The sequence below is a fragment of the Janthinobacterium sp. TB1-E2 genome, from assembly GCF_036885605.1.
In the GTDB taxonomy this organism is placed as follows: Bacteria; Pseudomonadota; Gammaproteobacteria; order Burkholderiales; family Burkholderiaceae_D; genus Janthinobacterium; species Janthinobacterium aestuarii.
This window is the reverse complement of sequence record NZ_CP142523.1, coordinates 6,231,721-6,289,391: the sequence shown is the minus strand read 5'-3', so window position 1 is coordinate 6,289,391 and position 57,671 is coordinate 6,231,721. Positions and strand designations below refer to the sequence as shown.

General features: G+C 59.9%; 39 protein-coding genes, 4 tRNA genes and 6 rRNA genes (2 of these 49 only partly in view). 43 read left to right on the top strand and 6 right to left on the bottom strand.

The features are described 5' to 3' along the window. The 17 genes from OPV09_RS28270 to rrf (OPV09_RS28190) form a co-directional block, all read left to right on the top strand. Positions 1-2,829 carry the 3' portion of an alpha-2-macroglobulin gene (locus tag OPV09_RS28270; protein WP_338680063.1) on the top strand. 1,728 nt of this gene lie to the left of the window's left edge, so 2,829 of the gene's 4,557 nt are visible here — the last part of the coding sequence; the start codon falls outside the window, past its left edge; the stop codon is at positions 2,827-2,829. 23 nt (positions 2,830-2,852) lie between these two features. Next, positions 2,853-4,511 carry a DUF2300 domain-containing protein gene (locus OPV09_RS28265; protein ID WP_338680061.1) on the top strand — a complete coding sequence of 553 codons (1,659 nt, stop codon included), beginning with the start codon at positions 2,853-2,855 and terminating at the stop codon, positions 4,509-4,511. 29 nt (positions 4,512-4,540) lie between these two features. Beyond that, positions 4,541-5,269 carry a YfaP family protein gene (locus OPV09_RS28260; protein ID WP_219329286.1) on the top strand — a complete coding sequence of 243 codons (729 nt, stop codon included), beginning with the start codon at positions 4,541-4,543 and terminating at the stop codon, positions 5,267-5,269. 387 nt (positions 5,270-5,656) lie between these two features. Next, a 16S ribosomal RNA gene (locus tag OPV09_RS28255) occupies positions 5,657-7,187 on the top strand. 81 nt (positions 7,188-7,268) lie between these two features. Continuing rightward, a tRNA-Ile gene (locus tag OPV09_RS28250) sits at positions 7,269-7,345 on the top strand. Positions 7,346-7,364: 19 nt separating this feature from the next. Continuing rightward, a tRNA-Ala gene (locus tag OPV09_RS28245) sits at positions 7,365-7,440 on the top strand. Between the two features lie 240 nt (positions 7,441-7,680). Further along, a 23S ribosomal RNA gene (locus OPV09_RS28240) occupies positions 7,681-10,556 on the top strand. Positions 10,557-10,694: 138 nt separating this feature from the next. Further along, a 5S ribosomal RNA gene (rrf, locus tag OPV09_RS28235) occupies positions 10,695-10,807 on the top strand. The 16S, 23S and 5S rRNA genes sit together here with 2 tRNA genes alongside, the layout of an rRNA operon. A gap of 315 nt (positions 10,808-11,122) precedes the next feature. After that, positions 11,123-11,812 carry a hypothetical protein gene (locus OPV09_RS28230; protein WP_072457805.1) on the top strand — a complete coding sequence of 230 codons (690 nt, stop codon included), beginning with the start codon at positions 11,123-11,125 and terminating at the stop codon, positions 11,810-11,812. A 62-nt stretch (positions 11,813-11,874) separates the two neighbouring features. Further along, a complete protein-coding gene (locus tag OPV09_RS28225; RefSeq protein ID WP_072457803.1) occupies positions 11,875-13,353 on the top strand; it encodes a DUF2868 domain-containing protein in 1,479 nt (492 codons plus the stop codon). After that, positions 13,350-14,840 (top strand): DUF3482 domain-containing protein, encoded by a 1,491-nt coding sequence (locus OPV09_RS28220; protein ID WP_072457801.1) that lies wholly within the window; start codon positions 13,350-13,352, stop codon positions 14,838-14,840. Before OPV09_RS28225 ends, OPV09_RS28220 begins: the two co-directional genes overlap by 4 nt. A 38-nt stretch (positions 14,841-14,878) precedes the next feature. Then, complete coding sequence (locus tag OPV09_RS28215; RefSeq protein ID WP_072457799.1) at positions 14,879-15,958, top strand: tartrate dehydrogenase; 1,080 nt, start codon at positions 14,879-14,881, stop codon at positions 15,956-15,958. Positions 15,959-16,370: 412 nt separating this feature from the next. Further along, positions 16,371-17,901, top strand: a 16S ribosomal RNA gene (locus tag OPV09_RS28210). Between the two features lie 100 nt (positions 17,902-18,001). Further along, positions 18,002-18,078 (top strand) — tRNA-Ile (locus OPV09_RS28205). A 12-nt stretch (positions 18,079-18,090) separates the two neighbouring features. Then, positions 18,091-18,166: transfer RNA gene (locus OPV09_RS28200), tRNA-Ala, on the top strand. Between the two features lie 249 nt (positions 18,167-18,415). Continuing rightward, a 23S ribosomal RNA gene (locus tag OPV09_RS28195) occupies positions 18,416-21,291 on the top strand. A gap of 138 nt (positions 21,292-21,429) precedes the next feature. Then, positions 21,430-21,542: ribosomal RNA gene (gene rrf, locus OPV09_RS28190) — 5S ribosomal RNA — on the top strand. Between the two features lie 236 nt (positions 21,543-21,778). Here rrf (OPV09_RS28190) and OPV09_RS28185 read toward each other — a convergent pair. Next, positions 21,779-22,339, bottom strand: coding sequence for an acyloxyacyl hydrolase (locus OPV09_RS28185; RefSeq protein ID WP_034745449.1), 561 nt, complete (start codon positions 22,337-22,339; stop codon positions 21,779-21,781). Positions 22,340-22,446: 107 nt separating this feature from the next. Here OPV09_RS28185 and OPV09_RS28180 point away from each other — a divergent pair, with 107 nt between their 5' ends. Further along, positions 22,447-23,343 carry an NAD(P)-dependent oxidoreductase gene (locus OPV09_RS28180; RefSeq protein WP_413774519.1) on the top strand — a complete coding sequence of 299 codons (897 nt, stop codon included), beginning with the start codon at positions 22,447-22,449 and terminating at the stop codon, positions 23,341-23,343. A gap of 1 nt (position 23,344) precedes the next feature. On the opposite strand, the gene OPV09_RS28175 is transcribed toward OPV09_RS28180, so the two are convergent. Continuing rightward, the gene (locus OPV09_RS28175; RefSeq protein ID WP_072457353.1) at positions 23,345-24,538 is read right to left on the bottom strand and encodes a M20 aminoacylase family protein; all 1,194 of its coding nucleotides are present in this window, start codon (positions 24,536-24,538) and stop codon (positions 23,345-23,347) included. 206 nt (positions 24,539-24,744) lie between these two features. Here OPV09_RS28175 and OPV09_RS28170 point away from each other — a divergent pair, with 206 nt between their 5' ends. From OPV09_RS28170 to OPV09_RS28155, 4 genes are all read left to right on the top strand, one after another. Continuing rightward, positions 24,745-26,820, top strand: a complete 2,076-nt coding sequence (locus OPV09_RS28170; RefSeq protein WP_072457351.1) for a molybdopterin-containing oxidoreductase family protein — start codon at positions 24,745-24,747, stop codon at positions 26,818-26,820. A gap of 2 nt (positions 26,821-26,822) precedes the next feature. Continuing rightward, the gene (locus tag OPV09_RS28165; protein ID WP_081368391.1) at positions 26,823-27,872 is read left to right on the top strand and encodes an aminopeptidase; all 1,050 of its coding nucleotides are present in this window, start codon (positions 26,823-26,825) and stop codon (positions 27,870-27,872) included. 276 nt (positions 27,873-28,148) lie between these two features. Then, positions 28,149-29,831, top strand: a complete 1,683-nt coding sequence (locus OPV09_RS28160; protein ID WP_070302822.1) for a long-chain fatty acid--CoA ligase — start codon at positions 28,149-28,151, stop codon at positions 29,829-29,831. Positions 29,832-29,891: 60 nt separating this feature from the next. Next, positions 29,892-31,574 (top strand): long-chain-fatty-acid--CoA ligase, encoded by a 1,683-nt coding sequence (locus OPV09_RS28155; protein ID WP_338680058.1) that lies wholly within the window; start codon positions 29,892-29,894, stop codon positions 31,572-31,574. Here the strand turns inward: OPV09_RS28155 and OPV09_RS28150 are convergent. Further along, positions 31,571-32,743, bottom strand: coding sequence for an acyltransferase family protein (locus tag OPV09_RS28150; protein WP_338680057.1), 1,173 nt, complete (start codon positions 32,741-32,743; stop codon positions 31,571-31,573). The genes OPV09_RS28155 and OPV09_RS28150 overlap by 4 nt on opposite strands. 155 nt (positions 32,744-32,898) lie before the next feature. Between OPV09_RS28150 and OPV09_RS28145 the strand changes: the two genes are divergently transcribed. Then, positions 32,899-33,765 carry a LytTR family DNA-binding domain-containing protein gene (locus tag OPV09_RS28145; protein WP_338680055.1) on the top strand — a complete coding sequence of 289 codons (867 nt, stop codon included), beginning with the start codon at positions 32,899-32,901 and terminating at the stop codon, positions 33,763-33,765. Here the strand turns inward: OPV09_RS28145 and OPV09_RS28140 are convergent. Next, positions 33,762-35,354 (bottom strand): alkaline phosphatase D family protein, encoded by a 1,593-nt coding sequence (locus OPV09_RS28140; RefSeq protein WP_338680054.1) that lies wholly within the window; start codon positions 35,352-35,354, stop codon positions 33,762-33,764. The genes OPV09_RS28145 and OPV09_RS28140 overlap by 4 nt on opposite strands. 21 nt (positions 35,355-35,375) lie before the next feature. Continuing rightward, on the bottom strand, positions 35,376-35,741 hold the full coding sequence (locus OPV09_RS28135) for an acyl-CoA thioesterase (RefSeq protein WP_223278886.1): 366 nt from the start codon (positions 35,739-35,741) through the stop codon (positions 35,376-35,378). A 136-nt stretch (positions 35,742-35,877) separates the two neighbouring features. Between OPV09_RS28135 and OPV09_RS28130 the strand changes: the two genes are divergently transcribed. The 12 genes from OPV09_RS28130 (at position 35,878) to OPV09_RS28075 (ending at position 47,639) form a co-directional block, all read left to right on the top strand. Next, on the top strand, positions 35,878-37,728 hold the full coding sequence (locus OPV09_RS28130) for an ABCB family ABC transporter ATP-binding protein/permease (RefSeq protein WP_034747574.1): 1,851 nt from the start codon (positions 35,878-35,880) through the stop codon (positions 37,726-37,728). 195 nt (positions 37,729-37,923) lie between these two features. Further along, on the top strand, positions 37,924-38,880 hold the full coding sequence (locus OPV09_RS28125; protein ID WP_034745472.1) for an amino acid ABC transporter substrate-binding protein: 957 nt from the start codon (positions 37,924-37,926) through the stop codon (positions 38,878-38,880). Positions 38,881-38,978: 98 nt separating this feature from the next. Further along, positions 38,979-39,728 (top strand): amino acid ABC transporter permease, encoded by a 750-nt coding sequence (locus tag OPV09_RS28120; RefSeq protein WP_070303009.1) that lies wholly within the window; start codon positions 38,979-38,981, stop codon positions 39,726-39,728. Position 39,729: 1 nt separating this feature from the next. Continuing rightward, entirely contained in the window at positions 39,730-40,422 is a 693-nt protein-coding gene (locus OPV09_RS28115) for an amino acid ABC transporter permease (RefSeq protein ID WP_034745474.1), read from the top strand. 19 nt (positions 40,423-40,441) lie between these two features. Beyond that, positions 40,442-41,167, top strand: a complete 726-nt coding sequence (locus OPV09_RS28110) for an amino acid ABC transporter ATP-binding protein (protein ID WP_338680052.1) — start codon at positions 40,442-40,444, stop codon at positions 41,165-41,167. Between the two features lie 37 nt (positions 41,168-41,204). Beyond that, the gene (locus OPV09_RS28105; RefSeq protein ID WP_338680051.1) at positions 41,205-42,653 is read left to right on the top strand and encodes an amidohydrolase family protein; all 1,449 of its coding nucleotides are present in this window, start codon (positions 41,205-41,207) and stop codon (positions 42,651-42,653) included. 151 nt (positions 42,654-42,804) lie between these two features. Continuing rightward, positions 42,805-43,857, top strand: a complete 1,053-nt coding sequence (pyrC, locus tag OPV09_RS28100; protein ID WP_070302828.1) for a dihydroorotase — start codon at positions 42,805-42,807, stop codon at positions 43,855-43,857. Positions 43,858-43,863: 6 nt separating this feature from the next. Next, positions 43,864-44,682: a DUF3025 domain-containing protein gene (locus OPV09_RS28095; RefSeq protein ID WP_058051002.1), complete on the top strand. Its 819-nt coding sequence runs from the start codon at positions 43,864-43,866 to the stop codon at positions 44,680-44,682. A 1-nt stretch (position 44,683) separates the two neighbouring features. Then, on the top strand, positions 44,684-45,673 hold the full coding sequence (locus tag OPV09_RS28090) for a Gfo/Idh/MocA family protein (protein ID WP_070302830.1): 990 nt from the start codon (positions 44,684-44,686) through the stop codon (positions 45,671-45,673). 11 nt (positions 45,674-45,684) lie between these two features. Next, positions 45,685-46,899: an MFS transporter gene (locus tag OPV09_RS28085; protein ID WP_080698372.1), complete on the top strand. Its 1,215-nt coding sequence runs from the start codon at positions 45,685-45,687 to the stop codon at positions 46,897-46,899. Then, positions 46,899-47,024 (top strand): hypothetical protein, encoded by a 126-nt coding sequence (locus OPV09_RS28080; protein ID WP_257620246.1) that lies wholly within the window; start codon positions 46,899-46,901, stop codon positions 47,022-47,024. Before OPV09_RS28085 ends, OPV09_RS28080 begins: the two co-directional genes overlap by 1 nt. A gap of 123 nt (positions 47,025-47,147) precedes the next feature. Further along, on the top strand, positions 47,148-47,639 hold the full coding sequence (locus OPV09_RS28075; protein ID WP_338680049.1) for an REP-associated tyrosine transposase: 492 nt from the start codon (positions 47,148-47,150) through the stop codon (positions 47,637-47,639). Between the two features lie 129 nt (positions 47,640-47,768). Here OPV09_RS28075 and recG read toward each other — a convergent pair whose 3' ends face one another. After that, positions 47,769-49,871 (bottom strand): ATP-dependent DNA helicase RecG, encoded by a 2,103-nt coding sequence (gene recG, locus OPV09_RS28070; RefSeq protein WP_219328121.1) that lies wholly within the window; start codon positions 49,869-49,871, stop codon positions 47,769-47,771. 178 nt (positions 49,872-50,049) lie between these two features. Between recG and queA the strand changes: the two genes are divergently transcribed. The 8 genes from queA to OPV09_RS28030 all read left to right on the top strand — a co-directional run. After that, positions 50,050-51,105: a tRNA preQ1(34) S-adenosylmethionine ribosyltransferase-isomerase QueA gene (queA, locus tag OPV09_RS28065; protein WP_034745496.1), complete on the top strand. Its 1,056-nt coding sequence runs from the start codon at positions 50,050-50,052 to the stop codon at positions 51,103-51,105. Between the two features lies 1 nt (position 51,106). Continuing rightward, positions 51,107-52,246 carry a tRNA guanosine(34) transglycosylase Tgt gene (tgt, locus tag OPV09_RS28060; protein WP_034745502.1) on the top strand — a complete coding sequence of 380 codons (1,140 nt, stop codon included), beginning with the start codon at positions 51,107-51,109 and terminating at the stop codon, positions 52,244-52,246. A gap of 196 nt (positions 52,247-52,442) precedes the next feature. Next, positions 52,443-52,775 (top strand): preprotein translocase subunit YajC, encoded by a 333-nt coding sequence (yajC, locus tag OPV09_RS28055; RefSeq protein ID WP_034745505.1) that lies wholly within the window; start codon positions 52,443-52,445, stop codon positions 52,773-52,775. 96 nt (positions 52,776-52,871) lie between these two features. Next, positions 52,872-54,737, top strand: coding sequence for a protein translocase subunit SecD (gene secD, locus OPV09_RS28050; RefSeq protein WP_034745508.1), 1,866 nt, complete (start codon positions 52,872-52,874; stop codon positions 54,735-54,737). Between the two features lie 90 nt (positions 54,738-54,827). After that, positions 54,828-55,850: a protein translocase subunit SecF gene (gene secF, locus OPV09_RS28045; protein WP_034745511.1), complete on the top strand. Its 1,023-nt coding sequence runs from the start codon at positions 54,828-54,830 to the stop codon at positions 55,848-55,850. Between the two features lie 75 nt (positions 55,851-55,925). Further along, the gene (locus OPV09_RS28040; RefSeq protein WP_338680048.1) at positions 55,926-56,675 is read left to right on the top strand and encodes a hypothetical protein; all 750 of its coding nucleotides are present in this window, start codon (positions 55,926-55,928) and stop codon (positions 56,673-56,675) included. Next, entirely contained in the window at positions 56,672-57,373 is a 702-nt protein-coding gene (locus tag OPV09_RS28035; protein WP_219328118.1) for a helix-turn-helix transcriptional regulator, read from the top strand. The genes OPV09_RS28040 and OPV09_RS28035 overlap by 4 nt, the downstream gene beginning before the upstream one ends. Positions 57,374-57,463: 90 nt before the next feature. Then, on the top strand, positions 57,464-57,671 hold the start of the coding sequence (locus OPV09_RS28030) for a glutathione S-transferase family protein (RefSeq protein WP_338680047.1). The gene runs 419 nt beyond the window's last position; 208 of the gene's 627 nt are visible here — the first part of the coding sequence; it begins with the start codon at positions 57,464-57,466; its stop codon lies beyond the right edge, outside the window.

Sequence of the window (57,671 nt, the reverse complement as noted above, 5' to 3'; positions counted from 1 at the left end):
GCGGCCAAGCCCGTGCGCTGGGAGATGGTGCAGCTGGAAAAACAGAGCAAGACCGACGGCGCGTTCGATCCAAATGCCAAGGGCTGGGACGTGACGTTCCCCGCCTCCGGCTCGTACCAGCTGGCGCTGCGCGACGAGCGCGGCAACCTGCTGGCCGCCGCCAGCCACTGGGTCGCCGGCGATGGCGTGCAAACGACGCCGGGCAGCATCGAGATCGTGCTGGACCGCGCCCGCTATCGTCCGGGCGACACGGCCGAAGCCTTGATCACGTTCTCCGACAAGGTCGACCAGGCGCTGTTGACGCTCGAGCGCGACAAGGTGGAGCAATATGGCTTGATGGCCGGCGCCGCCAACTGGTACCAGGCGAAGCGCGTGGCGCCGCGCCAGTGGAGAGTGCGCATCCCGGTAAAAGAAGAGCATGGCCCGAACATGACGTTCTCGGTGGCGTACACGCGCAATGGCGACTTCGTCTTCGAGAACGCGGGCCTGCAAGTGATCGAGCCGCGCATCGCGCTGCAATTCAAGAGCGACAAGGAGGTCTACCAGCCGGGCGAGAAGGTCACGCTCGATGTGACGGCGACGCTCGATGGCAAGCCTTTGAGCACCATGGTGGCGCTGGGCGTGGTCGATGAAATGATCTATGTGCTGCAGCCGGAAATTGCGCCGGACATCGGCGACTTTTTCTATCACCCGCGCCGCAACAACGTGCGCACGACGGCCAGCCTGTCCTTCATCAGCTACGACATGGCGCAGGGCCGCACGGCCGGCGCGCCCGCGCGACACAATTACAACGAGCGTGGCGTGAAGGTGCTCGAACGTCCGCGCCGCGACAATATCGATACGGCCTACTGGGCGCCATCGCTGAAGACCGACGTCAATGGCAATGCGCGCGTGAGTTTCACCATGCCCGATGCGCTGACCCGCTGGAGGATCACGGGCCGCGCGATGGATGAACAGGGGCGCGTCGGCCAGCGCACGGTCTATCTGCGTTCCGATAAAAACTTCTATGCCAAGTGGACGGCGCCCGACTGGATGCGCGCTGGCGATGCGCCGCGCGCCTCGGTGGCCGTATTCAACCAGACGGGCAAGGAGCAGGCGCTCGACATTGTTCTCTCTGGCGGGGTGCAGCCGAAGACGGAAAAGCTGTCCGCCAAACCGGGTGTCAATTACGTCGAATTTCCGTTGACGGCTGGCGGTGGGCCGCTGCGCCTGGAAGTAAAACAGAATGGCAAACTGGTCGACGCCTTGGACACGGCCATGCAAACCCTGCCCGCGGCCTGGAGCAGCCCGCGCTCCTTGGTGCTGCCGCTTGATGGCGTCACGGGTGATATTCCACTCAAGCTGCCGGCGGACGCGCGCAATATCCGCGTCTCGTTCGCTCAAGGAGCGGCCAGCCAGTTCGCGCGCATTGCCGACGATCTGATCGACTATCCATATGGCTGCGTGGAGCAGACGGCCAGCCGTTTGATTCCGCTCGCGCTGGCCACGCAAAGCCTGGGGCCGGACGCGGGTGCTGCAAGCGAACGCCTGCAAACACTGCTCACGGCACAACGCCTGCGCCTGGTATCGATGGCCGGTCCGAACGCCGTCTTCGGCTGGTGGGGTAATGCCACGGCCGGCAATGCCCTGATGACGGCGTACGCCTATTACGCGGACTGGTACGCGGCGCGCGCGCTGCGCATCGAGCTGCCGCCCGAGCACTGGAACAAGCTGCTGGCCGTCTACAGCGAACATGGCTTGAAGGATGCGATGGGCGACCGCGCGCTGGTGTTGTGGATGGCGCGCGAGATGGGCCTGCCCACGCAGACGCTGGCGGCGGGCCTCGTGGACGACAGCGCCATCGCCGTCCTGGGCGGCAAGCCGCGCCAGGCGGGCGACAGCGGCAGCCTGCTGTTGGGCGGAGCCTCTGACCGCGAAGCGCAAGCGATGGGCCTTGGTCTGGTGGCGCTGGTGGCCGCCCAGAACGGCATCGCCCTGCCGCATTCGCTGCAGCTGCAAGTGGCCAGCTCGTGGCAGGTGTTGAGTGTATCGAAAGCGCCGGTGGCGCAAGCCTTGCTGATGCTGGCAGGCGAAATGCCGGCTACCCAGGCCGACGCGGTGCTGGCCGGAGTGCGCGCCGAGATGCCGACACTGGACCGCGCGATGACCTTGATGTGGGTGCAAAAGAAGCTGGGCGGTGCATCGTTCGGCAAGGGGCCGGCCGTCACGCTGGACGGCACCTGGCAAAAACGCGACAGCCGCAGCGGCCAACCGGTCTGGCGTTGGGCCGACGCCAAGGGCTTGCCTGACAAACTGCGTTTCGCCGCATCGACCGTGGCGCCGGCCGGCACGGTGGCCGTGCTGCAGTACGACAGTCACGCGGCCGAAGCGCCAACCTTGCCGGTTGCCGTCGAACGGCGCATCCTGCGCATGAAGGCGGGCAAGGGCGGCTACACGACGGAGCTGGTCAAGCCGGGTGAAGCGCTCAGCACGGACGCGCTCTACCTCGATGAAATCACCTTGAAAGCGGCGCCGGGTGCGAAGCACCGTTTTGGCTTGCTGGAAGCGGCGCTGCCGCCCGGTGCCATGGTCGAATCGACTACCTGGGGCATGGTCATGGCGGGCGACAAGCCGGCTGCGCTGGAACGCGCGCGCCACACCGAGCGCCGCGACGGCTACGCCGTGCCGATCGAGCCACTGGAAGGTGACGTGACCGTGCGCCACTTGCTGCGCTTTGCGCAGAAGGGCAATTATGTGCTGCCGCCGGCGCGCTTTTACCGCATGTATCAGCCGGAGCAGAAAGCCTTCGAAGGCGGCGGCAAGACCACGCGCGCGCTGAAGGTCGAGTGATGCGCGTAGCACTTCCTGCATTCATGGCGACTCTGTTGCTGGCCGCTCCTGCCTGGTCTGCATCGCTGGATGTGGCCTGGTGGCGTGACGGCAAGATGGAAGTGCGCCAGTTGCGCCAGGGTGGCACGGCGTCGCCGCCGTTTGACGGCGCGCGGCAAGTACCGCTGGCCAGCTTGTGGAAGCTGTTCGTGTATGTGTACGCGAGCGATAACAAGGTGGCGATGCCGGACTACCGCTGCGGCGGCCGCGATCCGGAAGAGGTGTATTGCTGCGATGCAGGCCAGAGCATCGGCCACGACGCGGCGCTGGCGCAATCGTGCGGTCCATTTTTCTCGCCCAAGCGCCTGATGATCGCGCCGGCTTCATGGCGCCAGTACTGGACCGGCCGCCTGGGCGCGGCGCCCGCAGGCGACCTTGGCTGGCTGTCCGACCCCGCGCAACTGGCGCCGGCGCGCACGGTGCGCCTCGATAGCCTGCTGCGCGCGCTGGACAGCATCCCGGCCGCCAGCCGCGCGGACGCCGAAGCGGCGCTACTGCGCGTGGTGCTCGATGGACGCGGCGCCGGCACGGCGCGTTGGTTCGGCAGCCAGTTGCGCGTCAAAACGTATTCCTGGCACGAGCGGCGCCGGACGGACGAACGTATCGGCGGCGCGGCCGGCTGGCTGGCCGACGGCACGCCGATCTGGTTCGGCGGCGCGGGCGGCAGCAGCAATGTCTTCGAGCAGTGGGCGCCCAGGCTGGCCGCCAGCTTGCCGCCGGTAGGCGCGGCCGACGATGGCGGTTGCGTGGTGGTCGATTATTTCAAGCGCTATCCGATCCGCACCGTGCGCGGCGAACGTGGCGTGGCCGCACCTGGCCCGCTCAATGGCCGCTACCATGTGCAATTCGACAATGGCCAGAACCTGGCCTTGCGCAGCGCCGGCGAGCTGATGCTGCTGCAAGAGAAGGGCGGCCGTCCGCAATTGCGTGGCCGCTTCGGCGTCAATGAATATGTGGCGCGCGTGCTCGACCGCGAAGCGAATGCCAACGAGCCGGAAGCGGCCAAGGCGCTGGCGATTGCCGCGCGCACGTATCTGCAGCAGAACGCGGTGACGGTGGCGGGCTGCCAGCAGATCGCCGACAGCAGCGCGACCCAGCGTGTCAGTCCCAGCCCCGCCACGCCAGCGGCCCTGGCGATTGCGCGCTGGACCGACCAGCTGATTGTCGATGGCGTCACCGTGCGCTATCACAGTAACCAGGCGTCCGAGGGCACGATGGCGTGGAGCGAGGCGGTGCGCCAGGCCAGACAGGGCAAGCACTATGATGAATTGCTGGCGGCGGCCTATCCCGGCGGCGCCCTGAGCACCTTCGGCAATACGGGCGCGCGTTGCCGGCGCCTGGCGCAGAACGAGGATTGGCTGGCGCGGTCCGTGCCGCGCTGGCAGCGCGTGCTGCTGCGCGAGGCCGGTTATGAAGCGCCGCCGCAAGCGCCGCTGGTCTGCGCCTTGCAGAGCGGCGCGCCATATTCGGAGCAGTCGCGCAACCGCATTTATATGCGGCCGCTGGCCACGCGCGAAGACCGCATCACCCTGGCCCATGAATATTTACACCTTGGCCTGCGCAATCATCCGCGCGGCCAGGACGAAGAATATGTCGAGCGGCTGGCACGCCGGCTCGTCGACCTTAACCTGGAGGCCCTGTGAGTTTTTATATCCGTTGCGCGATTCCGCTAATGCTATTGCCACTATGGGCGCAGGCCCAGGTCACCATCGACGCACCGAAGAGCGGCTGGCGCAATTCGGCCGGTGCGCGCGAGGACTATACGCAAGCGGTCAATTACCCCGCCGCGTCGGTCAACCTGCAGCCGGGCCAGGCTGAAACGGCGCAGATACGGGGCCGTATCGCGGGCGCCGTCAAGGGCAAGCCCGCTACCCTGGTGGTCAACGGCGTGGCGATGCCGATGGAAGTTGGTGAGGATGGCAGCTATGGCCGGCCTTACGGTTTCGGCAGCGGCTCGAACAGCGTGGAAGTACGCTCGCCCGATGGCAGGAGTCGCGCGCGCACCCAGTTTGTCGACAGCTACCAGGGCAAGACCCAGGCGCGCCTGCGCATCGTGCTGTCTTGGGACAGTGCCGGCACCGACCTCGATCTGCATGTGGTCACGCCGGATGGTGGCCACGCCTGGTATGGCAACCGCGTATTAAAAGATGGCGGCGCGCTGGACGTGGACGTGACGACTGGCTATGGTCCGGAAATCTTTTCCAGCGCGGCGCCCGTGAAGGGCAACTATCACGCCTATGTCAATTACTACGGCAGCGGCGAAAACACCGCCATGCTGACTGTCGCGCGCATATCGATCATCACCAACGAAGGCACGCCGCGCGAAAAGCTGCAAAGCTTCCAGGTGCCGATGCGGGCGGCGGGCGAGCTGACCCTGGTGAAATCGTTTGTCTTGCCATAAATGTCTCTTGCGGACAGGCTGTTGCTTGGCTATAATTCGCCCCCTCGCTGAACGACGCATGCAAATGCTGAGTAAAGTAGAGAAAAAGAAGGAGTTGACGGACGTAGCGAAATGCTTCATACTCTTCCTTCTTCGCAACTGACAAACACAACGCTTTGTCGATAGCGCGAAAGCAGTACCGAATACAGTTCTTTAACAATTAACAGTCGATAAGTGTGGGCATTTGATGTAAGTGCAGCGCTGCGCAAGCAGCGTAAAACTTAAAATATCAAATGTTCACAAGAAATAATGAAATAGGATACTTCTTCGGAAGTAGCCTGTCAGTTTTTTGAGTGAGCGACCCGTCAGCAATGACGGTGCCAATAAAATGGCAAAGTAACAGAGATTAAACTGAAGAGTTTGATCCTGGCTCAGATTGAACGCTGGCGGCATGCCTTACACATGCAAGTCGAACGGCAGCACGGAGCTTGCTCTGGTGGCGAGTGGCGAACGGGTGAGTAATATATCGGAACGTACCCTGGAGTGGGGGATAACGTAGCGAAAGTTACGCTAATACCGCATACGATCTAAGGATGAAAGTGGGGGATCGCAAGACCTCATGCTCGTGGAGCGGCCGATATCTGATTAGCTAGTTGGTAGGGTAAAAGCCTACCAAGGCATCGATCAGTAGCTGGTCTGAGAGGACGACCAGCCACACTGGAACTGAGACACGGTCCAGACTCCTACGGGAGGCAGCAGTGGGGAATTTTGGACAATGGGCGAAAGCCTGATCCAGCAATGCCGCGTGAGTGAAGAAGGCCTTCGGGTTGTAAAGCTCTTTTGTCAGGGAAGAAACGGTGAGAGCTAATATCTCTTGCTAATGACGGTACCTGAAGAATAAGCACCGGCTAACTACGTGCCAGCAGCCGCGGTAATACGTAGGGTGCAAGCGTTAATCGGAATTACTGGGCGTAAAGCGTGCGCAGGCGGTTTTGTAAGTCTGATGTGAAATCCCCGGGCTCAACCTGGGAATTGCATTGGAGACTGCAAGGCTAGAATCTGGCAGAGGGGGGTAGAATTCCACGTGTAGCAGTGAAATGCGTAGATATGTGGAGGAACACCGATGGCGAAGGCAGCCCCCTGGGTCAAGATTGACGCTCATGCACGAAAGCGTGGGGAGCAAACAGGATTAGATACCCTGGTAGTCCACGCCCTAAACGATGTCTACTAGTTGTCGGGTCTTAATTGACTTGGTAACGCAGCTAACGCGTGAAGTAGACCGCCTGGGGAGTACGGTCGCAAGATTAAAACTCAAAGGAATTGACGGGGACCCGCACAAGCGGTGGATGATGTGGATTAATTCGATGCAACGCGAAAAACCTTACCTACCCTTGACATGGCTGGAATCCTCGAGAGATTGAGGAGTGCTCGAAAGAGAACCAGTACACAGGTGCTGCATGGCTGTCGTCAGCTCGTGTCGTGAGATGTTGGGTTAAGTCCCGCAACGAGCGCAACCCTTGTCATTAGTTGCTACGAAAGGGCACTCTAATGAGACTGCCGGTGACAAACCGGAGGAAGGTGGGGATGACGTCAAGTCCTCATGGCCCTTATGGGTAGGGCTTCACACGTCATACAATGGTACATACAGAGCGCCGCCAACCCGCGAGGGGGAGCTAATCGCAGAAAGTGTATCGTAGTCCGGATTGTAGTCTGCAACTCGACTGCATGAAGTTGGAATCGCTAGTAATCGCGGATCAGCATGTCGCGGTGAATACGTTCCCGGGTCTTGTACACACCGCCCGTCACACCATGGGAGCGGGTTTTACCAGAAGTAGGTAGCTTAACCGTAAGGAGGGCGCTTACCACGGTAGGATTCGTGACTGGGGTGAAGTCGTAACAAGGTAGCCGTATCGGAAGGTGCGGCTGGATCACCTCCTTTCTAGAGTTTGCACGAATCATGTAAATGGTTCACGCATCAAATGTTCACACTTATCGGCTGTTAATATAAAGAACAGCATTTGGGGCTGTAGCTCAGCTGGTTAGAGCACCGTGTTGATAACGCGGGGGTCGTTGGTTCGAGTCCAACCAGCCCTACCAGTTTCTGTAGTAAATCTCAGGGGGATTAGCTCAGCTGGGAGAGCACCTGCTTTGCAAGCAGGGGGTCGTCGGTTCGATCCCGTCATCCTCCACCAAAAGTTCAAACGTAAGTTAATCACATCGGTGATTGAATTTAGGTTTGGTCTTTTCGAGACCAAGTGCTGTATGTTCTTTAACAATCTGGAAGAAGTAAAGATTATTTATTGATCGGTTTGCCGTAAAAAGCGAATCGATGGGTAATGATTGTATGTATCAACAAACAAGCAACAACGTTGTACTTTCTTATCCCTGTAGCGCTCTTTGATGACTTCGGTTTTCAGAGGCTAACGTTATAGGGACAAGCGAATAAGTGCACATGGTGGATGCCTTGGCGATTACAGGCGATGAAGGACGTAGTAGCTTGCGATAAGCTGCGGGGAGTGAGCAAACACACTTTGATCCGCAGATTTCCGAATGGGGCAACCCACCCTTTTAGGGTATTGCATACTGAATACATAGGTATGCAAGGCGAACGCGGCGAACTGAAACATCTAAGTAGCTGCAGGAAAAGAAATCAACCGAGATTCCCAAAGTAGCGGCGAGCGAAATGGGAAGAGCCTGTACGTGATAGTCGGACCGATAACAGAATCCTCTGGAAATAGGAGCCATAGTGGGTGATAGCCCCGTATGTGAAATCGGACCGGTGGTACTAAGCGTACGACAAGTAGGGCGGGACACGTGACATCCTGTCTGAATATGGGGGGACCATCCTCCAAGGCTAAATACTCGTAATCGACCGATAGTGAACCAGTACCGTGAGGGAAAGGCGAAAAGAACCCCGGAAGGGGAGTGAAATAGATCCTGAAACCGTGTGCATACAAACAGTAGGAGCGGACTTGTTCCGTGACTGCGTACCTTTTGTATAATGGGTCAGCGACTTACATTCAGTGGCAAGGTTAACCGAATAGGGAAGCCGTAGAGAAATCGAGTCCGAATAGGGCGATCAGTCGCTGGGTGTAGACCCGAAACCAAGTGATCTACTCATGGCCAGGATGAAGGTGCGGTAACACGCCCTGGAGGTCCGAACCCACTAATGTTGAAAAATTAGGGGATGAGCTGTGGGTAGGGGTGAAAGGCTAAACAAACTTGGAAATAGCTGGTTCTCTCCGAAAACTATTTAGGTAGTGCCTCAAGTATCACCATCGGGGGTAGAGCACTGTTATGGCTAGGGGGTCATTGCGACTTACCAAACCATTGCAAACTCCGAATACCGATGAGTGCGAGCTTGGGAGACAGACGTCGGGTGCTAACGTCCGGCGTCAAGAGGGAAACAACCCAGACCGCCAGCTAAGGTCCCAAAGATTGGCTAAGTGGAAAACGAAGTGGGAAGGCTAAAACAGTCAGGATGTTGGCTTAGAAGCAGCCATCATTTAAAGAAAGCGTAATAGCTCACTGATCGAGTCGTCCTGCGCGGAAGATGTAACGGGGCTAAGCCAGTCACCGAAGCTGCGGATATCCTTTATTGGATATGGTAGGAGAGCGTTCTGTAAGCCTGCGAAGGTGTCTTGTAAAGGATGCTGGAGGTATCAGAAGTGCGAATGCTGACATGAGTAGCGATAATGGGGGTGAAAAGCCTCCACGCCGTAAGCCCAAGGTTTCCTGTTCAACGTTCATCGGAGCAGGGTGAGTCGGCCCCTAAGGCGAGGCAGAGATGCGTAGCTGATGGGAAGCAGGTTAATATTCCTGCACCGTCGTATGATGCGATGGGGGGACGGATCGCGGAAGGTTGTCTGACTGTTGGAATAGTCAGTTTCTGTCTCATAGAAGGCGCTTAGGCAAATCCGGGCGCAGGATTCAAGGGGATGGGACGAGTGAGCTTGCTCACGAAGCAATCGGAAGTGGTTCCAAGAAAAGCCTCTAAGCTTCAGTCATACGAGACCGTACCGCAAACCGACACAGGTGGGCGAGATGAGTATTCTAAGGCGCTTGAGAGAACTCGGGAGAAGGAACTCGGCAAATTGGTACCGTAACTTCGGGAAAAGGTACGCCCCGGTAGCTTGATTGGTTTACTCCATGAGGGTGAAAGGGTTGCAATAAACTGGTGGCTGCGACTGTTTAATAAAAACACAGCACTCTGCAAACACGAAAGTGGACGTATAGGGTGTGACGCCTGCCCGGTGCTGGAAGATTAAATGATGGGGTGCAAGCTCTTGATTGAAGTCCCAGTAAACGGCGGCCGTAACTATAACGGTCCTAAGGTAGCGAAATTCCTTGTCGGGTAAGTTCCGACCTGCACGAATGGCGTAACGATGGCCACACTGTCTCCTCCCGAGACTCAGCGAAGTTGAAATGTTTGTGATGATGCAATCTACCCGCGGCTAGACGGAAAGACCCCATGAACCTTTACTGTAGCTTTGCATTGGACTTTGAACCAATCTGTGTAGGATAGGTGGGAGGCTTTGAAGCGGGGACGCTAGTTCTCGTGGAGCCAACCTTGAAATACCACCCTGGTTTGTTTGAGGTTCTAACCTTGGTCCGTTATCCGGATCGGGGACAGTGCATGGTAGGCAGTTTGACTGGGGCGGTCTCCTCCTAAAGTGTAACGGAGGAGTTCGAAGGTACGCTAGATACGGTCGGACATCGTGTTGATAGTGCAATGGCATAAGCGTGCTTAACTGCGAGACTGACAAGTCGAGCAGGTACGAAAGTAGGACATAGTGATCCGGTGGTTCTGTATGGAAGGGCCATCGCTCAACGGATAAAAGGTACTCTGGGGATAACAGGCTGATTCCTCCCAAGAGTTCATATCGACGGGGGAGTTTGGCACCTCGATGTCGGCTCATCACATCCTGGGGCTGTAGCCGGTCCCAAGGGTATGGCTGTTCGCCATTTAAAGTGGTACGTGAGCTGGGTTTAAAACGTCGTGAGACAGTTTGGTCCCTATCTGCCGTGGGCGTTGGAAATTTGAAGGGGGCTGCTCCTAGTACGAGAGGACCGGAGTGGACGAACCTCTGGTGTACCGGTTGTCACGCCAGTGGCATTGCCGGGTAGCTAAGTTCGGAAGAGATAACCGCTGAAAGCATCTAAGCGGGAAACTTGCCTTGAGATGAGATTTCCCAGAGCCTTGAGCTCTTTGAAGGGTCGTTCGAGACCAGGACGTTGATAGGCTGGGTGTGGAAGTGCAGTAATGCATTAAGCTAACCAGTACTAATTGCCCGTACGGCTTGTCCCTATAACCTTAGCAGGTACAGAGGATAAGACGGTACAACGTTGCGTGTGTGTTGATACTACCAGTCATTACCCCAATCTTTGCTTCTTCCAGATTCAGGCTTTGTCGCTCCATTGAGGACAAATGCCAGTACAAGTTATGCCTGATGACCATAGCAAGTTGGTCCCACCCCTTCCCATCCCGAACAGGACCGTGAAACAACTTTGCGCCGATGATAGTGCTGCAACCAGTGTGAAAGTAGGTTATCGTCAGGCTTGTTATTCGAAAAAACCCCTTCCGGTGATCCGGTTGGGGTTTTTTTACGTCTGGTGGTTTGTTGGGCGCCGCGGGTGCTTGTCGGCTTACGCGCTGCGCGCTAAGCCGACCTACGTTTATTGGATGGCCGGTAGGTCGGATTAGCGTAGCGTAATCCGACAACTCAGCAGCCAATGCAACAGACAAAAAAAGGCAGCGCTACGCGCTGCCTTTGTCATTTATCACCACATGTTGTGCACGGCGGGCATCGTCATGTTCTCTTCATATTGACACTGTACGATGACTTCCATTCTCATCAAGTAGTGTGTGCACCCATGCTGGCCAAGCTTAAACTCGTCAAAACTCCCAAAGGCATCGATAGCGTCCTGATGCTCTCGGCCATGCTGATACTCTGGATCGGTAACTACAGCAACGTCGACCTCATGATCGCCGACAGTATGTTCGACCGCGCGCGCGGGCAATTTGCCGGTGCTGACAGCGCGTGGGCGAGCAGTTTCCAGCTCTGCATGATCTTGCTTGGCGCCGCCTTGATCTGCTTGGCCGTCTGGGACACCTTGCATCCGCTGGCCTGGCTGGCATCACGCCGCAGCGCCTTGTGCGTAGTGGCATTGTCGGCTATCTTCGTGCCATTAAGCATCTATTTGCTCTCTTCCTTCAGCGACGTGCCCTGTCCCACGGATTTGTTGCGTTACGGCGGACTGGAACCATACACGCGCCTGCTGGAAACGTTGCCGGCCAGCGCATCTGCCATGGCATGTCTGCCCGCTACCCAGGCGAACGCTGCCTGGTGGATGCTGGCCTTGCCATTGTTCTGCCTGCCCGGACGGCCACGCACGGCGCTGCTGTTCGCCTGCATCATGCTGCTGTGCGGTTTGGCGGCAAGCTGGCAGCAACAGTTGCAAGGTACACAATTCTTTACGCACACCTTGTGGTCTGCCTGGATCGCTTCTTTCCTGATCTATCTGCTGCATCATTTGTTCCGGGCCGAGGACGCGTTGGCCTGAAACACGAAAGTACGTCACAATCTGCCTGTCGAGTTGTCGTTTCATACAAAAACAGGAGCACCATGAACGAGCAGATTGCGAGAGAAGTGGTATTGGTCCGTGCTATCGAGACGGCCGACCAGAAAAAAGAAGTCCTCAGCGAGGACGACCGCATGTATGCCAGCCGCAGCGCGCGTGAGCTTGCGCAGTGGCAAGCTTCGGGCAAGCAGGCCGAAGTGACAGGTGACGATTTCCTGCAGCAGCGTTCCGAGCTGATCATCAAGCGCATCACCGAGCGCACCCCCGCTTTCGCTGCCTTCGCGAAGCGTCGCAACGGCATGAAGACCCTGGCGCTGGCCTTGCCATTGCTGGCCTTGCTGCTGGGCGCCGGGCTCGACCGCATCACGGATCCCCATCGCGTCGACTTGCTGTCTGCGCCCTTGTTGCTGATCATCGCCTGGAATGTGCTGGTCTACCTGGGCTTGCTGATCTGGCTATGCATTCCCTCGCACTCGCTCGGCTGGCCGAAGGCGGGACTGGTGCGTCACCTGAGCGTGGGCCGCCTGGCCCTGCCGCGCAAACTGCCGCACGCCTTGTCTTCAGGTTTGCTCAGTTTCATGGGGGAATGGGCACACTTGAGCGCCAAGCTGACGGCCGCGCGCCTGAGCCGTACCATCCACCTGAGCGCCGCCATGTTTGCCATCGGCGCCGTTGCCTCACTGTATGCCCGCGGCTTTCTGTCGCAATATGCGGCCGGCTGGGAAAGCACCTTTTTAAATCCCGGCCAAGTGCACAGCCTGCTTTCGACCTTGTTTGCACCGGCTATTGCCCTGTTTCATTTGCAAGGTTTTTCGCTGGCGGAAATCGAAGCACTGCGCTTCCCGCAAACGACGACCATCGAAGGTGGCGCGCGCTGGGTGCATTTGTATGCGGCAACCATCTTTCTGTTGGTCGTCGTTCCCCGCCTGATCCTGGCCCTGTTCAACAATTGGCGCGCCGCGCGCCTGGCCAGGAACTTTCCGCTGGATCTCGATCAGCCGTATTTCCGCAAGCTTAATGAAAGCATTGGCGTGGCCACGGGTGGCATGCTGCGCGTCTTGCCGTACAGCTTTACTGTCGATGAAGCACGCCACATGGGATTGGGCCAGCTTTCCATCATGCTGTTCGGCGAGCAGGGGCGCATGATGCTGCGTCCATCGATGTCGTACGGCGAAGAGCCGCAGGACGTCTTGCGCGGCACGGACTTGAACGATCCGCAAGTCAATATCACGGCCGTACTGTTCAATCTGACGGCGACGCCTGAAAAGGAAAATCACGGCGCCTTCCTCGATTATCTGGTGCAATCGTCGGCACGCGGCATCGCCGTCCTGATCGACGAGTCCAGCTACCTGGAGCGCGCCGGCGAGCAGGCGGATAACGGCGCGCGCCTGGCGGAACGAGTCGCCCTGTGGCAGCAGTTTTGCCAGTTCCATAAAACTACGGCCACCGTGGTCAATTTGCTCAACCCTGCCTTGCACCCGCTTGATGCAGGTGTCGGCTTGAAAGTATCGGCAGCAGCATGAGTGTGAATGTGAATAAAGATGTGCAGGATGATGCGGTGCAGATTCAATTCGCACTGATTTCGCACACGAATAATGGCAAGACGACCCTGGCGCGCACCCTGGTGGGTGTGGATATCGGCGAAGTGCGCGACGCCGCCCACGTGACCGTGTTTGCCGAATCGCATACCTTGCTGGCCACGCCACAGGGCGATGCCTTGCAACTGTGGGATACGCCCGGTTTTGGCGACTCCGTGCGCCTGCTCAAACGCTTGGGACAGTCGGGCAATCCCATCGGCTGGTTTCTGCGCGAAGTGCTGGACCGTTACCGCGACCGCCCGTTCTGGCTCAGCCAGCAAGCGTTGCGCACTGCCAAGGACTCCGCCGACGTGGTGCTGTACCTGGTGAGTTCCTCGGAGCATCCCAAGGATGCGGGTTATCTGCCGGCGGAAATGAAAATCCTCGCCTGGCTCGATAAGCCCGTGGTGGTCTTGCTCAATCAGATGGGGCCGCCGCGTCCAGGCAATGAGGAACATAGCGAGCAGGCGCGCTGGCGCGAGCATTTGCAGCAGTATCCGATCGTGCGCGACGTTCTGGCGCTCGATGCCTTTGCCCGCTGCTGGGTACATGAGCGCGTGTTTTATGAAGCCGTGGGTAAATTATTGCCGCAGTCGCAGCAAGCCGGCTATGCGCGTTTGTTTGCTGCCTGGAAAGAGCAGAATACGGCGCGTTTCCGGCAGGCCATGCACTTGATCGCCACGCAGCTGGCAGTGGCCGGGCAGGATCGCGAAGCCATCGAGCCTGTCTCCAAGGGCTTGCTGAAATCGGCCTTGCAGGTCGTGGGCATAGGCAAGAACGCGGAGCAGCAGCGCCAGGAAAAGGCTATGGCCAGCCTGGTGGCGCGGCTCAATACGCACAGCGGTATCACTACGCGCGAGCTTTTGATACTGCACAAACTCGACCCGACCGATGCGCATAAGATCAATAGCCGCATACGGGAAAACTTTGCCGTGCGCGCGCCGATCGACAAGGCGCAAGCGGGTTTGCTGGGGGCCATGATTTCCGGTGCCGCGACGGGCCTGTCAGCCGACCTGATTTCCGGCGGCCTGACCCTAGGCACGGGCGCCCTGCTTGGTGGCGTGGTCGGTGCGCTCACGTTTGCGGGCGCAGCCTGGGGCTTTAATTCCGGCACGGACCGTAATGAGCCCACGATGCAATTTACGGATGCCTTCCTGCGTACCTTGGTGGTGGCGGGCGTGCTGCGTTACCTGGCGGTGGCGCACTTTGGCCGTGGTCGCGGCAACTTTGTTGAAAGCGAGGCGCCGGCCTTCTGGCAGGATGAAGTCGAGCAGGCGGTGGCGCGCCATGAGGGCGCATTGGCCGAGCTATGGAAAGAAGTGCGCCGCGAGAAGTCCAATGAACTGGCGGCCGAACGTGTGCAACCCATCATCACGGCGATCACTGCCGATGTGCTGGCGCGTTTGTACCCGGACGTGGCGCAGCTGATGTAAATACAGGCTTCCATCGCCTATTTCCAACAGGGTATCCCATGAGCACACATAAAATCGCCGTCATCGCCGGTGACGGCATTGGCAATGAAGTCATGCCGGAGGGCTTGCGTGTGATGGAAGCGGCTGCCCGCCGTTTCAATATCGACCTGCAGTTTACGACGATGGCATGGGCCAACTGCGACTATTACCTGGAACACGGGCAAATGATGCCTTCGGACTGGTTTGCGCAGCTCAAGGATTTCGACGCCATCTATTTTGGCGCCGTGGGCTGGCCGGACAAGGTGCCTGACCATATCTCGCTATGGGGCTCCTTATTAAAATTCCGGCGTGAATTCGATGAATACGTCAACTTGCGTCCTGTGCGGCTGATGCCGGGCGTACCGTGCCCGCTGGCGAATAAAAAGCCGGGCGATATCGATTTTTATGTGGTGCGTGAAAACACGGAAGGAGAATATTCATCCGTAGGCGGGCGCATGTTCGAGGGGACGGAGCGCGAAACGGTGCTGCAGGAATCCGTGTTTACCCGCAAGGGCGTTGACCGGATATTGAAATACGCATTCGAGCTTGCGCAAAGCCGGCCCAAGAAACACCTGACATCGGCCACCAAGTCGAATGGCATTGCCATCAGCATGCCGTATTGGGATGAGCGGGTGGAAGCCATGGCCCCGAGCTTTCCCGATGTCCACTGGGATAAATACCATATCGACATCCTGGCTGCCCGCTTTGTATTGAGCCCCGAACGTTTCGACGTGGTGGTCGCTTCAAATCTGTTTGGCGACATCTTGTCTGACCTGGGCCCCGCCTGCACGGGGACGATTGCCATCGCTCCATCGGCCAATATCAATCCGGAGCGGACTTTTCCCTCCGTCTTCGAGCCGGTGCACGGTTCCGCACCCGATATCTACGGCCAGAATATCGCCAACCCGATCGGCATGATCTGGTCGGGCGCCATGATGCTGGACTTCCTCGGCAATGGCGATGCCAATTACACGGCGGCGCATGACGCGATTGTGCGCGCCATCGAGCAGGTGCTTGAGCATGGTCCGCGGACGCCGGATATGGGCGGCAGCGCCAGTACAACCGATGTGGGCATGGCGGTTGCCGAATTGCTCAAATAAAGCTTGCCGGCCGTGGGTGGCTTTGCTATAGTTCGCCTCCCCAATGAGACGCAGTCACTGTGGCAGTTGAGGATCACCGGAAACGGCGATGTAGTAAAAAGAAGGAGTTGACGGATTTAGCGAAATGCTTCATACTCTTCCTTCTTCGCAGCTGACAAACACAACGCTTTGTCGATAGCGCGAGAGTAGTAAATAAGCAGTACCGAATACAGTTCTTTAACAATTAACAGTCGATAAGTGTGGGCATTTGATGTAAGTGCAGCGATGATCTTCGGATTGTCGTAAAACTTAAAATATCAAATGTTCACAAGAAATAATGAAATAGGCGCTACGAAAGTAGTGGCCTGTCAGTTTTTTGAGTGAGCGACCCGTCGCAAGACGGTGCCAATAAAATGGCAAAGTAACAGAGATTAAACTGAAGAGTTTGATCCTGGCTCAGATTGAACGCTGGCGGCATGCCTTACACATGCAAGTCGAACGGCAGCACGGAGCTTGCTCTGGTGGCGAGTGGCGAACGGGTGAGTAATATATCGGAACGTACCCTGGAGTGGGGGATAACGTAGCGAAAGTTACGCTAATACCGCATACGATCTAAGGATGAAAGTGGGGGATCGCAAGACCTCATGCTCGTGGAGCGGCCGATATCTGATTAGCTAGTTGGTAGGGTAAAAGCCTACCAAGGCATCGATCAGTAGCTGGTCTGAGAGGACGACCAGCCACACTGGAACTGAGACACGGTCCAGACTCCTACGGGAGGCAGCAGTGGGGAATTTTGGACAATGGGCGAAAGCCTGATCCAGCAATGCCGCGTGAGTGAAGAAGGCCTTCGGGTTGTAAAGCTCTTTTGTCAGGGAAGAAACGGTGAGAGCTAATATCTCTTGCTAATGACGGTACCTGAAGAATAAGCACCGGCTAACTACGTGCCAGCAGCCGCGGTAATACGTAGGGTGCAAGCGTTAATCGGAATTACTGGGCGTAAAGCGTGCGCAGGCGGTTTTGTAAGTCTGATGTGAAATCCCCGGGCTCAACCTGGGAATTGCATTGGAGACTGCAAGGCTAGAATCTGGCAGAGGGGGGTAGAATTCCACGTGTAGCAGTGAAATGCGTAGATATGTGGAGGAACACCGATGGCGAAGGCAGCCCCCTGGGTCAAGATTGACGCTCATGCACGAAAGCGTGGGGAGCAAACAGGATTAGATACCCTGGTAGTCCACGCCCTAAACGATGTCTACTAGTTGTCGGGTCTTAATTGACTTGGTAACGCAGCTAACGCGTGAAGTAGACCGCCTGGGGAGTACGGTCGCAAGATTAAAACTCAAAGGAATTGACGGGGACCCGCACAAGCGGTGGATGATGTGGATTAATTCGATGCAACGCGAAAAACCTTACCTACCCTTGACATGGCTGGAATCCCCGAGAGATTGGGGAGTGCTCGAAAGAGAACCAGTACACAGGTGCTGCATGGCTGTCGTCAGCTCGTGTCGTGAGATGTTGGGTTAAGTCCCGCAACGAGCGCAACCCTTGTCATTAGTTGCTACGAAAGGGCACTCTAATGAGACTGCCGGTGACAAACCGGAGGAAGGTGGGGATGACGTCAAGTCCTCATGGCCCTTATGGGTAGGGCTTCACACGTCATACAATGGTACATACAGAGCGCCGCCAACCCGCGAGGGGGAGCTAATCGCAGAAAGTGTATCGTAGTCCGGATTGTAGTCTGCAACTCGACTGCATGAAGTTGGAATCGCTAGTAATCGCGGATCAGCATGTCGCGGTGAATACGTTCCCGGGTCTTGTACACACCGCCCGTCACACCATGGGAGCGGGTTTTACCAGAAGTAGGTAGCTTAACCGCAAGGAGGGCGCTTACCACGGTAGGATTCGTGACTGGGGTGAAGTCGTAACAAGGTAGCCGTATCGGAAGGTGCGGCTGGATCACCTCCTTTCTAGAGTTTGCACGAATCATGTAAATGATTCACGCATCAAATGTTCACACTTATCGGCTGTTAAATGAAGAAGAAACAGTAGTCGTAGTAGTTCCGCGTTGGGGCTGTAGCTCAGCTGGTTAGAGCACCGTGTTGATAACGCGGGGGTCGTTGGTTCGAGTCCAACCAGCCCTACCAGTACAAATTCCCGGGGGATTAGCTCAGCTGGGAGAGCACCTGCTTTGCAAGCAGGGGGTCGTCGGTTCGATCCCGTCATCCTCCACCAAAGTTTTACTCGAAAGTGCAAATGTAAGCCAGTCAAACAGACCCGGTTTAGATTTGATCTTTTAGCGATCAAAGCTGTTTCGTTCTTTAACAATCTGGAAGAAGTAAAGATTATTTATTGATCGGTTTGCCGTAAAAAGCGAACCGATGGGTAATGATTGTATGTATCAACAAACAAGCAACAACGTTGTACTTTCTTATCCCTGTAGCGCTCTTTGATGACTTCGGTCTTCAGAGGCTAACGTTATAGGGACAAGCGAATAAGTGCACATGGTGGATGCCTTGGCGATTACAGGCGATGAAGGACGTAGTAGCTTGCGATAAGCTGCGGGGAGTGAGCAAACACACTTTGATCCGCAGATTTCCGAATGGGGCAACCCACCCTTTTAGGGTATTGCATACTGAATACATAGGTATGCAAGGCGAACGCGGCGAACTGAAACATCTAAGTAGCTGCAGGAAAAGAAATCAACCGAGATTCCCAAAGTAGCGGCGAGCGAAATGGGAAGAGCCTGTACGTGATAGTCGGACCGATAACAGAATCCTCTGGAAATAGGAGCCATAGTGGGTGATAGCCCCGTATGTGAAATCGGACCGGTGGTACTAAGCGTACGACAAGTAGGGCGGGACACGTGACATCCTGTCTGAATATGGGGGGACCATCCTCCAAGGCTAAATACTCGTAATCGACCGATAGTGAACCAGTACCGTGAGGGAAAGGCGAAAAGAACCCCGGAAGGGGAGTGAAATAGATCCTGAAACCGTGTGCATACAAACAGTAGGAGCGGACTTGTTCCGTGACTGCGTACCTTTTGTATAATGGGTCAGCGACTTACATTCAGTGGCAAGGTTAACCGCATAGGGAAGCCGTAGAGAAATCGAGTCCGAATAGGGCGATCAGTCGCTGGGTGTAGACCCGAAACCAAGTGATCTACTCATGGCCAGGATGAAGGTGCGGTAACACGCCCTGGAGGTCCGAACCCACTAATGTTGAAAAATTAGGGGATGAGCTGTGGGTAGGGGTGAAAGGCTAAACAAACTTGGAAATAGCTGGTTCTCTCCGAAAACTATTTAGGTAGTGCCTCAAGTATCACCATCGGGGGTAGAGCACTGTTATGGCTAGGGGGTCATTGCGACTTACCAAACCATTGCAAACTCCGAATACCGATGAGTGCGAGCTTGGGAGACAGACGTCGGGTGCTAACGTCCGGCGTCAAGAGGGAAACAACCCAGACCGCCAGCTAAGGTCCCAAAGATTGGCTAAGTGGAAAACGAAGTGGGAAGGCTAAAACAGTCAGGATGTTGGCTTAGAAGCAGCCATCATTTAAAGAAAGCGTAATAGCTCACTGATCGAGTCGTCCTGCGCGGAAGATGTAACGGGGCTAAGCCAGTCACCGAAGCTGCGGATATCTAGCAATAGATATGGTAGGAGAGCGTTCTGTAAGCCTGCGAAGGTGTCTTGTAAAGGATGCTGGAGGTATCAGAAGTGCGAATGCTGACATGAGTAGCGATAATGGGGGTGAAAAGCCTCCACGCCGTAAGCCCAAGGTTTCCTGTTCAACGTTCATCGGAGCAGGGTGAGTCGGCCCCTAAGGCGAGGCAGAGATGCGTAGCTGATGGGAAGCAGGTTAATATTCCTGCACCGTCGTATGATGCGATGGGGGGACGGATCGCGGAAGGTTGTCTGACTGTTGGAATAGTCAGTTTCTGTCTCATAGAAGGTACTTAGGCAAATCCGGGTACGGAATTCAAGGGGATGGGACGAGTGAACTTGTTCACGAAGCAATCGGAAGTGGTTCCAAGAAAAGCCTCTAAGCTTCAGTCATACGAGACCGTACCGCAAACCGACACAGGTGGGCGAGATGAGTATTCTAAGGCGCTTGAGAGAACTCGGGAGAAGGAACTCGGCAAATTGGTACCGTAACTTCGGGAAAAGGTACGCCCCGGTAGCTTGATTGGTTTACTCCATGAGGGTGAAAGGGTTGCAATAAACTGGTGGCTGCGACTGTTTAATAAAAACACAGCACTCTGCAAACACGAAAGTGGACGTATAGGGTGTGACGCCTGCCCGGTGCTGGAAGATTAAATGATGGGGTGCAAGCTCTTGATTGAAGTCCCAGTAAACGGCGGCCGTAACTATAACGGTCCTAAGGTAGCGAAATTCCTTGTCGGGTAAGTTCCGACCTGCACGAATGGCGTAACGATGGCCACACTGTCTCCTCCCGAGACTCAGCGAAGTTGAAATGTTTGTGATGATGCAATCTACCCGCGGCTAGACGGAAAGACCCCATGAACCTTTACTGTAGCTTTGCATTGGACTTTGAACCAATCTGTGTAGGATAGGTGGGAGGCTTTGAAGCGGGGACGCTAGTTCTCGTGGAGCCAACCTTGAAATACCACCCTGGTTTGTTTGAGGTTCTAACCTTGGTCCGTTATCCGGATCGGGGACAGTGCATGGTAGGCAGTTTGACTGGGGCGGTCTCCTCCTAAAGTGTAACGGAGGAGTTCGAAGGTACGCTAGATACGGTCGGACATCGTGTTGATAGTGCAATGGCATAAGCGTGCTTAACTGCGAGACTGACAAGTCGAGCAGGTACGAAAGTAGGACATAGTGATCCGGTGGTTCTGTATGGAAGGGCCATCGCTCAACGGATAAAAGGTACTCTGGGGATAACAGGCTGATTCCTCCCAAGAGTTCATATCGACGGGGGAGTTTGGCACCTCGATGTCGGCTCATCACATCCTGGGGCTGTAGCCGGTCCCAAGGGTATGGCTGTTCGCCATTTAAAGTGGTACGTGAGCTGGGTTTAAAACGTCGTGAGACAGTTTGGTCCCTATCTGCCGTGGGCGTTGGAAATTTGAAGGGGGCTGCTCCTAGTACGAGAGGACCGGAGTGGACGAACCTCTGGTGTACCGGTTGTCACGCCAGTGGCATTGCCGGGTAGCTAAGTTCGGAAGAGATAACCGCTGAAAGCATCTAAGCGGGAAACTTGCCTTGAGATGAGATTTCCCAGAGCCTTGAGCTCTTTGAAGGGTCGTTCGAGACCAGGACGTTGATAGGCTGGGTGTGGAAGTGCAGTAATGCATTAAGCTAACCAGTACTAATTGCCCGTACGGCTTGTCCCTATAACCTTAGCAGGTGCAGAGGATAAGACGGTACAACGTTGCGTGTGTGTTGATACTACCAGTCATTACCCCAATCTTTGCTTCTTCCAGATTCAGGCTTTGTCGCTCCATCGAGGACAAATGCCAGTACAAGTTATGCCTGATGACCATAGCAAGTTGGTCCCACCCCTTCCCATCCCGAACAGGACCGTGAAACAACTTTGCGCCGATGATAGTGCTGCAACCAGTGTGAAAGTAGGTTATCGTCAGGCTTGTTATTCGCAGTAAGAGAAAAACCCGTCAAGCAATTGGCGGGTTTTTTTTCGTCTGGTGGTTTTGTTTGGCGCCGCGGGTGTTTGTCGGCTTACGCGCGCAGCGCTAAGCCGACCTACGTTTATTGGATGGCGGGTAGGTCGGATTAGCGTAGCGTAATCCGACAACTCAGCAGCCAATGCAACAGACAAAAAAAGGCAGCGTTAAGCGCTGCCTTTTTCATTTATCACCTTCATTAAAAGTGATAAGCGACTTTGACGTTCATGTAATTGACGCCGCTATTTGGTTTCTTGTAGCCGCCGTTCGAGAAATGCTGGATCTTCGCAGCGACTTCCCACTTGTTATTGAAGACATAGCCGACGCCGATATGGTCGCCGAACTGGAAGTGGGTCGACAGGCGGTCATCGTCGTTGTTGTACAGTTTCGACAGCATGTGCACGCCGATGCCGGCTTCCGCATAAAAACCCAGCTTGTTCGTATTTTCAAAGCGGAACACGGGAGTAAAACCCAGGTCCCACAGCTTTTGATGCTGGCCAGAGACATTCTGATAGCTCTTGGCATCCCAGCCGCCGATGCTGGCATCCCAGTAACCGCTCAGCTGCGTGCCATTCGATACAAACCAGGCTTTATCCCAGTTGGAGGTCACGCCGGCGCGTACCATTTGTACCTTCACGCCCTTGGCATATTCGCCGTAGACGGAGTCGATCAGTTTGTCGTCGGCGGCAAAGCCGGCGTTAGCCGCCATCAACGCGGCAACAGCGGCGATGGATTTGAGGAGATTCTTCTTGAAGGACATAGAGACTTTCATCGTAAAATTGGCCGTCAGGCTTGTCTTGTTAGCGCAGGCACCTAGTTTTGCACACTACTCCCGCCACCTGTTTGATCTCAGAGGTTGAATTGACATTGTCTACAAAAATCGCATTTCTCGGTATTGGCCTAATGGGAGGGCCGATGGTCCGGTGCCTGCTGCGCGCTGGATATTCTGTCACAATTTGGAATCGCACGCACAGCAAGGCCCAAGTCCTGCGTGCGGCAGGGGCGCAGCCGGCCGTTTCAGTGGCTGAGGCCGTCAACGGGGCGGACGTCGTCATCTCGATGCTGGAAGCTGGCCCTATCGTGGCGCAGGTGCTGCAAGAGGCGTTGCCGGCCTTGTCCACTGGTGCGCTCTGGATCGACATGAGTTCCACCAAGCAATCGGAAGCCCAGCAATTTCATGCCATTTTGCACGCTGCGGGGCATGGCTTCATCGATGCGCCTGTGTCGGGTGGCGTCGGCGGCGCACAGGCGGGCACCCTGGCTATCATGGCTGGCGCCAGCGCCAGCGATTACACGAAGGTTGAAACGATTCTGTCAGCCATGGGACGCCCGACCCTGGTGGGGCCGGCCGGCAGTGGTCAAGTGGCCAAGCTGTGCAATCAGCTGATCGTCGGAGCGACATTGAATATCGTGGCCGAAGCGCTGTTGCTGGCCCAAGCGGCGGGCGCCGATGCGAGCGCCGTACGGGCGGCTATCCGCGGTGGTTTTGCCGAGAGCAAGATTCTGGAGGTGCATGGCCAGCGCATGTTGGAACGCAATTTTGTTGCTGGCGGCCAGGTGAAAAGCCAGATCAAGGATATGCACAACATCCTTGCGGCGGCCGAAGCAGCGCACGTGACTTTGCCGGTGACGCAACTGGTGACGCAGCGCTATGAAGCCCTCGCCGGCACCCACCCGACGGCCGATCACGCGGCCGCCTTGCTGGCCCTGGAAGCGTTGAATCCGGGCCAGCGCCTGGGCACCGGTCCGGATCAGCTGAGCTGATTCAAGCGATGGGCAGGCTCGCTTCGGCCAGCTTGACCCAGAAACTGGCGCCGATCGGCAGCAGATTGTCGTTGAAGTCGTAGCTGCCATTGTGCAAGACGCACGGGCCCAGGCCGTGGCCGCCATCGCGGTGCTCGCCGTCGCCATTGCCGATGAAGATGTAGCAGCCGGCTTTTTCTTGCAGGAAGAAAGAAAAATCTTCCGCGCCCATGGTCGGTTCGACATTCGCGTTGACCTTGTCGGCGCCCACCACGCTTTTCATCACTTCGACGGCAAACGCCGTTTCTTTCGCATGGTTGACCAGCGGTGGATAGTTGCGCTTGAAGTGGAAATCGACTTCGGCGCCAAAGGCGGCGGCCGTGTGCACGGCGATCTCGCGCATGCGCTCCTCGATCAAATCCAGCACGGGCTTGGTGAAAGTGCGCACGGTACCGACCAGGCTGGCATCATCGGGAATCACATTGGTGGCGCTGCCTGCATGGATTTGTGTGATCGACAGCACGGCTGTGTCGAGCGGACTCTTGTTGCGCGTGATGACGGTTTGCCAGCTTTGCGCGATTTGCACGGCCACCATGACGGGGTCGATGCCCTTGTGGGGTTGGGCCGCGTGGGCGCCCTTGCCTTTGATGGTGACGTGGAATTCATTGCTGGAGGCCATCATTGGCCCCTCCACCACGCTCAGGGTGCCCGTTTCGGCGCCTGGCCAGTTGTGCATGCCGTAGATGGCATCCATGGGAAAGCGGGTAAACAAGCCATCCTCGATCATTTCGCGCGCGCCGGCGCCGCCTTCCTCGGCCGGCTGGAAGACCAGATACACGGTGCCGTCGAAATGGCGGTGTTGCGCCAGGTAATGGGCGGCGCCCAGCAGCATCGCCGTGTGGCCATCGTGGCCGCAGGCGTGCATCTTGCCCGGATGGCGTGAAGCATGCTCAAAGGTATTCATTTCCTGCATCGGCAAGGCATCCATGTCGGCGCGCAGGCCGATGGCCCGTGTCGACGTGCCATTTTTGATGATGCCGACCACGCCAGTGCGGCCCAGGCCGCGCACCACGGGGATGCCCCATTCCGTCAGCTTGGCGGCGACCACGTCCGAGGTGCGCTGTTCTTCGTAGCACAGCTCGGGATGCGCGTGCAGGTCGCGGCGGATACCTTGCAGCTCGGATTGAAACGCCAAGATCGGATCAACTAGTTTCATGGGACTCTCCTGTGGATGCTGGCACGCAGCAATGTATGGCGCGCCGGACCGCGCTTGCTTGATCGAAAACAGGCGCGGCTAATAGTGCATTGTAGCCCTTGTTTGCCGGGGAAATCCAGCGCACGGACGTGCTTGCCACGGCGCCAACAGCAAGCGCGCGGAATGGTTTACAGTATCGCCTTCCCCCAACGTTTTTGGATTGCCCCATGACCACCACCCAAGTGCGCGCCGCCTGCCCGCTCGACTGCCCCGATACCTGCGCCTTGCTGGTCACCGTGACCGATGGGGTGGCCACGGCCGTCAAGGGCGATCCCGACCATCCGACCACGGCTGGCGTGCTGTGCACAAAGGTGTCGCGCTTCACGGAGCGCACCTACCATGCGGACCGGCTGCTGCACCCGCTGCGCCGCGTAGGCAAGAAGGGCGAAGGCAAGTTCGAGCGCATCAGCTGGGAAGAAGCGCTGCAGACCATCGCCGCCCGCTTGAAACCGATCGCCGCGCGCGATCCCCAGGCGATCTTGCCGTACAGCTACTGCGGTACCATGGGCCTGGTGCAGGGCGAATCGATGTCCTCGCGCTTCTTCCACCAGCTCGGCGCTTCCCTGCTGGACCGCACCATCTGCGCCTCGGCCGGTGCCACGGGCTACCGCTACACGGTGGGCGCCAGCATCGGCACGGACATGGAGCAGTTCCAGAACGCGAAATTGATCATCATCTGGGGCGGCAACCCGATCGCCTCGAACCTGCACTTCTGGATGCGCGCGCAAGAGGCCAAGCGCAATGGCGCGACCCTGATCGCCATCGATCCCTACCGCTCGCTGACGGCCGAAAAATGCCACCAGCATATCGCCTTGCTGCCGGGTACCGATGCGGCCCTGGCGCTGGGCTTGATGCATGTGCTGATCATCGAAGACCTGGTCGACCACGACTATATCGCGCAGTACACCATCGGCTATGCGGAACTGAAACAGCGGACCCTGGAATGGCCGCCCGAGCGCGTGGCCGGGGTGTGCGGCATCACGGCCACGGAAGTGGTGGAGCTGGCGCGGCTGTACGGCCAGGCATGCCGCTCCGGCGAGGGCGCCGCCATCCGCGCCAATTACGGCGTGCAGCGCGTGCATGGCGGCGGCATGGCCGTGCGCAATATTGCCTGCCTGCCCGCGCTGACGGGCGCCTGGCGCCATCCGGCCGGCGGCATGCAGCTGTCGAGCTCGGGCTCCTTCCCCGTCAACCGCAAGGCCCTGCAGCGCCCGGACTTGCTGAAAGGGACGCCGCGCACGATCAACATGAGCACCATTGGCGACGATTTATTGAAAGAAAGTTCCGCCGAGTTCGGCCCGCAAGTCGAAGCCGTGATCGTCTATAACTCGAACCCGCTGGCCGTGGCGCCCGACTCCTCGAAAGTGGCGCAGGGTTTTGCCCGCGAGGATTTGTTTACGGTCGTGCTCGAGCACTTCCAGACCGATACCGTCGATTACGCCGACATCGTGTTGCCAGCTACCACGCAGCTGGAGCACGTCGATGCGCATTCCACCTACGGCCACCTGTACATGATGGCGAACAACGCGGCCGTGGCGCCGCTGGGCGAAGCGAAGGCGAATACGGAAATCTTCCGTTTGCTGGCGCAGCACATGGGCTTTGATGACCCGTGCTTCCAGGAAAGCGACGACGCGCTGGCAGCCAAGGCGTTCGATACGACCGATGCGCGCTCCGTGCATTTCGACTGGGAATCGTTGAAACGCACGGGCTGGCAAAAGCTGGCCACGGCCGAGGCGCCATTTGCCCACGGTGGTTTCCCCACGCCATCAGGCAAGTGCGAGTTGTATTCGAGCGCCATGGCGCAGGCGGGACTCGATCCCTTGCCGACGTATATCGCGCCGCACGAATCGCTGGCCAGCAATCCCGCGCTGGCGGCCCGTTATCCGCTGGCCATGATTTCCCCGCCGGCGCGCAATTTCCTCAATTCCACTTTTGTGAACGTGAAAAGCCTGCGCGCGGCCGAAGGCGAGCCGCACCTCGATATCCACCCTGACGACTGCGCCGCGCGCGGCATCGCCGCTGGCGACATGGTGCGCATCTTCAACGACCGCGGCAGCTTCGTGGCCAAGGCCAGGGTGACGGACAAGGCCAGACGCGGCCTGGTGGTGGGCTTGTCCGTATGGTGGAAGAAACTGGCCAGCGACGGCAAGAACGCCAATGAAGTGACGAGCCAGCGCCTGACGGACATGGGCCGCGCGCCGACCTTCTACGATACGCTGGTCGAAGTGGAAAAGGCTGGCTGACCATGGCGCGCTGGCCGGCCCGCTTGCTTGTCGGCATGCTGTGCCTGCCGCTGGGCGGCTGCACGCAGCTGCGTTACTACACGCAGGCGGCGCAGGGGCAATATGCGCTGTGGTCCGGCGCGCGCCCGATCGGCGACTGGCTCGATGACCCGGCCACCGAGCCGCGTCTGAAAGTGCGCCTGGCCAAGGCGCAGCAAATTCGCCGCTTTGCCGTCAGCGAGCTGGATTTGCCCGACAATGGCAGCTACAAGAACTACGCCTCGCTGCGGCGCCCTTTCGTGCTGTGGAACGTGGTGGCCACGCCGGAACTGTCGCTGCAGCCGCTGCAATGGTGTTTTCCCATCGCCGGCTGCGTCAATTACCGCGGTTATTACAGCAAGGACGAGGCGCTCGCGTATGCCGCCGAACTGCGGGCCCAGCATTACGACGTGCAGGTGGGTGGCGTGCCCGCGTATTCCACGCTGGGCTGGTTCGACGATCCCTTGCTGTCGACCTTTATCAATTACAACGATGCGGAACTGGCGCGCCTGATCTTCCATGAACTGGCGCACCAGGTGGTGTACGTGCCCGGCGATTCGGCCTTCAACGAGTCGTTTGCCAGCGCCGTGGAAGAGGCGGGCGTGCAGCGCTGGCTGGCGCGCGAGGGCAATGACGCGATGCGCGCCGCGTACGACCAGTATGCGGCGCGGCGCCAGGATTTTTTGGCCCTGCTGTTGACATACCGGGGCGAACTGGAAGCCGTGTATGCGAGCGGCGCCAGCGATGCGGAGAAGCGCGCGCGCAAGGCGCAGGTGTTTGCGGCATTGCAAGATGCATATCAGGTACTCAAGCAAAACTGGGGTGGCTTTGCCGGTTACGACCGCTGGTTCGAGCAGCCATTGAGCAATGCACACCTGGCTTCCGTGTCTACCTACAATGAATTTTTGCCGGCCTTCAGAAAATTGCTGGAAGAAAAAAAGAACTTTCGTGCTTTTTATGCTGCAGTGCACACAATGGCCCAGATGAACAAGCCTGAGCGCAGGCGTGCGCTGGAACAATTGTCCAGCCCCTGACCCGTAAAGATTGTCCCGTACGCCGAGCCAGACGATCCTGCAACAGTGTATTTATCATGCTGCATTGCAGCATAAAATACCCTTAGAGTTGCCGCTCGAATACTGTTGAAAGCGCTTGCATGGAAGCGCGGCGCCCGATAGCATCGCATTAGTAGCATAGAGCAATTGCTCGTCAGAATGCTCAAACTGACTGCTGGACAACAGAATCCGCAGCAATGATCCGCGCCGGCAGGGTGCGCCGGCTCCCCCACGATTATTCGAGACAAGAGGCACAGGATGGAAAAAATTTGGCTGAAGTCGTATCCTCCCGGCGTCCCCGCCGACATCGATCCTGATCAATATCGTTCGCTGGTGCACTTGCTGGAAGAAGCGTTTCAAAAATATGCGGATCGCAATGCCTATGTCTGCATGGACAAATTTCTCACCTATGCCGAACTCGATACCTATTCGCGCCAGCTTGGTGCCTGGCTGCAAAGCCGTGGCCTGAAAAAGGGCGCCCGGGTGGCCCTGATGATGCCGAACGTGCTCCAGTATCCGGTGGCCATCGCCGCCGTCTTGCGCGCCGGCTACACGGTGGTCAACGTCAATCCTCTTTATACGCCGCGCGAACTCGAGCATCAGCTCAACGATTCGGGCAGCGAAGCGATCATCGTGCTGGAAAACTTTGCCCATACCTTGGAGCAAGTACTGGCCAAGACGGCCGTCAAGCACATCATCGTTGCCAGCATGGGCGAAATGCTGGGCGGCTTGAAGGGCGCAATCGTCAATTTTGTCGTGCGCAACGTCAAGAAGATGGTGCCCGCGTATTCCTTGCCGAACGCCATGCGTTTCAAGCAGGCGCTGGCGCTGGGCAGCCGCATGAAACTCACGCCTGTCGAGCTGAGCATCAATGACGCTGCCTTCCTGCAATACACGGGCGGCACGACGGGCGTGTCGAAAGGCGCGACCTTGAGCCACCGCAATGTGATCGCCAATGTGCTGCAGAGCGAAGCGTGGTCGGGCGCGGCGCTCGACCAGAACAGCAAGGAACAGATGATCGTCGTTTGCGCCTTGCCGCTGTACCATATCTTTGCCCTGACGGCGTGCGCGATGTGGGGCACGCGCGTGGGCGCCCTGAATATCCTGATCCCGAATCCACGCGATATCCCGGGCCTGATCAAGGAGCTGGGCAAGTACAAATTCAACCTGCTGCCAGCGGTCAATACCCTGTATAACGCGCTGGTGAACCATCCCGATTTCGCCAAGCTCGATTTCTCGGGCTTGAAGATCGCCAATGGTGGCGGCATGGCGGTGCAGCAAGCCGTCAATGACAAGTGGCTGCAAGTGACGGGCGTGTCCATCATCGAGGGTTATGGCCTGTCGGAAACGTCGCCCGTCGCCACCTGCAACCGCGCCGATACCACGGTGTTTTCCGGCACCATCGGCTTGCCCGTGCCGTCGACCGAGATCGCCATCCTCGACGATGACGGCAAGGAAGTGCCGCTGGGCCAGACGGGCGAAATCGCCATCCGTGGCCCGCAAGTGATGAGCGGCTACTGGAACCGTCCCGATGAAACGGCCAAGGTCATGACGCCTGATGGCTACTTCAAGTCGGGCGACGTGGGCATCATGGACGAGCGCGGCTATGTGAAGATCGTCGACCGCAAGAAAGACATGATCCTCGTCTCCGGCTTCAATGTGTATCCGAACGAAGTCGAGGCCGTCATCGCGGCCCATCCGGGCGTGCTCGAGTGCGCCTGCGTGGGCGTGCCGGACGAACACTCTGGCGAGGCCGTGAAAGTGTTTGTCGTGCGCAAGGATCCGAACCTGACCCAGGCGGTGCTGGCCGCGTATTGCAAGGAACAATTCACAGGCTACAAGCGGCCGAAATACATCGAGTTCCGCGATGAACTGCCGAAGACCAACGTTGGCAAGATTTTGCGTCGCGCCCTGCGTGACGAAACGAAGACAGCAGCATAAACAGTGCAGGGTGTGCGCATCAGGCTGCACACCCTTTTTACAGATAAAGATGAGGCATAGATGGACAAGATTTGGTTGAAGTCGTACCCGGACAGCATTCCCGCAGAGATTGATTGCACGCAATACCGGTCCGTCACGCATTTGCTGGAAGAGTCGTTCCAGAAATATGCGGACCGCAACGCGTTCGTGTGCATGGATAAATTCCTCACCTACCGCGAGCTCGACAAGCTGTCGCTGCAGATGGGCGCCTGGCTGCAAAGCAAGGGCCTGAAGACGGGCGCGCGCGTGGCGATCATGCTGCCGAACGTGCTCCAGTATCCGGTGGCCATGGCGGCGATTTTGCGCGCCGGCTACACGGTGGTCAACGTCAACCCGCTGTACACGCCCCGAGAATTGCAGCATCAGCTGATCGATTCGGGCAGCGAAGCGATCATCGTGCTGGAAAACTTCGCCACCACGGTCGAGCAGGTGCTGCCGCACACGCAGGTCAAGCACGTGATCGTCGCCACCATGGGCGACATGCTGGGCGGACTGAAAGGCACCATCGTCAACTTCGTCGTGCGCAAGATCAAGAAAATGGTGCCCGCGTTTTCCTTGCCGGGCGCCATCAGTTTCAACAAGATGCTGGCCGAAGGCGCACGCTTGAGCCTGACGCCGGTGCAGCAGGGGCATGACGATATCGTCTTCCTGCAATACACGGGCGGCACGACGGGCGTGTCGAAAGGGGCGATGTTGTTGCACCGTAACGTGATCGCCAACGTGCTGCAAAACGAGGCGTGGATTTCGCCCGTGATGACCAAGGAAATGCGCGCCACCTCGATGGGATTCATGTGCGCCTTGCCCCTGTATCACATCTATTCGCTGACGGTCAGCGCCCTGATGGGCATGCGCGTGGGCGGCTTGAACGTGCTGATCCCGAACCCGCGCGACATCCCCGGTTTCGTCAAGGAATTGTCCAAGCACAAGATCGTTGTTTTCCCGGCCGTCAACACCCTGTACAACGCGCTGCTGAACAATGCGGACTTCGCCAAGCTCGATTTCTCCAGCTACAAAGTGTGCAATGGCGGCGGCATGGCCTTGCAGCGTAACGTGGCCGAACGCTGGCTGAAACTGACGGGCTGCCCGCTGATCGAAGGCTATGGCATGTCGGAAACGTCGCCCGTGGTGACGGGCAACCGCGTCGATATCACGGAATTTACGGGCACCATCGGCTTGCCTTTCCCGTCGACGGAAGTGGCGATTCTCAACGACGATGGCGTCGAAGTGCCGCTGGGCGAGCCGGGCGAGATCGCCGTGCGCGGCCCGCAAGTGATGGCCGGCTACTGGCAGCGTCCGGACGAGACGGCCAAGTCGATGACGGCAGACGGCTTTTTCAAGACGGGCGACGTGGGCGTCATGGATGAACGCGGCTATGTAAAAATCGTGGATCGCAAGAAGGACATGATCATCGTGTCCGGCTTCAATGTGTATCCGAACGAAGTGGAAGACGTGGTCGCTTCCTGCCCTGGCGTGCTCGAGTGCGCCTGCATCGGCGTGCCGGACGCCAACGCGGGTGAAGCCGTGAAAGTGTTTGTCGTGCGCAAGGATCCGAACCTGACGGTGGAACAGATCCGTGAGCATTGCAAGCATGAATTGACGGCCTACAAGAAACCGAAATACATCGAGTTCCGCGATGAATTGCCGAAGACCAATGTCGGCAAGATCTTGCGCCGTCAATTGCGCGATGAAAAGAAGGTTGCCTAGTTCGCCGCCAGGCTTGTCTCCGCCGCCAGCTTCCGGCCTGGCCGGGCGGGCAAGCCGAAGCAGGGGCGCAGCCAGTTCACCTTGCTGATCAGCAGCGACGTCCCCAGCCAGCAAGTCGCCACCGTGCCGGCCAGTATCAGTAGCGGCTCCACCACGGGGCCCAGCTTCAGGGGCACGAGCCAGTAGGCCAGCACGATGATTGCGCTCTGGTGCAATATGTACCAGGGAAAGACGGCCTGGCGCGCCCATGGCAGCCAGGCAAATGGTTTATTCAGCAAGGTGTGCGACCAGCCCAGAATGGCGCAGATGGCCAGCCACATATACAGGTTGCGCATGGGCCAGGAGCCGAACGAGGCCCAGGTCAGCAGATTCTCCGAATAAATCTGGTCGAACGCCATGTACACGGCAAACGCGCCCAGGCCCAGCCACAGCGTATGCCAGCGCAGGCGCGCCAGTTCCGCCCACAATCCCATGTCATTGCCCAGCCACCAGCCATACACGAACAGCGTGAAATACATGGCGTGCGCATACCAGTCGTGCACTACCGCATGGGTTTCCGGATAGCGCATTTTGAGGAAGACTGTCGCGGCCAGTGCGGGCAGGGCCGGCAGGACGAGCAAACGCCAGCCACGCAGACGCTGGAAGTACGGTTTCATCCGCTCCAGCAGCGGCTGCAGCGCCACCAGCACGACGATGTACAGCAGCAAATACACGAGATACCACAGATGGTTCCAGGTAAAACCATATTGCCAGCCATCGAAGGCGCCTGCCGGCCAGGCGTAGCCGCCAAAATAATGGAGCAGGAATTGTCCATAACCAGGCTCGACCAGGCCCTTGCTGACGCCTTCGCAATATGGCTGGACGGGAATGATCACGGCCATGCCGAACAGCAGCGGCAGCAGCAGGCGCTTGGTCCTGCGCCACAGGAAGGCGCCGCGCGAGGCTTGCGTCATCATGGCGCACGAGACGCCGGAGATGAGGAAGACGATTTCCATGCGCCAGCGGTTGAGGAAGACCAGCGGCATGTTCAAGGCATCGGTGGCGTAGCTGCTGTGCATGTGAAAATTCCATCCATCCATGTACAGCAGGGCGGTGTGATAGACAATCAGCAGGCTGAAGACGAGAAAGCGCAAGGCGTCGATATCGTGGCGGCGGGAGTCCATGGTCATGATCGTGGGCGATTGATGAAGGAGGCCTCAGCATAGGCAGCGGCGGGGCTGCCAGCCAGCAAAATGGGACCAGTGGACGGCTGGCTGGGACGAATGGATCGCCTGGGACGGGTGTGGGACCTTACAATCATGTAACCAATTTATCGTCCGAGCCCATGCACATCGCTTCCACTGACTTGTTGCAACGTTATCAACGCTGGCGCCGCGTGGCCGAGCCAGGATTCTGGATCATGCTGACCCTGTTGCAGGCCAGCGTCAACAGCTGGCTCGTGTGGCTGGACCTGCGGCGCACCGGGGTCAATACACCGTTCTGGGAAGTGGCCGTGTGGGAATGGAGCAGCAATCTCGTGCTGCTGGCGCTGGTGCCTGTGGTCGTGCTGGCGGGACAGTACCGGCCCCTGCACCTGGTATTCCAGCGCCAGAACCTGCGCTGGCACTTGGCGGCGTCGGTCGTCTACAGCCTCGTGCATGTGGCGGCCATGGTGGCCTTGCGCAAGCTGGCGTACTGGAGTCAGGGCAGCGATTACGATTTCGGTAATTGGTGGCGCGAGCTGCCGTATGAATACCTGAAAGATGTGCGTGCTTACTTCCTCGTCTTGCTGGCCGTGGGCTTTTACCAGTTGCTGCTGATGCGCTGGCAAGGCGAGGCGACCCTGCTCGGCGAACCCGATGAAGGGCCGGCCGTGGAACCGGTAGAGCAGCCGGAACGCTTCCTCGTGCGCAAGCTGGGCAAGGATTTTTTGCTGCCCGCCGGCGACATCGAATGGATACAGGCCTGGGGCAATTATGTGAATTTGCACGTGCGTGGCCACGATTACCCGCTGCGCTCGACCATGGCCGCCATCGAGCGCCGCCTGGACGGTAAACGGTTCGTGCGCGTGCACCGCAGCTATATCGTCAACCTCGATTTCGTGCAGGCAATCGCACCACTGGAATCGGGCGATGCGCGCGCCGTGCTGACCACGGGCGGCGAGGTGCCCGTCAGCCGGCGCTACCGCGATGGCTTGAAAAGTAGTTGCTAGCTGCGTTGCACGCCCGCCTTGCCGTCCTGGACGGTAAAGCGCGCCAGTGTCGCGATGCTTGATGCGCTGTCGCGCACGTTCTCCAGGCCCTGGAACAAGGTCGTGGTTTTATCCGGCGTGATCTCCATCAGCATATAGCCGCGTTTGTCGCTGCGCCCGTAGCGGATGTGCGGGTTCATCGCCACGTACTGTTCCGTGCGCGCCTGTGGACGCGAGCTGGACGTGATGGAGGTGCCGCAAAACTCGGTGGCCAGCACGGGATTGTTCTTGCCGGTGGGCCGCATGGCGTTGCGGCTCAGTTCGGTGGCATAAAAGGTGTGCACGTCGCCAGACAGCACCAGCGGGTTGCTGGCCTTGCTGCTTTGCAAGGCGTCGAGCAGGTGCTGGCGCGCCATCGGATAGCCATCCCAGCCATCGGTCCAGACGCGTTCGTCGCCGGGCCGCAAAATCGGCACCTGGCTCGATTGCGCCATCAGGGTTTGCTGGGCCAGGATATTCCAGCGCGCGGGCGAATCATCGAGACCGGCTTGCAGCCAGCGCTGCTGTTCTTCGCCCAGCATCGTGCGTTGCGGTTTGCGCAGGTCGGGGCAATTGCGCGTGGTGACGGAATTGGAGCCGCCGCGGCCCGGCCTGGCGCACGCGTGATAGGCGCGGTATTGCCGGTCGTCCAGCATGTGGAAGCGCGCCAGGCGGCCCCAGTCGTAGCGCTGGTAGATGCGCATGTCGACAAAGCCCCGCCGCCCCAGCGGCAGCAAACGCAGCGGCATGTGTTCATAAAACGCCTGGTAGGCGGCCGCGCGGCGCTGCAAAAAGGTGGGCGTGAGCAACTCGTCGCGGTCATTGCCGTAATCGTTGGCCACTTCATGGTCGTCCCAGGTGACGATCCACGGCGCGGCCAGGTGCGCGCCCTGCAAGTCGCGGTCGCTCTTGTATTGCGCGTAGCGGGCGCGGTAGTCGTCCAGCGTAAAACTTTCATGCGTGCGCACGGCCCGGCCCGGGTGCTGCAACTGGTACGGCCCCCACTCATAGATGTAGTCGCCGAGGAAGGCCACCAGGTCGGGCGCCGCTGCGGCGATGTGCCGGTGCGCCGCATACGCGCCGAATTCCCAGTGCTGGCACGAGGCGACGGCCAGTTTCAGCGAGGAAGGCATGGCGCCGGACGCGGGCGCCGTGCGCGTGCGGCCCACGGGACTGACGGCGTCGCCCAGCATGAAACGGTACCAGTACCAGCGTCCGGGCGCGAGACCGCCCGCGTCGACGTGTACGCTGTGCGCGAGGGCGGGCATGGCCGTGGCTTGCCCCTTGGCGGCGATGCGGCGAAACGCTTCGTCTTCGGCCACTTCCCAGCGCACGTTCAGGGCGATGGCGGGCGTGGCGGCTGCGTGCAGCGGGTCGTGGCAGATGCGCGTCCACAGCACGACGGCGTCCGGCAAGGGTGAGCCGGAAGCGACACCGAGCGCAAACGGATAGCCGGCGCCATTCATGCGCGTGGCGGCGCTCGCGCTGGAACCGGACAGCACGCTGCCGGCCGCGGCCAGTGCCATGATGCGCGCAGCGCTTTGCAGGAAGATGCGGCGCTGGCTATCCATGGTGTGGAATGATTGCAACAATCAAGACGACAGCAAGGTCTCGATCGGCGGCACCTTGCGCGGCTTGCGGTCGGAGTCCGTCGCCACGTAGATCAGGGTTGCTTCCGTGACTTTCACGATGCACGCCTGCAGGCGGTTGCGCTCGGCATATACCTCGACATTGACAGTGATCGAAGTATTGCCGACCTTGACGATGTCGGCGTAGAAGGAGAGCAGATCGCCGACGAAGACGGGGTTTTTGAAGACGAAGGAATTGACGGCGATGGTGGCGACGCGGCCGTTGGCGCGCCGCGTGGCCGGCAGGGAACCGGCGATATCGACCTGCGCCATGATCCAGCCGCCGAAGACGTCGCCGTATACATTGGCATCGGACGGCGCGGGCATCATGCGCAATTCCGGCATTTTTCCGGCGGGCAGGCCGGAGGCGAGGCAGTTGTCGGGACGGTCTGGGGAGGTGCTCATCTTTTATTCTCATGAAAGGCTACAATTGCCCCGATTGAACCATAAAAAGCCGACCTTCGCCATGCGCCGTTCCCAGACTTCCCCTCCGCCCCGCTCGCCCGCTTCCGCCAGCCACAGCGATTTCGCCACCATCAAGACCTTGCTGCCGTATCTCTGGGTCTACAAATGGCGGGTGCTGCTGGCGCTGCTATGCCTGGTGGGCGCCAAGCTGGCCAACGTGGGCGTGCCCCTGATCCTGAAAAAACTCGTCGACGCCATGACGATCACGGCGGCCCATCCGCAAGCGCTGCTGGTGCTGCCCGTCGGCTTGCTGGTGGCCTACGGCTTGCTGCGCCTGTCGACCACCTTGTTTACGGAACTGCGCGAATTCCTGTTCGCCCGGGTCACGCAGCGGGCCGTGCGCACCATCGCGCTGCAAGTGTTCCGCCACCTGCATGCCTTGTCCCTGCGTTTTCATTTGAACCGCCAGACGGGCGGCATGACGCGCGACATCGAACGGGGCACGCGCAGCGTCGGCTCGCTCATTTCCTACACCCTGTTCAACATCCTGCCGACCCTGGTGGAAATCACCCTCGTGCTCGGCTACCTGGTCTTGCATTACGACATCTGGTTCACCGTCATCACGGCGGTGGCGCTCGTGTCGTATATCGCGTTTACCGTGCTGGTGACGAACTGGCGCACGCATTTCCGCCGCACCATGAACGACCTCGATTCGAAGGCCAATACCAAGGCCATCGATTCGCTGATCAACTATGAAACCGTCAAATATTTCGGCAACGAGGATTACGAAGCGAAGCGCTACGACGAAGGCTTGCAGCGCTATGAATCGGCGGCCGTGAAATCGCAGACTTCCTTGTCCCTGCTGAACACGGGCCAGTCCCTGATCATCGCCACGGCCGTCACCCTGATCCTGTGGCGCGCGACGGTGGGCGTGATCGCCGGCACGATGACCCTGGGCGACCTGGTGCTGGTGAACGCCTTCATGATCCAGCTGTATATCCCCCTCAATTTCCTGGGTGTGATTTACCGCGAAATCAAGCAAAGCCTGGCCGACATGGAACGCCTGTTTTCCTTGCTGAACGAAAACCGCGAAATCGCCGACACGCCGGAAGCGCAGCCGCTCGTCACGCGGGGCGCGGCCGTGCGCTTTGCGCACGTGGATTTCAGCTATGAAGCCAAGCGGCAAATCCTGTTCGACGTGGATTTCCAGATCCCCGCCGGCACGACGACAGCCGTGGTGGGCCACAGCGGCTCGGGCAAGTCGACCCTGTCGCGCTTGCTGTTCCGCTTCTATGAAGTCGATGGCGGCGGCATCACCATCGATGGCCAGGATTTGCGCAACATCACACAGGATTCCCTGCGCGCGGCCATCGGCATCGTGCCGCAGGATACGGTCTTGTTCAACGACACCATCGAATACAACATCGCCTACGGCAAGCCGGGCGCCAGCAAGGAGGCCATCGTGGCGGCGGCGAAAGCGGCATCGATCCATGATTTTATTGAAAGCTTGCCAGATGGCTACAACTCCATGGTGGGCGAGCGGGGCTTGAAATTGTCGGGCGGCGAAAAGCAGCGCGTGGCGATTGCCCGCACCTTGCTGAAAGACCCGGCGATATTGATCTTCGACGAGGCCACTTCGGCGCTCGACTCCAAGGCCGAGCAGGCGATCCAGTCGCAGCTGAAGGACATCGCCAAGAACCGCACCACCCTGGTCATCGCGCACCGTTTGTCGACGGTGGCCGACGCCCAGCAAATCCTCGTGCTCGACCACGGCCGCATCGTCGAGCGGGGCACGCATCCGCAATTGCTGGCGCTCGACGGCCTGTACGCGCAGATGTGGCAACGCCAGCAGGCGAACATGGACGATGAGGCGCAAGAGGATGAGTTGGCGGGTCTGGCGCCGGCAAAATAAATCGGGAATGTGAAATCAGTAGGAAAAATGCTACAGCCGCGCTGATTCCAGCGCGCGTATAGCGCCTATTTGCGGGCAATCGCAGAAAATGGCTGGTCGGGTGCTGAAAATGAAATAAAATTAATTCCAATGGTGGCGTCTGCACCACAGTTGTTTCGTTCGGAGTCCATCCGGTTTGTCCGCCCAGGAGAATTTATGAAATTGACCAAAATCATCGCCACGCTGCTCAGCGTCGGTGTCATCAGCAGCATGTCGCCAGTCCAGGCTCAGGAATTGACCGGCACCTTGGCCAAGATCAAGAAAGCCGGTTCCGTCACCCTCGGTGTGCGCGACGGCTCCGTGCCCTTCTCCTATCTCGACGACAAGCAGCAATACCAGGGTTATTCGATCGACCTGTGCATGAAAGTCGTCACGGCCCTGCAAAAGCACCTGGGTCTGAGCGAACTGAAAGTGGTGATGAGCCCCGTCACGTCGGCCAACCGCATCCCGCTGATGGCAAACGGCACCATCGACCTCGAATGCGGCTCGACGACGAACAACCTGGAGCGCCAGCAGCAAGTGGCATTCGCCCCGACCATGTTCGTCATCGGCAACCGCGTGCTGGCGAAAAAATCCTCGAACATCAAGACCCTGGAAGACTTGCGCGGCAAGACCCTGGTCGCCACGGCCGGCACGTCGACCATCAAGCAGATGACGATCCTGAACAAGGAAAAGAACCTGGGGATGAATATCGCCGTCGGCAAGGATCATCCCGAGTCGTTCCTGATGCTGGAAACGGGCCGCGCGGTGGCCGAAGCCAACGACGACATTTTGCTGGCGTCGCAAGTGGCCAACTCGAAAAACCCGAACGACTACGAAATCACCAAGGAAGCGCTGTCAGTCGAGCCGTACGGCATCATGCTGCGCAAGGGCGACCCGGCCTTCAAGAAAGTGGTCGACGATGCGCTGATCCGCCTGTACAAGAGCGACGACATCAACCGCATTTACGCGAAATGGTTTACCTCGCCGATCCCGCCGAAAAACATCAATCTGAAATTCCCCATGCCGCCGCAATTGAAGGCCGTGTTTGCCAATCCGACCGACTCCGGCGACCCTGCCGCGTATGCGGCCGTACCGGAAGCGCAGAAGACGTCGGACAAGCGGAAAAAGTAAAGATTGCGTAACAAACCGGGGGGCGCAAGCCTCCCGATTTATTTGCGGGACGGGTGGCCGGCTGGCCGCTGTCCTCGGGCTGCATGCGAAGGATGATCATGAATTACAACTGGAATTGGCGCATTTTCTGGGAGATTTCTCCCGATGGCGTGGGCACGTATATGGACACCCTGTGGTCCGGCCTGACCTGGACCCTGGCCACGGCCGGTGCGGCGTGGATCATGGCGCTGATATTGGGCCTGGTGATCGGCACCATCCGCACCTTGCCGAACAAATGGCTGGTGGGCGTGGCCAATGCCTACGTCGAACTGTTCCGCAACGTGCCGCTGCTGGTGCAGATGTTCCTCTGGTATTTCGTCATGCCGGAACTGCTGCCGCCGGATCTCGGCGCCTGGGTCAAGTCGCTGCCAAATGCGCCGTTCGTCACGGCCGTGCTGTGCCTGGGATTCTTTACCTCCTCGCGCGTGGCCGTGCAGGTGACGACGGGCATCGAGGCGCTGCCGCGCGGGCAGAAACTGGCCGGCACGGCGCTGGGCCTGACCCTGCCGCAAACCTACCGCTTCATTTTGCTGCCGATGGCCGCGCGCGTCATCATGCCGCCGCTGACCAGCGAATTTTTGAACATCATCAAGAACAGTTCCGTGGCCCTGACCATCGGCCTGATCGAGCTGACGGCCAGCGCGCGCGCCATCCAGGAGTTTTCCTTCCAGGTGTTCGAAGCGTTTTCGGCCGCCACCATCATCTACGTCGTCGTCAACCTGCTGGTGGTGGTGCTGATGCACCTGATCGAGAAAAAGGTCGCCATCCCGGGCTTCATCGTCGCTGGCGCCAAGACGGGAGGACATTGATATGTTAGGCAATTTCGACTTCGATGTCATCTCCCGCTCGTGGGTCTACCTGTTCCAGACCGGCATGGTGTTCACACTGAAACTGACGGCGCTGTCCATGGTCGGCGGCATCGTGCTCGGTACCCTGCTGGCGCTGATGCGTTTGTCCGGCAGCCGCCTCATCTCGGGCGTGGCGTCGAGCTACGTCAATCTGATACGCTCGATTCCGCTGGTGCTGGTGATCTTCTGGTTCTACTTCCTGGTGCCGTATATCGCCGCCTGGATCATCGGCGCCAACGAGCCGGTGAAAGTGGGCGCGTTTTCTTCCGCGCTGATCACCTTCATCATGTTCGAGGCGGCCTACTATTGCGAGATCATGCGCAGCGGCATACAGTCGATCCCGCGCGGCCAGGTATGGGCCGGCCAGGCACTGGGCATGAACTACTCGCAGACCATGGCCTTCATCGTGCTGCCGCAAGCGTTCCGCAACATGATTCCCGTGCTGCTGACGCAAACCATCGTGCTGTTCCAGGACGTGTCGCTCGTGTACGTGCTGTCGATCCCCGATTTCGTCGGCGCCGCATCAAAAATCGCCCAGCGCGACGGCCGCCTGGTGGAGATGTACGTGTTTGTCGCCGTCGTGTATTTCGTGCTGTGCTATGCCTTGTCGTTCCTGGTAAAACGCCTGCAGAAACGCGTCGCCATCATTCGCTAACCGTAAAAGAAAGAACAAGATGATTGAACTCAATAACGTCAGCAAATGGTATGGCCAGTTCCAGGTACTGACCGACTGCACCACCGAGGTTGCCAAGGGCGACGTGATGGTCATTTGCGGCCCGTCCGGCTCCGGCAAGTCGACCCTGATCAAGACCGTCAACGGCCTCGAGCCGATCCAGCAGGGGCAGATCATCGTCGACGGCATCAGCGTCAACCACCCGAAGACGAATCTGTCGAAACTGCGCGCGCGCATCGGCATGGTGTTCCAGAATTTCGAGCTGTTCCCGCATCTGTCGATCCGCGAAAACCTCACCATCGGCCAGATCAAGGTGCTGGGTCGCAGCGCCGACGAAGCCAATGCCAAGGGCTTGAAATACCTGGACCGCGTGGGCCTGCTGTCGCAGCAGGACAAATTCCCCGGCCAGCTGTCGGGCGGCCAGCAGCAGCGCGTGGCGATCGCCCGCGCGCTGTCGATGGACCCGATCGCCATGCTGTTCGACGAACCGACATCGGCGCTCGATCCGGAGATGATCAACGAGGTGCTTGACGTGATGGTGGGCCTGGCGCAAGAAGGCATGACGATGATGGTCGTCACGCACGAAATGGGCTTTGCCAAGCGCGTGGCCAACCGCATCGTCTTCATGGACCAGGGAAAAATCATCGAAGATTGCAGCAAGGATGACTTCTTCAATACGACGCGCTCGGACCGCGCACGCGATTTCCTCGCCAAGATCATCCATTAATTTTTCATCACGTTGAAGTTGAGTACGAATGCCTGACATGAAACAACTAGCCGGCGCCATGCTGGCGCTGGGCCTGCTCGCCCATGCCCATGCGGCCGACAAGATCGCCGTCGACATCGCCCTGCGCGGCGCCACCGTGATCGACGTGGCCGCAGGCAAGGCGGTCAAGGGCAAGACCGTGCTGCTCAAGGGCGACAGCATCGTCGCCGTCGTCGATGACGCGCAGCTGCACAGCTACGCGCCGAAGCGGACGATTCGCCTGCCCGGCAAATATCTGATGCCGGGCCTGTGGGATACGCACGTGCATTTCGGCGGCGGCCCGGAGCTGATCGACGAGAACAAGCAGCTGCTGCCTTTGTACCTGGCGCACGGCATCACCACGGTGCGCGACTGCTCGGGCGACTTGCCCGACACGGTGCTGGCATGGCGCCAGCAGATCAACGCGGGCCAGCTGGAGGGCCCGACGATTTTTACGTCCGGCGCCAAACTCGAAGGCATCAAGCCGCTGTGGAAGGGCACCATCGAAGTGGGTACGCCGCAGGAAGTCACGCGCGCGCTCGACGGCCTGCAGGCGCAGCAGGTCGACTTCGTGAAGATCACGGAAAACACCCTGAAGCCGGAGCTGTACCTGGAAGCGTTGCGCCAGGCGCGCGAACGGGGCATGCGCACGTCGGGCCATATCCCCGTGCAGCTCACATTGGAGCAGATGGCCGATGCGGGCCTGGGCACGATCGAGCATCAATCGTATTTGCTGCGCGCCACCACGCCGCGCGAGCAGGAGCTGACGGCCAAGGTGGCGGCCGGCGCGATGACGGGCAAGGAAGCCATGCAGGCCAGCGTGCAAAGCTACGACGAGCCGACGGCGCGCAAGGCTTTCAGCTATCTGGCCGCGCGCGGCACGGCCATCGTGCCGACCCTGTGGGGTTCGCGCGTGACGGCGTACCTGGACCGCGAAGACCACACGCACGACACGGCCCTGCAATACATCGGCAAGGGCTTGCGCGCCACCTACGACTGGCGCGTGCAGCGCGCCGCCAAGGATGGCCCGGAAGCGATCGTCCAGCGCCACGCGCAGTTCGAGCAATCGGCCAAGCTGCTGCCCCTTTTGCAGCAGCAGGGCGTGAGCATCATCGCCGGCACCGATGCGGGCTTCTTGAATTCCTTCGACTATCCGGGCCAGGCCCTGCACGATGAAATCGGCCTGTACGTGCAGTACGGCCTGACGCCGCAGCAAGCCTTGCAGTCGGCCGTCATTAACGGTCCCCGCTTCCTGGGCAAGCTGGACCGCTACGGCAGCGTGGCGGCCGGCAAGGCGGCCGACCTGCTGGTGCTCGACGCGAACCCGCTGCAGGATATCGGCGCCACGCGCCAGATCCGCCTGGTGGTCAGCCGTGGCCACGTCTACGACCGCGCCGCGCTGGACCGGATGCTGGCGGAACTGCGCGCCTGGGTGGCGAAGCAGGAGACTGCACCGGGCAAGTCCTGATGCTTGTGCGCTCCCGAGATTGAAAACGGCCGGTGCGAACCGGCCGTTTGATCGTCCGGCAAGCATCGGGCAGTAGCCGCCGCAGCCTGCGAGGCCGCCCCGCGACTGGTAAAATGGCGCTATTCGCAATGACCGCCTGAGAGCAGCCGCCATGTCCACACTCGATCACACCCCAGCCTCCATCACCATCACCCGTCCGGATGACTGGCATTTGCACCTGCGCGACGGCGCCGTCATGGCCAGCGTGCTGCCGCACAGCGCGCGCCAGTTCGGCCGTGCCATCGTCATGCCGAACCTGAAACCGCCCGTCACCACCACGGCCGATGCCAGTGCCTACCGCGAGCGCATCCTGGCCGCCGTGCCGCAAGGCGTGAACTTCGATCCGCTGATGGTGCTGTACCTGACGAACAACACGTCGCCCGATGAAATCCGCCGCGCGCAGGACAGCGGCATCGTGCAGGCCGTGAAACTGTATCCGGCTGGCGCCACGACGAACTCGGACCTGGGCGTGACGGATTTGAAGAATTGCTACAGGGTGCTCGAAGTGATGCAGGAAGTGGGCATGCCCTTCCTCGTGCATGGCGAAGTGACGGACCCGGAAATCGATATTTTCGACCGCGAAGCCGTCTTCATCGAGCGCGTGATGCGCCCGCTGCGCAGCGCCTTCCCGGCCCTGTCCGTCGTGTTCGAGCACATCACCACCAAGGATGCGGCGCAGTACGTGGCCGAAGCGGAAGGCCCGATCGCCGCCACCATCACGGCGCATCACCTGCTGTACAACCGCAACGAGATTTTCAAGGGCGGCATCCGTCCCCATTACTACTGCCTGCCTATCTTGAAGCGCGAAGAGCACCGCCTGGCACTGATGACGGCGGCCGCCAGCGGCGACGAGCGTTTCTTCCTCGGCACGGACTCGGCGCCGCATGCGCAAGGCGCCAAGGAAATGGCTTGCGGCTGCGCCGGTTGCTACACGGCCCTGCATGCGATGGAAATGTATGCGGAAGCATTCGAACGGGCCGGCGCGCTCGATAAACTGGAAGCGTTCGCCAGCTTCCACGGCCCGGCTTTCTACGGCATGCCGCGCAACACGGACACCATCACTCTGAAACGCGAAAGCTGGACCTTGCCGGCCTCGCTGCCGCTGGGCGACAGCCACGTGATTCCGCTCAACGCGGGCGAGCAGATCAACTGGAAAATGGTCTAAGCGTTCATGCTGCCATCGATAGACTGGACCCGCCCCTGGTTTGCCACGGTGCTGCCGGCGCGACGGCAGCTGGACCTGCAGCGCGACACGGTGATTGCCGCGCTCAATGGACGGGCGCGGGCGCTGGATTTGCGCAATCCATCGGGCCTGCCGCTGGCCTTCGTGCCGCAAGCGGACCTGCCCGAAGGCGTGGCCTACGAGGAGTTCATCGGCGCGACGGGCGGCGTGCCCACGCGCGACAATCTGCACGATTTTTTCAACGCGCTCGTGTGGCTGACCTTCCCCCGCATCAAGCGCCAATTGAATGCGCTGCAGGCCGCGCAGATCGCCCTGTCCGGCGTGGGCAAATCGCGCGGTCCCGCGCGCGATGGCGCGACGATTTTTGACGAGAATTCCGCCTTGCTGGTGCTGCGCGACAGCGACGCGGGGCGCGCGCTGGACGCGGCCTTGCGCGGGCACGACTGGCGCAGCGCGTTCATTGCGCAGCGCGAGAAATTTGGCGCGGGCGGCGACGCCGATGTCTGGCTGTTCGGCCACGCGCTGATGGAAAAACTGGTGGCGCCGCGCAAGGCCATCACGGCGCATACGCGCGTGATCTTTGCCGGCGACGCCTACTTTGCGCTCGACGATGCGGCACGCCGCGCCTGGCTCGACGAGCGGGTGGCGCAAGACCTGGCGCAGCAAGGCCTGACCACGGCGGACTTCACGCCGCTGCCCGTGCTTGGCTTGCCCGGCTGGTGTGAAGACCAGGACGACGATTTTTACAATGACGCGGCGGTGTTCCGCCCGAAGCGCAAGGTGGCTGGCGCAGAAAGAGATCAATAGCATGGAAAACACCGTCCGCTGGGGCATCCTCGGCACCGGCAAGATCGCCCGCGCGATGGCCAATGGCTTGCGCGATGCGCCCGGTGCGCAACTGGTGGCGGTCGCCTCGCGCAGCAGCGCCGGTGCGCAGGCCTTCGGCGCCGAATTCGGCATCGAACGTTGCCATGGCTCCTACCAGGCGTTGGCTGACGATTCTGGCGTGGACGTGATCTACATCGCCACGCCGCACACCCTGCATGCGGAAAATGCCTTGCTGTGCCTGGCCGCCGGCAAGCACGTCGTCTGCGAAAAACCGTTCACCATGAATGCGCGCGAAGCGCAGGCCGTGGTCGATATGGCGCGCGAGAAAAAACTGTTTTTGATGGAAGCCATGTGGAGCCGTTTCCTGCCCGCCGTGCAGGAAGCGCAACGCATCATCGCCAGCGGCGAAATCGGCGTGCTGCGGCAGGTGCAGGCCGATATCGGCTTTGTCGCCAATTTCCCGCCCGAGCACCGCATGTTCAATCCGCAGCTCGGTGGCGGCGCGCTGCTCGACGTGGGCATCTATCCGCTGTCGATGGCGGCCTTCTTCCTCGGCCCCGTATCGCAGGTGCAGGCGCTGGCCGAGATGGGCGCCACCGGCGTCGACGAGCAGGTCGTGTTCTCGCTGCTGCATGCGGGCGGCGGCACCTCGTCCTGCGCCTGCAGCCTGCGCGCGCAGACGCCGACGGAAATGACCATTTCCGGCAGCCTGGGACGCATCCGGCTGCCCAACCGTTTTTACAAGCCCGATCACCTGATTGTCGAAATGATGGACGGCGAACGCCGCGTCGTCGCCGCCCCCCACCTGGGCAATGGCTATGCGCACGAGGCCATCGAGGCGATGCGCTGCATCCGCGCCGGCCTGCTGGAAAGCCCCCTCATGCCGCACGCCGACAGCGTGGCGCTGATGCGCAATCTCGACACCATGCGCGGCCAGATCGGCCTCGTCTACCAAGCCGACCAGGCGTGAACAGGAATCCCATGACATTGCACTCATCCCGTCCCAGCCTGAAAACTGTCCTCATCGCCAGCGGCGTCGTCCTGACCCTGGCGATGGGCGTGCGCCACGGCCTGGGCTTCTGGATGCAGCCGATCTCGCAAGCCAATGGCTGGACGCGCGAAACGTATTCGCTGGCGCTGGCCATGCAAAACCTGATGTGGGGCGTCTTCGGCCCGTTCGCCGGCATGGCGGCCGACCGCTTCGGCACCATGCGCGTCGTCATCGTCGGTGCCATCAGCTACATGGCGGGCCTCGTGTGGATGGCGCTCGTGACGCAGCCCACCCTGTTCATCGTCGGCTCCGGCATCTTCATCGGCCTGGCGCTGGCCTGTACGGCTTTTGGCGCCATCAGCGGCATCATCGGGCGCAGCGCGCCGCCCGAGCAGCGCTCGTGGGCCTTCGGCATTTCGTCGGCGGCCGGCTCGTTCGGCCAGTTCCTGATGATGCCCGTCGAGCAGCAGCTGATCTCCGCCGTGGGCTGGCAAAACGCCTTTTATGTGCTGGCCGCGCTGGTGCTGCTGGCGATGATCCCGATGGCCTTCTACCTGCGCGAGCCGCCCGTCTCGCACGCCAGCGGCCCGCAGCAAAGCGTGGGCGCCGCCTTCAGCGAAGCGATCGCCAGCCGCTCGTTCTGGCTGCTGTTGGCCGGTTATTTTGTCTGCGGTTTCCAGCTGGTCTTCATCGGCGTGCACTTGCCGGCCTACCTGAAGGACCAGGGCCTGATGAACCCGAACGTCGCCGTCACGGCGCTGGCCCTGATCGGCCTGTTCAACATCGTCGGCTCCTACTATGCGGGCAAACTCGGCGGCAAGATCGCCAAGCGCTACCTGCTGTCGGCCATCTACGTGACGCGTGCCGTGGTCATCACCGCGTTCCTGCTGGCGCCATTGTCGGCGTGGTCCGTGTATCTGTTCGCCGCCGGCATGGGCGTGTTGTGGCTGTCGACCGTGCCGCTGACGAACGGCATCATCGCCGGCATCTTCGGCGTGAAGCATCTGTCGATGCTGGCCGGGATGGTGTTCTTCTCGCACCAGGTGGGCAGTTTCCTCGGCGCCTGGCTGGGCGGCTATCTGTACGAGCACCAGGGCAGTTACCACATCGTGTGGATGATCACCATCGGCCTGGGCTTGCTGGCCGCGCTGATCAACCTGCCCATCGACGAGCGCGCCGTCAAGCGCGTGGCGGTGGCCGCGTAATGGCCAGCTGGCGCACATGGCTATGGCGCCTGGCTGGCGCCGCGCTGCTGGCCATCGTCTTCCTTGCCTATCTGCGGCCCGACTTCATGCTCGACCTGGCGAACCGCTTCTGGATGTGCATGTAGGCTGCGTGGGCGCAAGGTGGTTTGCGTGAAGTCGGATTACGCTAGAAGTCGGATTACGCTACGCTAATCCGACCTACCCGACCTGCTGCGACGGATTCGCGTAATCCGACAACATCCGAAACCATGCGATACCGACGCGCATTCCAGCCAGGTGGCAGCTTTTTCTTCACGGTGGTGACTGCCCATCGCCGGCCCGTTTTTTCTGCTGCCAATGCCGTGGATTTGCTGCGTGATTCTTTCCGCGCCGTGCGGCATCAACGGCCATTCGCTATCGACGCCATCGTTATCCTTCCTGATCACTTGCACTGCATCTGGACCTTGCCAGATAGTGATGCCGATTTCATGACGCGCTGGAGGTTGATCAAGACATGGTTCAGCAAGCGCTGCGATCTTGAAAATGTCTGGCAGCAGCGGTATTGGGAGCATGTGTTGCGTGACGAGAGCGACTTCGCAAACCACGTCGATTACATCCATTACAACCCCGTCAAGCATGGCCTTGTGAGTAAAGTCATCGATTGGCCGTATTCCAGTTTTCACCGGTATGTAAAGCAGGGATGGTGCGCCGCCGATTGGGGCGGGGATGGTGTGGATGTGGCGGGTGTTGGGCGGGAGTGAGGGGCGCTAACAATGTTGTCGGATTACGCGCTGCGCGCTAATCCGACCTACCACGGCATATTTTTTGCGTAGGTCGGATTAGGCCGAAGGCCGTAATCCGACAACACCGGGAAATAAACAATCCCAGATTTACACCTTCAAAAATTCCTCTTTCCCACCCAGCCAGCGCGCCAAGTGCGCTTCCACGGTGGCTGCTGCAGCCGCCGTGGTGGCGTGCAGCAAATCGTGCGCCACGTCGCGGGCCTGGTCGACCAGCCATTGATCCGTTTCCAGGTCGGCGAAACGCAGCATGGCCTGGCCGGACTGGCGCGCGCCAAGAAACTCCCCGGGGCCACGGATTTCCAGGTCGCGGCGGGCGATTTCAAAGCCGTCCGTTGTTTCGCGCATGGTCATCAAGCGCTGGCGCGCCACGCCGCCCAGGGGGCCCTGGTACAGCAGCAGGCAGACGCTGGCTGCCGAACCGCGGCCCACGCGCCCGCGCAGCTGGTGCAGCTGCGACAAGCCAAAACGCTCGGCGTGTTCGATCACCATCAGCGAGGCGTTCGGCACGTCGACGCCCACCTCGATGACGGTGGTGGCCACCAGCACATGGATATGCCCGGCGATGAAGGCGTCCATCACTTCCTGCTTTTCGGCCGGTTTCAAGCGGCCGTGCACGAGGCCCACCTGCAGCGCGGGCAGGGCTTCGGCCAGCATCATGTAGGTGTCGGTGGCCGTCTGCAGCTGCAGCGCTTCCGATTCCTCGATCAGCGGGCAGACCCAGTACACTTGCCGGCCTTCCAATGCGGCCGCATACACGCGGGCGATGACTTCGTCGCGCCGGTTCTGGTCGATGGCGCGCGTGACGATGGGGCTGCGCCCTGGCGGCAGCTCGTCGATCACCGACACTTCCAGGTCGGCGTAATACGTCATGGCCAGGGTGCGCGGAATGGGCGTGGCCGACATCATCAGCTGGTGCGGAACGGCCGCGCTGTCGCCCTTGTTGCGCAGGGTCAGGCGCTGGCCCACGCCGAAGCGGTGCTGCTCGTCGACGATCACCAAGCCCAGTTTGGCAAACAGCACGTTATCCTGGATCAGCGCGTGCGTGCCGATCACCAGCTGCGCTTCGCCCGATTCGATCAGGGCCAGCGCGGCCGTCTTTTCCTTTTTCTTCAGGCTGCCCGTCAGCCACGCCACCTTCACGCCCAGCGGCTCCATCCAGGCGGCGATCTTGCGGAAGTGCTGCTCCGCCAGGATCTCCGTGGGCGCCATCAGCGCGGCCTGGTAACCGCTGTCGATCGCCTGCGTGGCGGACAATGCCGCCACCACCGTCTTGCCGCTGCCGACGTCGCCCTGCAACAGGCGCTGCATCGGATACGGCTGGCGCAGGTCGGCGCGGATTTCCTCAAGTACGCGCGCCTGTGCGCCCGTCAGCTTGAAGGGCAGGGCTGCGCCGAAGGCGTTCGACAGGGTGCCGACGATGGGTAGCGATGCGGCGCCTTTCGAGCGGCGCGCGCGCTGGGCGCGTTTCAGCGACAGCTGCTGCGCCAGCAGTTCATCGAACTTCATGCGCACCCAGGCCGGGTGCGAGCGGTCCATCAGCGCGCTTTCATCGATGTCCTGCGGCGGATAGTGCAGCAGGTGCACGGCGGCGCGGAACGGCGACAGCTGCATTTCACGCAGCAGCTGGTCGGGCAAGGTGTCCTGCCAGTCGATGCGGCGCATGGCGTCGGCGATCTCGCGCCGCAGCACGTGCTGCGACAGGCCTTCGCCGGACGGGTACACGGGCGTGAGCGCCGTGGGCAGGGGCGCTCCCTCGTTGACCACTTTATACGTCGGGTGCACCATCTCGGCGCCGAAAAAGCCGTGTTTGAGCTCGGCGCGCGCGCGTACCCGCGTGCCTTCGGCCAGCTGCTTGACCTGGCTGCCGTAGAAATTCATGAAGCGCAGCAGCAAATTGCCCGTTTCGTCGGCGATCGTCACCAGCAGCTGCTTGCGCGGCTTGAAATTGACTTCGCATTTGGTGACGATGCCCTCGACTTGCCACGACTCGCCGCCGCGCAGGCAGGCGTCGCGTATCGTGTAGACCTTGGTTTCGTCCTCGTAGCGCATCGGCAGGTGCAGCACCAGGTCCATGTCCGTGCGCAAGCCCAGTTTGGCCAGCCGGCTTTCCGTGCTGACCACTTTTTTGACGGCTTTCGGCTTGGTGGCCGGCTTGGCCGTGGGAGGAAGATCGGGCTTTGGATCGGACATATGCAAGGTTTTGGTGCCGCTAGCGTAAAATAGAGGGTTGTCCGGCACACCCTGTGCGTACCGCAGTCGTAAATTGTTGCGGCGGATTATTGTAATGCCTGTATAGGCGCACAGTATAGTGCCAGATGTTCCATTGCGCACTCCTAATCATTTTTGACGTACTTTTGAAGCAAAACGCATGTATTCGCTTTCCGATTTCGATTTTAATTTGCCGCAAGAAAACATTGCGCAAACTCCATTGGCCGAGCGCAGCGCCTCGCGCCTGTTGCATCTGGACGGCGACGCTCTGGTCGACCGCCAGTTCGCCGACATCGTCGGGCTGTTGCAGGCGGGCGACCTGCTGGTGATGAACGATACGCGCGTACTCAAGGCGCGCTTCTTTGGCGTCAAGGAAAGCGGCGGCAAGATCGAGGCGCTGGTCGAGCGCGTGCTCGATGACCGCACCGTGCTGGCCCAGGTGCGCGCGTCGAAGTCGCCGCCGCCCGGTTGCCGCATCCGCCTGGCCGACGCCTTTGATGTGACGGTCGGCCAGCGCGCCGGCGAGTTCTTTACCCTGCACTTCGAGGCCGACGTGTTCGAGCTGATCGAGGCGCATGGCCGGCTGCCGCTGCCGCCGTACATCGAGCACGATGCGGATGCATTCGACGAGACGCGCTACCAGACCGTGTTCAACAAGGTGCCCGGCGCTGTCGCCGCGCCGACGGCCGGCCTGCATTTCGACCAGGCCCTGCTCGATCAATTGAAGGCCAAGGGCGTCAACTTCGCCTATGTGACCCTGCACGTGGGTGCCGGCACCTTCCAGCCCGTGCGCACCGAGGTGCTGGCCGAACACAAGATGCATACCGAGTGGTACACCATGCCGCAGGAAACCGTCGATGCCGTGCGCGCCGCGCAGCTGGCCGGGCGCGACGTGGTCGCCGTCGGTACGACCAGCCTGCGCGCGCTGGAATCGGCCTCGCAAAGCGGCCAGCTGGTGGCGGGCAGCGCCGATACGGCCCTGTTCATCACGCCCGGCTATGCGTTTAAAACGGTGACGCGTTTGATCACCAACTTCCATTTGCCGAAGTCGACCCTGCTGATGCTGGTGTCGGCCTTTGCCGGCTATGCGCCGATCCGCAGCGCCTACGCGCATGCGATTGCGCAGAATTACCGTTTCTTCAGCTATGGCGACGCGATGCTGCTCACCACGCAATCGCGCGCTGCGCTGAACCTTGATACTCCCGTGAAAGACTGACATGCTGGAATTTACATTACTCAAGACCGACACGAGCGGCCTGACCAAGGCACGCCGCGGCACCTTGAAACTCAACCATGGCGTCGTGCAGACGCCGATCTTCATGCCAGTGGGCACTTACGGCTCCGTGAAAGCCATGTCGCCGCTGGAACTCAACGAGATCGACGCGCAGATCATTCTGGGCAACACGTTTCACCTGTGGCTGCGTCCTGGCAACACCGTCATGGAAAAATTCGGCGGCTTGCATGGTTTCATGGGCTGGAACAAGCCGATCTTGACGGACTCGGGCGGTTTCCAGGTGTTTTCGCTGGGCGCCATGCGCAAGATCACGGAAGAGGGCGTGCATTTCAATTCGCCGATCAACGGCGATAAATTGTTCCTGTCGCCGGAAGTGTCGATGCAGGTGCAGCGCGTCTTGAATTCCGACATCGTCATGCAGTTCGACGAATGTACGCCGTACGAAATCCAGGGCCGTCCGGCCACCATCGAGGAAGCGGCCAAGTCCATGCGCATGTCCTTGCGCTGGGCGCAGCGCTCGAAGGACGAGTTCCACCGCGGTGAAAACCCGAATGCGCTGTTCGGCATCGTGCAGGGCGGCATGTTCGAAATGCTGCGCGACGAGTCGCTGGCCAAGCTGGAAGAAATCGATTTCCCCGGCATCGCCATCGGCGGCCTGTCCGTCGGCGAGCCGAAGGAAGACATGATGCGCATGCTGGCCCACGTGGGCCCGCGCCTGCCGGCCAACAAGCCCCATTACCTGATGGGCGTGGGCACGCCGGAAGACCTGGTGGCCGGTGTGTCGAACGGTATCGACATGTTCGACTGCGTCATGCCGACACGTAACGCCCGCAATGGCTGGCTGTTCACCCGTTTTGGCGACATCAAGATCAAGAACGCCAAGTACAAGGAAGACCAGGCGCCGCTGGACGAGACCTGCAGCTGCTACGCCTGCCGCAATTTCTCGCGCGCCTACCTGCACCATTTGCACCGCTCCAAGGAAATCCTCGGCGCGCGTTTGAATACCATCCACAACCTGCATTACTACCTGGACCTGATGCGCCAGATGCGCGAAGCGCTGGACGAAGACCGTTTCCACGCGTTTACCCTGCAATTCCACGCGGAACGCGCACGCGGAACTTAAGAAAACCTTATCTGGCGCCCTGGCCGCAGCATGGCCTGAAGTTTTGTGTATTGGTGCTTGGACTGGGGCGATAAAGCATTGCATAATGCCTTTTTAGCCCCATTTGAAGCTGCCATGCCTGCAATTGGAGGCTTGGCGGATTGCCAATGCTAGAATACAGCGCTATTTTTTCAAACTGATTAGAACTGGAGTCACCGTGTTTTTCATTTCCAACGCTTATGCGCAAGCCCCAACCGACGCCCTGGGCCTCGGCGGCAACCTGACCAGCTTCCTGCCGCTGGTATTGATGTTCGTGGTCATGTATTTCCTGATGATCCGCCCACAGCAAAAACGCGCCAAAGAACAACGGGCGATGATGGACGCGCTGGCCAAGGGTGACGAAGTCGTCACCGCCGGCGGCATGCTGGGCCGTGTTGTCAAGGTAGTGGACGCTTACGTCACCATCGAAGTGGCGACCGGCACCGAAATCACGGTGCAAAAGAGCTCCATCACCACCTTGCTGCCTAAAGGCACCCTGAAGGCGCTGTAATTCCTCGCTGTCATTGCCAAAGCAATGATTGAATGGGGCGGCTACCCGCCGCCCCTCGCGACGCCTCCGACGCTCAACACTGAACGCTGAATCAATATGAATCGCTATCCTGCCTGGAAATACATCATCATCGTCGTCGCCTTATTGCTGGGCGCACTCTATACGGCGCCCAACTATTTCGGTGAGTCACCGGCGCTGCAAGTAACCAGCGGCAAGTCGACCGTCAAAGTGACGGGCGAGCTGATGACGCAAGTCGAGCAAATATTGACGAAAGAGAACGTCAAGTCGGAAGGTGTCACCATGGATGGCGCCGGCAACCTCGCCTCCGTGCGCGTGCGTTTCGCCGATCCCGATACCCAGTTCAAGGCGAAACTGGTGCTGGAAAAAGACCTGAACACCGATGCTAGCGATCCCGCTTACATCGTGACGGTCAATCTGCAAGCCAATACCCCATTGTGGATGCAAAAATTGCATGCCTTGCCCATGTTCCTGGGCCTGGACTTGCGCGGTGGCGTGCACTTCCTGATGCAGGTCGATGCGAAAGCCGTACTGAACAAGAAAGTGCAGGGCGTCCAGTCCGCCGCGCGTAGCGTGTTGCGCGACAAGAATATCCGCCACGCCGGCATCGAACGCGTGGGCGACAGCGTGCAGATCAACTTCCGCGATGCGGAAACGCGCGTGAAGGCAAAAAATGTCCTGTCCGACCAGATGACGGAACTGGCGTTCGCCGATGCGGGCGAAGGCAGCGATTTGAAACTGAACATCACCCTGAAGCCGGCCGCCCTGAAGGCAACCATCGATGAAGGCGTGAAACAGAATATCTCCACCTTGTCCAAGCGCGTCAACGAGCTGGGTGTGGCCGAGCCGCTGATCCAGCAGCAAGGCCCTGACCGCATCGTGGTGCAATTGCCTGGCGTGCAGGACGTGGCCCGCGCGAAAGCCATCATCGGCCGCACGGCTACCCTGGAAGTGCGCCTGGTCGATGAGTCCATCGTCCCCGGCACCGAACTGTCGAGCGCCATTCCGTTCAACTCGGAACTGTTCACCGTCGGCAAGGGCGTACCTGTCGTGCTGGCGAAAGACGTGATCCTGACGGGCGACTATATCTCCAGCGCCACAGCCAGCTTTGACCAGAACCAGCAGGCGGCCGTATCGATCGACCTGAACGGCGACGGCGGCCGCAAGATGCGCGAAGCGACGCGCGAACGCGTGGGCAAGCGCATGGCCATCGTGCTGTTTGAAAAGGGCAAGCCGGAAGTGCTGTCGGTTGCCACCATCCAGCAGGAACTCGGTTCGCGCTTCCAGATCACCGGCATGGGCGGCGCGGAAAACGCGAACGAACTGGCGCTGCTGCTGCGCTCGGGCGCCCTGTCGGCACCGATGACCGTCATCGAAGAACGCACGATCGGACCGCAGCTGGGCGCGGAAAATATCGCCAAGGGTTTCCACTCGACCCTGTACGGCTTCATCGCCATCGCCGTCTTCATGATCGCCTACTACATGCTGTTCGGTGCCTTCAGCGTGCTGGCCCTGGCCACCAACCTGCTGTTGCTGGTCGGCTTGCTGTCGATGATCCAGGTGACGTTGACCTTGCCCGGTATCGCCGCTATCGCGCTGGCGCTGGGTATGGCGATTGACGCCAACGTGCTGATCAATGAACGTATCCGTGAAGAGCTGCGCGCCGGCAATACGCCGCAAGCGGCGATCGCCGCCGGCTTCGACCGCGCCTGGGCCACGATTCTCGACTCGAACGTGACCACCCTGATTGTCGGTCTGGCGCTGCTGGCCTTCGGCAGCGGTCCTGTGCGCGGCTTCGCTGTTGTGCATTGCCTGGGTATTCTGACCTCGATGTTCTCCTCCGTGTTCGTCTCGCGCGGCGTGGTCAACCTCTGGTATGGCCGCAAGAAAAAGCTGACGACCTTGTCGATCGGCACGGTGTGGGTGCCGGGCACCAGCAAATAAGCGGTGGCCCCGACTCACTCCATAGCGACAACAGCGATCGCGTCCGGTGGCACAGCCGCCGGACGCACAGAATAGAACTCAGAGGATTTCATGGAATTTTTCCGGATCAAAAAAGATATTCCCTTCATGCGCCATGCGTTGATTTTCAACGTGATTTCGGCCGTGACCTTCCTTGCCGCCGTCTTCTTCCTGGTGCACAAGGGCTTGCACTTGTCCGTCGAATTCAAGGGCGGCACCCTGATGGAGGTGAAATACCCGAAGGCGGCCAATCTGGAAGGCATACGCGGCACCCTGATCGCCATGGGCTATGAAGAGCCGGGCGTGACCAGCTTCGACACGGCGCGCGACGTGATGATACGCCTGCCGGTGGAAAATGGCGTCAGCGCCGCGAACACCTCGCAGCGCGTGTTTGAAGCCTTGTGCAAGGCCGAGCAAGGCTCGACCAAGGCCATCGACACCGTCACCGACAAGGGCGAGCATGTGCTCAAGAGCGCGTGTATGGACGCTGCCGGCAGCGAAGCGGTCGTCCTGCAGAAAGTTGAATTCGTCGGCCCGCAAGTGGGCGAGGAACTGGCGCAGAATGGCTTGAACGCGCTGGTGGTGGTGATTATCGGCGTGATGATCTACCTGGCCATCCGCTTCGAATGGAAATACGCTGTCTCGGCCATTATCGCCAACTTGCATGACGTGGTGATCATCCTGGGCTTCTTCGCTTTCTTCGAATGGGAATTCTCGCTGACGGTGCTGGCGGCCATCCTGGCGGTGCTCGGTTATTCCGTCAACGAATCGGTGGTGATTTTTGACCGTATCCGCGAAAACTTCCGCAAGCAGCGCAAGGCGACCGTGCATGAAGTGATCGACAGCGCGATCACCAGCACCATTTCGCGTACCATCATCACCCACGGCTCTACCCAGATGATGGTGCTGTCGATGCTGATCTTCGGCGGCCAGACCCTGCACCACTTCGCACTGGCGCTGACCATCGGTATCTGCTTCGGTATCTACTCGTCCGTGTTCGTCGCGGCCTCGATCGCCATGTGGCTGGGCGTCAAGCGCGAAGACTTGATCAAGCCGGTCAAGGAAAAAGACGAAACCGACGGCGCCGTGGTGTAAGCGCAGGTTTTTTGCAGCTTGAATGAAAGAACGATCACCGTTTGCGGTGGTCGTTTTTTTTTGTAACGGATGACGATGAAGCGTTTTTTATGGGTAGGCCTGATGGCGGGCATGACGGCATGCGCGGGCGCCGCCGATTTCAGTCGTGCCGATGCCGGCAGCATCGCCATGCGCGGCCCGATTGCCGAGGGCGACGTGGACAAGCTGCGGCTGCTGGCTACGCCGGGCACCGCGCTGTTGCGCGTCAATAGCGATGCAGGCGATCCGCAGGCGGCGATGCAGCTGGGCCGCTATCTGCGCCAGCAGCAATGGCGTCTCGCCATCGACACGCTGTGCGCCGGCAGCTGCGCCCTGTATGTGTTCCCGGCCGCGCGGCACAAAAGCATACCCGACGGCGCCGTGCTGGCACTGCAGGAGTCGGCGTTCCTGCGCGCGCAGGTCGACAGGGCGCAGATGCGGCGCATCCTGGTTGAAGCGGGTGTGGCGGCCGAGGATCTGAACGATGAAACGGTGGCGCTGGCGGCCCGGTTGGCAGAGACGGCGGCGCAGGAAGCGGCGTTTGCCGCGGAGCTGGGTATCGCCCCCGCCTTTTACCGCGACTTCCGGCAAGTGGCGGCGCAGGCCGATAGCGTGCGCCAGCGCTTTCCCGACCAGGAGGCGGCCGTCTACTGGTGGCCAACCGCCGCCCGGCTGCGGCACTGCTACGGCATCGCTGGCGTGGAGGAGGGGACGCGCGTGGCGCGCATGCTGCCCGACGGCTATCTGTATGTGCCGGCCCTGTCGGCCCTCGTCATGGGCGACCAGGCTTTGCAGGCTTGTCCATGAGCCGCAGCGGCCGTTTGTTCCTGCTGATGGACGCCATGCGCGCCAGGCGCGTGCCCGTTACGGCGGCCCAGCTGGCGCAGCAGCTCGGTGTTTCCGAACGCACGATTTACCGCGATATCCAGACCCTGGCCGAACTGGGCGCGCCCCTGCAGGGCGAGGCCGGTATCGGCTATGTGCTGCGCCGCGGCGCATTCCTGCCGCCGCTGATGTTCGGTCCCGATGAACTGGAAGCGCTGGTGCTGGGCGCGCGCTGGGTGCGCCGGCAGGGCGATGCGGGCCTGGCGCAGGCGGCCAGCAATGCCCTGGCCAAGATCGCGGCCGCTTCGCCGCGCGACCTGCGCGACAGCATGGCCGAGACCAGCTTGTGGGTGCCGCTGGGGCGTCCCGCCGATGGCACGCAGCCGGCCGACCGTTACGTGCAGCCCGTGCGCGAGGCGATCCGCTATGAACAGAAGCTCACGCTCGCCTATCAGGATGAGCATGGCAGCGCCACTTCGCGCACGGTGTGGCCGTTCGCCCTGGCTTTTTTCGAAGGCAAGCGCCTGCTGGCCGCCTGGTGCGAACTGCGCGGCGATTACCGGCATTTCCGCATCGACCGCATCGCCGACGTGCTGCAGCATGCGGAGCGCTATCCCACGCGGCGCCATGTACTGCTCGATGCCTGGCGCAAAGCGCACGAGATTGATCCGGAAAGCTAGCGACCCGGAATCCTCAGATGCGCTCCTGACAAAAACTGTCAGTGACGGCGACTACGATGGTGGCTTCCTCACTCACCGGAGCTATCCATCATGCGCCTGTACCACCACCCCATGTCTTCGAATGCCCGCCGTGCCCTGATGACGGCGATCCACCTCGGCCTGCCTCTGGAGCTGGCCGAAGTCGACCTGATGAATGCGGACGACCGCCGCCGCCTGGCCGAACTGAACCCGAACGGCAAAGTGCCCGTGCTGGCCGATGGCGATTTCCTGCTGTGGGAATCGTGCGCCATCATGCAAT

Bases quoted from the DNA above. Each gene is read 5' to 3' on its own strand.
- OPV09_RS28265 (WP_338680061.1), top strand. From the start codon at position 2,853: ATGGCGACTCTGTTGCTGGCCGCTCCTGCCTGGTCTGCATCGCTGGAT.
- OPV09_RS28260 (WP_219329286.1), top strand. From the start codon at position 4,541: ATGCTATTGCCACTATGGGCGCAGGCCCAGGTCACCATCGACGCACCG.
- OPV09_RS28230 (WP_072457805.1), top strand. From the start codon at position 11,123: ATGCTGGCCAAGCTTAAACTCGTCAAAACTCCCAAAGGCATCGATAGC.
- OPV09_RS28225 (WP_072457803.1), top strand. From the start codon at position 11,875: ATGAACGAGCAGATTGCGAGAGAAGTGGTATTGGTCCGTGCTATCGAG.
- OPV09_RS28220 (WP_072457801.1), top strand. From the start codon at position 13,350: ATGAGTGTGAATGTGAATAAAGATGTGCAGGATGATGCGGTGCAGATT.
- OPV09_RS28215 (WP_072457799.1), top strand. From the start codon at position 14,879: ATGAGCACACATAAAATCGCCGTCATCGCCGGTGACGGCATTGGCAAT.
- OPV09_RS28185 (WP_034745449.1), bottom strand. From the start codon at position 22,339: ATGTCCTTCAAGAAGAATCTCCTCAAATCCATCGCCGCTGTTGCCGCG.
- OPV09_RS28175 (WP_072457353.1), bottom strand. From the start codon at position 24,538: ATGAAACTAGTTGATCCGATCTTGGCGTTTCAATCCGAGCTGCAAGGT.
- OPV09_RS28170 (WP_072457351.1), top strand. From the start codon at position 24,745: ATGACCACCACCCAAGTGCGCGCCGCCTGCCCGCTCGACTGCCCCGAT.
- OPV09_RS28165 (WP_081368391.1), top strand. From the start codon at position 26,823: ATGGCGCGCTGGCCGGCCCGCTTGCTTGTCGGCATGCTGTGCCTGCCG.
- OPV09_RS28160 (WP_070302822.1), top strand. From the start codon at position 28,149: ATGGAAAAAATTTGGCTGAAGTCGTATCCTCCCGGCGTCCCCGCCGAC.
- OPV09_RS28155 (WP_338680058.1), top strand. From the start codon at position 29,892: ATGGACAAGATTTGGTTGAAGTCGTACCCGGACAGCATTCCCGCAGAG.
- OPV09_RS28150 (WP_338680057.1), bottom strand. From the start codon at position 32,743: ATGACCATGGACTCCCGCCGCCACGATATCGACGCCTTGCGCTTTCTC.
- OPV09_RS28145 (WP_338680055.1), top strand. From the start codon at position 32,899: ATGCACATCGCTTCCACTGACTTGTTGCAACGTTATCAACGCTGGCGC.
- OPV09_RS28140 (WP_338680054.1), bottom strand. From the start codon at position 35,354: ATGGATAGCCAGCGCCGCATCTTCCTGCAAAGCGCTGCGCGCATCATG.
- OPV09_RS28135 (WP_223278886.1), bottom strand. From the start codon at position 35,741: ATGATGCCCGCGCCGTCCGATGCCAATGTATACGGCGACGTCTTCGGC.
- OPV09_RS28130 (WP_034747574.1), top strand. From the start codon at position 35,878: ATGCGCCGTTCCCAGACTTCCCCTCCGCCCCGCTCGCCCGCTTCCGCC.
- OPV09_RS28125 (WP_034745472.1), top strand. From the start codon at position 37,924: ATGAAATTGACCAAAATCATCGCCACGCTGCTCAGCGTCGGTGTCATC.
- OPV09_RS28120 (WP_070303009.1), top strand. From the start codon at position 38,979: ATGAATTACAACTGGAATTGGCGCATTTTCTGGGAGATTTCTCCCGAT.
- OPV09_RS28115 (WP_034745474.1), top strand. From the start codon at position 39,730: ATGTTAGGCAATTTCGACTTCGATGTCATCTCCCGCTCGTGGGTCTAC.
- OPV09_RS28110 (WP_338680052.1), top strand. From the start codon at position 40,442: ATGATTGAACTCAATAACGTCAGCAAATGGTATGGCCAGTTCCAGGTA.
- OPV09_RS28105 (WP_338680051.1), top strand. From the start codon at position 41,205: ATGAAACAACTAGCCGGCGCCATGCTGGCGCTGGGCCTGCTCGCCCAT.
- pyrC (WP_070302828.1), top strand. From the start codon at position 42,805: ATGTCCACACTCGATCACACCCCAGCCTCCATCACCATCACCCGTCCG.
- OPV09_RS28095 (WP_058051002.1), top strand. From the start codon at position 43,864: ATGCTGCCATCGATAGACTGGACCCGCCCCTGGTTTGCCACGGTGCTG.
- OPV09_RS28090 (WP_070302830.1), top strand. From the start codon at position 44,684: ATGGAAAACACCGTCCGCTGGGGCATCCTCGGCACCGGCAAGATCGCC.
- OPV09_RS28085 (WP_080698372.1), top strand. From the start codon at position 45,685: ATGACATTGCACTCATCCCGTCCCAGCCTGAAAACTGTCCTCATCGCC.
- OPV09_RS28080 (WP_257620246.1), top strand. From the start codon at position 46,899: ATGGCCAGCTGGCGCACATGGCTATGGCGCCTGGCTGGCGCCGCGCTG.
- OPV09_RS28075 (WP_338680049.1), top strand. From the start codon at position 47,148: ATGCGATACCGACGCGCATTCCAGCCAGGTGGCAGCTTTTTCTTCACG.
- recG (WP_219328121.1), bottom strand. From the start codon at position 49,871: ATGTCCGATCCAAAGCCCGATCTTCCTCCCACGGCCAAGCCGGCCACC.
- queA (WP_034745496.1), top strand. From the start codon at position 50,050: ATGTATTCGCTTTCCGATTTCGATTTTAATTTGCCGCAAGAAAACATT.
- tgt (WP_034745502.1), top strand. From the start codon at position 51,107: ATGCTGGAATTTACATTACTCAAGACCGACACGAGCGGCCTGACCAAG.
- secD (WP_034745508.1), top strand. From the start codon at position 52,872: ATGAATCGCTATCCTGCCTGGAAATACATCATCATCGTCGTCGCCTTA.
- secF (WP_034745511.1), top strand. From the start codon at position 54,828: ATGGAATTTTTCCGGATCAAAAAAGATATTCCCTTCATGCGCCATGCG.
- OPV09_RS28040 (WP_338680048.1), top strand. From the start codon at position 55,926: ATGAAGCGTTTTTTATGGGTAGGCCTGATGGCGGGCATGACGGCATGC.
- OPV09_RS28035 (WP_219328118.1), top strand. From the start codon at position 56,672: ATGAGCCGCAGCGGCCGTTTGTTCCTGCTGATGGACGCCATGCGCGCC.